The organism is Isoptericola sp. NPDC019482, assembly GCF_040632295.1.
Lineage (GTDB): Bacteria > Actinomycetota > Actinomycetes > Actinomycetales > Cellulomonadaceae > Isoptericola.
In genome coordinates this window covers 56,744-113,012 of sequence record NZ_JBEYBQ010000008.1, presented here as the reverse complement: position 1 = coordinate 113,012, position 56,269 = coordinate 56,744, and the positions used below count along the sequence as shown (strand labels likewise).

Below are 56,269 nucleotides of genomic sequence, written 5' to 3'. Positions count from 1 at the left end.
AGGTCGACCCCGGCGGGGCGGGCGCCCGCACCGGGACTGCTCCCTCATTGTCGGCACGGGCGACAGCGTCCCACCGGCTGCGCGCACCGACTTCACCCGGTCCCGCGCGTGCGTGCGGACGCGGCGCGGCGCTCCCTGTCGGTGAGGAGGCGCCATGATCACCGACCCGTTCGACACCGGGCCCACCGGCCGGTTCCGGACGCTCTGCCGTCGCTACCCCGACGACTCGGTGTTCCGCGGCGCCGACGGCTTCCGCTCGCTGTGGGGGCCCGTGTTCTACCGGGGCCGCGCGAACGGCACCGCCCGGCTGCTCGTCGTCGGGCAGGACCCGGCCCAGACCGAGGCGTTCACCCGGCGCATCCTGTCCGGGCAGGCGGGACGGCGGGTGCAGGGCTTCGTCGAGAAGCTCGGGTTCACGTCGAGCTACCTCATGGTCAACGCGTTCCTCTACGGCATCTACAACCAGAAGATGGCGTTGCCCCACCTGAACGACCCGGAGGTCGTCGCCTACCGCCACCGGTGGTTCGCGGCCGCGCTCGCGCCGGGCCGCATCGAGGCGGTGGTGACGTTCGGCACCCCGGCCTTCGAGGCCTGGCGCACGTTCGTGACCTCGCCCGACGGCGCCGGCGTCTCGGTGTTCCACCAGCGGGCGCTGCACCCGACGGCGGACAAGCCGGGCGGGCCGATCAGCCGCCAGGACCTGCTCGACAACTGGAACGTCGCGCTGGGACGGCTGCACGCGAGGGTCCAGCAGCCCGACGCGCCGCGCCCCCTCGTCCCCTACGGCGCCGACTTCACGCCCGACGAGCTGCCCGCCATCCCGAGCCGCGACCTCCCCGCCGGCATCCCCGCCTGGATGCGGGACACCGACTTCTGGGCGACCCTCGGTGACCCGCCGGGCGCCGAGCGCGCCAACATCACCATCGAGGTGCCGGCGCCGTGAGGGACGCCGAGCGGATCCTTCGCCCCATCTGGCCGGAGACGAAACCGGGCCCCCCGATACAACGGATGCGGGTGAAGAGACCCGCTCCACGCGCCGACTCGCTGGGACGACCGGGCGAGAACTTGCGGCCCGTGACCTGTTGGTCTATCGGTCGCGTCACAGAGCACGGCAGCATTCCCTGGATGGTCACCATGGCAGACTCGACTGACGAGAAGTCCGAGGATGCGATTCCTCCCCGCCGCGGGCTGGGCCGCCTCATCGACCGAGCGAAGGCGCATCCGGCGATCACGCTCGCATCAACGGTTGCCGTGACCCTTATCACCTTTCAGGGGGCCGGCGAAGCCGTCGAGTGGATCGCGGGAAAGATCGACGACATCCGCAACCCCTATTCCGAGTTACTTGCCGACCTCGCCTCGTTGAGCCTTGACCAGACCCCGCGCTACTTCGAGAGCAACTTCGGCGTCGCAGAGTTCGAGTCTGAAGTCTGCATAGCGGAACCCGGGGCCGGGGTTCCCGTCCTCGCGTCGTGCACTGGCTCCCCGCCGCCGGGCGAGCCGCTCACACTCTTTATCCATCGGACCGACGAGGTCGAGGTCCGTGCATTGTTCGACGGCGAGGCGTTGGGGATGTACGCCGTGACCACCGTCTCGGCGGACTTCCGTCCACAGATCATCGTTCTCGACGACGAGCGCGGTGAACTCGGCCCGTCGACCTACAGGGCCGCGACTGACTGGGCCCCGGGGCCCGATCCGATCGGCCCCACCGACGTCGACGTGTTTCTAGGACCGCAGTCCTCCGCCTACGCCGAGGTGTTCAGTCTCGGCGCCCCCGGCGCGTACCGGGGGTTCCTCCTCGCGTCCGCGCCTGCCGGGCTGGGCTCGCTCGACTTCAACCTTGAGGCCGCGCACAAGATGGACGTCGATGGCAAGGACGATGACGATCCTCGGCTGTTGACCTCATTCCGGGCAAACTCCCAACCGAACACCTATGGCGAGTTCCGGGACGACGGCTCGCCGATCAGCGAGGTCTTGGCGAACGCGGGGAACGTGCGCATGCTTCTTTACGAGGGCACCGAGCTCTGACATCCGGCCAGATCCTGTCAACGGCATGGTGGGGCTCCGCCCGGCTGGTTGACCGGGCGAGGGTTTCCTATGTCCGTGGCGGACCTGAGGCACTTCAGCTTCACCAGGTGCCTGTTCCAGCTCAGTCTCGCGGGATGCACTCCCATCAGTGCGGTACATCGCAGAAGGCCCTATCGGCAGCGAAGGAACGAACCCAGCCCCCGGCGGACCGCAATCAGCCGGGGTCAAGGTCATGTCGGCACAGGTGCGGTAGTCCTCGTATTCGACCGTCCGCTCCGCAGGCGAAGGGCCACTCGTGGACGTCAGCAGCGCGAGGATCCCTCCGCGCCCCCGGCGGGCTGGTAGTCGAGGCGGACCTGGTCGTTGATCGGCACGGTGATGGCCCCCGGCCGGACCGGGACCTCTCGTGGCAGGAAGACGTATCGGTCACCGGCCTGGACGAGGAGCACCAGTCCGTCGTAGCGGTGTCGGAACCCGTCTTCCCCCACCGGGCAACGCCGCGCGGTGACCCCGTCGCCGACGATGCCGAGATCTGCCACGCTGCGCAACACGACCGACGGATACCACGGCATCTCGTCGACGAACTGCCGCGCACGGTTCGCGCCGACCGCCGCGCTGTAGTTCGAGACGGCGACGAAGGCAGCGACCGAGATCAGCAGGAAGACCGCCCCCCATTCGGTCATCCGGGTGGCCGTGCTCGGGGGCGCGGCGCCGCGCAGCGCGCGGAGCGCTCGTACTGCCCACGCCACGAGCAGCACGCCGCCGGCGAACCCGATGGGTGGCACCCACGAAGGCAGACCTCCCAGCAGCCACTGCCCCGGGTCGACGACCTGCAGCAGCCCGAGACCAGCGAGCACGGCGCCCGCGGAAAGGACCGACCAGGCGGCCCGTGGGCCCGGGATCGTCAGCCGTCCGCTGCTCCGCAGCCACGCGGCCACGAGGACGACCAGGCCTACCGCGACGACCGGGATGACGATCCCGTCCTGGGCCACCACCAGGTAGTCGGTGGTGCCCAGCCCGAGAGTCGTGACGTCGACGCCGAAGTAGTAGAAGAAGTACTCGGCGCGCTTACGGCCGAAGAAGTAGAGCAGGGCCGTGATCACCGTGACCGGGGCCAGGACCTCCGCGGCGATCTTCACCAGCCGCGGCAGGTCACCCGACGTGTCCGCGCTCTCGGTCACGGCTCGCTCGCCGGCGGGCTCGGGTCGGCGGATTCGTCAGAGCCGGTCGGCGGCGCCGGCTCCTGGGTCTGAGCGCCGGCGCCCGGCGGGGACCCAGAGGATTCCGGCGAGGGTACGGGTGGTTCCGGCGGCACGCTCTCGTTCGTCCCGCCGAGCGATGGCGAGGCCTCGGGTGAGGGCACGGGTTCTGGCTTGGTCGAGACGCATTCCTCCGGGGTGAGCACCCAGCCGCTCCCGGTGGGCGACGTGTCGCACCGCACGGGGCGGAAGCTGCAGTTGGCCTTCAGCACGACTCTGCGGTCCGGACCGACGTACTCGAGGGGGCCCGGGTTCGACCCGGTGTACTGGCAGTCCTCCGGGTCGACGGAGTCGCCGTTGGCATCGATCACGAACGTGACGCACGACGTCTCCCGGCACGCCTTCGGCAGGTCGGCGGCGATCAGGTCTCGCTTCACCCATACGGGATAGCCCTCGCTGGCAAACGCCGCGGCCGTGGAGATCTGCACCGGGCCGCCTTTGCCCGCCTCGGTCTTTCCCGAGTTCTTCCCCGACCTCGGCCGCGACAGCTCGTGCGTCCCCCGGGACTGCTCCGCCCCTTCCGTCGCTTCGTGCTCGTCCCCGGGGCTCGGGGGAAAGGTGTACGTCGCGGTCCGGGTCGGTGCCCCGCCGTCCACCACGCCGCCGTCGGCGCAGGCCACGAGACCGCCGGCGATGAGGCATGTCACGAGGACGCGCCACGTGATCGACCTGAACCCACGGCGATCGCCTCCCACCATGTGTGCTGCTGTGGGTAAGGGAGGGCCGCCCGCGCCCGTCCGATACGAGGAACCTCACGTCGCCGGATGAGGCCACCCCCAGGAATCCGCGCAACGGCATCGGCGCAAGATCTACGTCGTCGGACGACGTGGGACGCCGACCGCGGTGCCGAGGTGACCACCGCCCCGTGGGCGCACCTCGACGCCGAGAGCACCGCCGGGCTCCGCGACGCCTACGCCGCGCTGCTCGCGGACGCCGTCGCCCGCCCCTCGCGGACGCCGTCGGCCCGCCCCGACCCCGCCCCCGGACGACGGCAGCCCGCGCGGCAGCCCTATCTGCGGCGTCGCGCAGCAGCCCGGCGGCTGGGAGCAGGTCAGCACCCGCGCCACGTCCCTCGGCGGCTCCGGCGACCAGAGCGTGACCGGCCACCTGTGCAGCGCGTGCGGCGACGAGGCGTCGAAGGCGGGCGCGATCGGGCCCACCGCGCGAGAGCGGGCGCTGCTCGCCCACCTCGGCGTCCACCTCAGCCCGTTGCAGGAGACGATCCTCAACGGCGTGACGGCGTGGGCACTGACGGGCAGCCCGCCGTCGCGCAGCCGGTGGGCGCACGTCGCGCTCGACGAGCAGAACCCGGATCGCCCTCGGGATCGACTGACCCACCACCACCAGGAGGACACCATGAGCACCACCGCGCCCACGCCCCAGCCCGCCCCGAAGTACGGCCAGGGCGGCGCGCCCGACCTCAGCCACGTCCTCGCCCCCGGACGCGAAGTCGGCCAAGGACGCACGCCGCGCCGCCAACACCCAGCAGAAGCCGCAGAGCACTCCGCAGCGGTAGCGACCGTGGGCGGTCCCCGCAGGGGCAACGGCCCGCCCCTGATCGACGAGAGCGAGTTCAGCGCCGTCGTCATCTGTCCGCGCTGCGGGCCCCGCGAGGTAGCGCTCACGGCGTCGGGAGCGCACGCGGTGTTCGCCGCGCACGAGCGGGAGGACCACGCCGAGACCGTCGCGATGCGTCGCGCGCGGCGCGCACCGAAGCCGGACACGCCCTCGAAGCCGGTGCGGTCGAACCTGCCGCTGCCGACGCCCCTCGGGATCGGGTGAGCGCCCAGGGCAATTCACCCGCCGTTGTGCTGCCCGCTGTATTGCTCCGGGGCTACCGTCTCGGCATGAAGCGGTACCGGGCACGCAAGTGGCTCAGCACACGGCTGGACCGCGCCGCCGGGCGCCTCGATCCCGAACACACGAAGGGCTGGCACAAGCGGAGCACTCAGCGGCACCCGAGTTGGGAGGCCACGCAGCCTCGCAAGTTCGCCGACATCGACAAGTTGGTGGCGTTCGCCGCGGAAGTGCACTACGTCGGCGGAGCCAGGCAGGTCCTGTTCGACAACGAGACGGGGCTCGGCCACAGGCTTGCCCCTGGAGAAGACAGCATCGATGCGCACCCACTCGACAGGGCCCTAGCCGAGCATCTCGCGACTGCGGTCCAGTACCATCGCTACTTCGAGATCGTCGGCCACGGACCCCAGGTTCCGGAGCAACGACGCCCCGATGTGGTCTGGACCATCACGATGAATTCCAGGCCCGAGGCCGCTGCACCGACCGTGATCACGTGGCGTGGTCACGAGCGTGACGATGGAGCGACCTTCACCTCGCTGAGCGAGAAGTTGGAGCGTCACACCGTGCCGATATCTCGGCGACAGTGGCGTAAAGGCGCCAACCTGATCGAACCGATGCCTGCCCTGGACGCGGTGCACGCGGAGCGCGAGAACGCCATCGCGCGTCGGGCTCGATGGTGGGGCCTCGCCGGAGCAGCCGCCGGTGTGGTGAGTGGAGTCGCGGCCTCGCTCCTGACGTCGAACGCCTGACCGCACGCCGGTCGGCGTACGCCGTTCCGGGCACGCAGTTCTCGACGGAACTGGGCACATAGTGGGCATGGAAAAGGCCACACCCTGTGGGGTGCGGCCTTGACCAGGAAAAACGTACGTGGGCGATACTGGGTTCGAACCAGTGACCTCTTCGGTGTGAACGAAGCGCGCTACCACTGCGCCAATCGCCCGGTGCGTGGACGATATTAGCCACAGATCGGGCGGCGGACCAAACCGGCGCCGCGGGCGCTCAGGGGTCGAGGCGCTCGCGGCAGTTCCGCTCGAACAGCTCGCGCACGGCGCTGGTCACCTCGCCCACGGCGACGTCGGCGCCGTCCAGCCACACGACGGGCTGCACGTTCCGCCCGGACGACGTCAGGGCGAGCTGAGCGCGCCCCTGCGACACCTCGTCGAGGACGGCGAAGGGCAGCTCACCCTCCTTCGCCTCGCGCACGGGCAGGCCTTCCTCCGCCGCCCACTCGAGCGTGAGCGCGCGGGTGATGCCGGCGAGGCACCCCGACTCCAGCACGGGGGTGACCAGCTCGCCGTCCCGCTCCACGAAGACGTTGGAGCTCGTGCCCTCGCACAGGTCGCCGACGGTGTTGGGCAGGATCGACTCGTCGCCGCCCTTGCGCACGGCGTCCGCGAGCGCCACGACGTTCTCCGCGTAGGACGTCGTCTTGAGCCCGGCGACGGCGGACCGCTCGTTGCGGGGCCAGGGCGAGCGCGCGGACCGCGACGTCGGTGCCATGGCGGACTGCTGCGCCGCGACGACGACGGTCTGGGGCGCGTCGACACGGCCGGAGCCGAGCGGGCCGACGCCGGCCGTGACGGTGATGCGCAGGCGGCCGTCGAACGCGCCGTCGAGCCGCACGGCCTCGGCGAGCGCGGCCGCGACGCCGTCGCGCACCTTCTGCTCGTCGGGGGCGGCGAGGCCGAGCCCGCTGGCGGAGCGCGCGAGCCGCCGGAGGTGCCGCGTCAGGGCGAACGCCCGGCCGTCGAAGACCGTGCAGGTCTCGAAGACGCCGTCCCCGACCGTGATGCCGTGGTCGACGGCGCTCAGCGCCGCCTCTCCCTGGCCGACGAGGCGGCCCTCCGCCCAGATCACCAGACTCATGAGGTCAGTGTGCCCGACTTCACGCACCGACGGTGTCGCCCCGAGCGTCCGAGTTCACCCCCGGTTCACCCCGGCTGCTCGTAGCGGCCGGACGACGCCCGTCTCACCATCAGAGAACGGGCCGCGACGGCGTGGCCCCCGCGCCTTCGAGGTGATCGGCATGAGACAGGTCTTCCGTGTGCTCGCGTACGTGGTCGCGGCGGGCGTCGTCGTCCAGGCGGCCGCCATCGTCTACGCGGTGGCCGGCATGGGCCTCTACATCGACGACGGCGGAGTCATGGACCAGGCCGCGATGGAGCAGGTGTTCGCCGGCGAGGAGGTCTTCCCGGAGCAGGCCGGCATGCTGCTGCACGGGACGAACGGGATCATGGTGCTGCCCCTCATCGCGCTCCTGACGTTCGTGGCGTCGTTCTTCGCGGGCATCCGTGGCGCCTGGCGCTGGGGCCTCGCGATCCTCCTCCTGGTCGTCCTGCAGGTGATGCTCGGCCTCGGCGGGCACAGCATGCCGTTCCTGGGCGGTCTGCACGGCATCAACGCGCTGCTCCTGTTCGGCGTCTCGCTGTACACGGGCTGGCGCGTGGCGGCGCGCGGCCGGGCCGAGCGCGGCGCACCCGTCGTCGCGACCCCGGGCATGGCCGCCGACGGCGTCGCGCCCTGACGTCGCCCACCATGACGGCCGCTCGTTCCCCGGTGCTGCGACGCGTGGTCGCGGGGCTGGTGGCGGCGGCCGTCCTGGTGCCGCTGGCGCTGCTCTGGCAGACCAGCAGGGCGCCCGGCAGCTTCTCCGTCACCGAGGCGGGGGCGTTCGAACGTGGCAGCGGGCCGCGCGTCACGACGCTCGAGGGTCACGCCGGGCACGGCGGGAGCCCCGCGAGCGCCACGAGCGTCGACGCCCTGGTGGCGCCGACCGGTCCCGCCGACGTGGCGCTCACCCTCACCGCGCGCGCCGAGCGCGTGGAGCTCGCCCCCGGCGTCACGGTCGACGCGTACACGGTGAACGGGACCACCCCCGGCCCGACGTTGCGCGCCGTGCAGGGCGACCTCGTCGAGGTGACGCTCGTCAACGAGAGCGTGCCGGACGGCGCCACCCTGCACTGGCACGGGATCGACGTGCCGAACGCGGCGGACGGCGTCGCGGGCGTCACCCAGGACGCCGTACCCGTCGGCGGCTCGCACACGTACCGGTTCGTCGCCGTCGACGCGGGCACGTACTGGTACCACTCGCACCAGATCTCCCACGAGCAGGTGCGCAAGGGGCTGCTCGGGGCGGTCGTCGTGTCCCCGTCGCGCGGCACCACGCCGGCCGGCGGTCCGGAGGTCGCGGACCTCCTGGAGGGCGCCGTCGACGTGCCCGCCCTGGTGCACCGCTACGGCGCGCGGCGCACCGTGCAGGGGGCGACCGGGGACCTCCCGGTCGAGGTCCCGCCCGGGACGGCGGCGCGCGTGCGCGTGATCAACACCGACAACGGTGTCCTGCCGGTCTGGGTGAGCGGGGCGCCGTTCCGGCTCGTCGCCGTCGACGGCACCGACGTGCACGACCCACCGGAGGTCCGGGACCGGGCCGTCGTGGTCCCGGCGGGCGGTCGCGCCGACCTGCTCGTCGTGGCGCCGGCGGACGGCTCGGCGGCGCGCGTCGAGCTGGGCGGCGCCTCGGCCGTCATCGTCGGGCCCGACGGCGCGACGTCCTCCGCCACGCGACGCCCGACGGCGACCCTCGACCTCCTCACCTACGGGACGCCGGCGCCGCTCGGCCTGGACCCGGGCGCGGCGGACCGCTCGTTCGACTACGTCATCGGCCGGGCGCCGGGGTTCCTCGACGGGAAGCCGGGCATGCACTGGACGGTGAACGGGCACACCTACCCGGACGTCCCGATGTTCGAGGTCGCTCAGGGCGACGTCGTGCGCATGCGGATCGACAACCGCAGCGGCGCCCCGCACCCGATGCACCTGCACGGCCACCACGTCGTCGTGCTGTCCCGCGACGGCGTCGCCGCGAGCGGCAGCCCGTGGTGGACGGACTCGCTCGAGGTGGCCGACGGCGAGGTCTACGACGTCGCGTTCCTCGCGGACAACCCGGGGATCTGGATGGACCACTGCCACAACCTGCCCCACGCCACCGAGGGCCTCGTGGCGCACCTCATGTACACAGGGGTCACGACGCCGTACCTGCTCGGGCACGCCACCGGCAACGTCCCCGAATGACCGGTCCGACCGACCGGCGTGGCGCCGTCAGCGCCGCAGCACCAGGTGCGTCACCTCCGGCGTGACGCGCGCGGACACCGTGCGCAGGTCGTGCGTCCCGACGCCCTCGAACAGGCGCACCCCCTCGACGTCGAGCACCACGGGCGCGACGTGCAGCCGCAGCTCGTCGATGAGGTCCGCGGCGAGGAACTGGTTGACGGTCGTCGCCCCGCCCGCCACCGAGACGTTCTTGTCGCCGGCCGCCTCGCGGGCCCGGTCCAGTGCCTCGTGCACCCCGCCGGTGACGAAGTGGAACGTCGTGCCGCCCTGCATCTCGATCGGGTCGCGCTCGTGGTGCGTGAGCACGAAGACGGGCGCGTGGTACGGCGGGTCCTCGCCCCACCAGCCGCGCCACGACAGGTCCCACTCGCCGCGGCCGGGGGTGAACATGTTCCGGCCCATGACGAACGCTCCGGCGGCGGTGATCGCGTCGAGCTCCGCCCGGTGGTCGTCCGGGTGGTCGAACATCCACGCGTGCATGATGCGCTCGCCGTCGCCGACGCCGTCGCCGAACGGCTGGTCGACGGACTGGTTCACCCCCGCCGAGACGCCGTCGAGGGAGATGCCGAGGTCGCAGGTCACCTGAGTCATGCAGGTGAGACGCCCGGACGACCCGGGACTCATCGCTGCGACGACGCGAGCCCCACCAGCCGGGCCGCCTTGAGCTCCGTCTCGTCCCACTCGCGCTCGGGGTCGCTCCCCCAGGTGATCCCGGCGCCCGTGCCGAACCGCAGCACGCCGCCGCCGGGCTCGTCCTCCCACCAGAAGGTGCGGATCCCGACGGCGAGCTCGGCGCGCCCGGCGTCGCCGTCCACCCACCCCACGGCGCCGCAGTACGGGCCGCGGGCGGACGGCTCGAGCTCGGCGATCAGCCGCAGGGCCGAGGACTTCGGCGCCCCCGAGACGGAGCCCGGCGGGAACGTGGCCTCGAGCGCCCGCGCCCAGATCCCGGGGCCGCCGCCCGCCAGCTCGCCGCGCACGCGCGACACGAGGTGGACCAGGCCGGGGTGCTCCTCGACGGCGAGCAGGTCGGTCACGTCGACCGTGCCCGGGCGGCACACGCGCTGCAGGTCGTTGCGCACCAAGTCGGTGATCATGACGTTCTCTGCGCGGTCCTTGGCCGTGAGGCCCGACGGCGTGCGCGCCGTGCCCTTGATCGGCCCCGACGCGAGGGTCGCCGCTCCGCCCGGTGCGACGTCGAGCGACAGGTACAGCTCCGGCGAGGCGCTCACGACCCACACGGGGTCGAGCCCGCTCGCGGCGGGCACGTGCACCGCGGCCGCGTAGGGGGCGGGGTTGCCGGCCGCCAGCCGCGCGGCGAGAGCCGCGGCGTCGGGCTCGACGACGGCGCCAGCGCCCGTCGCGGGCAGCGGGGCGGACAGGACCCGGCACACGTTGACCTGGTAGACGTCGCCACGCCGCACCCGCTCCCGGACGGTGGCGACGGCGCGCACGTACGCGTCCCGGTCGAGCGAGCTGGTCCAGGCCGACGGCGCCGGCCCCCGCCAGGGCACGCCGTCGCGCGGCGTCGTCGGCGCGGGGCCGACGTCGGCGAACCGCCACGCGCGGGCCCGACCGCCCGGCCGGGTGGCGCCGTCGCGCCCCAGGTCCGCCTCGAAGTCGACGACGACGAACCAGACCCCCGAGTCGAGGCGTTCCGGCTGCTCGGAGAGGTCGACGCATTCGACGGCGCGCGACGCGCGGCGGCCGGCGAACGTGGCCCAGGAGGTCGGCTCGTGCACACGAGCACGCTAGTAGGTCCGCCGCGGACACCCCCGGCGGGGGCGATCGAGGGGCGATTGGACGGACCGCCGGGGGTCCACTAATGTTTGGGGCGCGCCAGAACGGCGGTCACCGCAAGGTGTCCAGGTTCCTGGCCGCGCGGATGTGGCTCAGTTGGTAGAGCATCACCTTGCCAAGGTGAGGGTCGCGGGTTCGAGTCCCGTCATCCGCTCGGAGGCCCACTCTCTGATCGACTCACCATGAGCGTCGGGAGAGCACGTCTCAAGGTGGGTTGGCCGAGAGGCGAGGCAGCGGCCTGCAAAGCCGTATACACGGGTTCGAATCCCGTACCCACCTCGCAGCACGGGCGATTGGCGCAGCGGTAGCGCGCTTCCCTGACACGGAAGAGGTCACTGGTTCGATCCCAGTATCGCCCACCAGCATCACGAAGCCCCGACCGGGTTCCCGGTCGGGGCTTCGTCGTTCCCGGAGCAGGACTTCCGCCGCACGACTCCCTGACACACCTCCCTGATGCACCTCCCCGATGCACCGCCGACGGCCGGAGCGGCGGCAGCGTCGCAGGTCACACGGCCGCGATTGGACCAGCGCGCCGAAGGTCGAGTAATGTTCCTCAGGCGCCGGGAGACCAGGACAGCAGTCCTGAACGACCCGGTCGCGCGGATGTGGCTCAGTTGGTAGAGCATCACCTTGCCAAGGTGAGGGTCGCGGGTTCGAGTCCCGTCATCCGCTCCGAGCTCTGCATTTCCCTCACGGGGAGCGCAGCAGCCGTACGGGCGATTGGCGCAGCGGTAGCGCGCTTCCCTGACACGGAAGAGGTCACTGGTTCGATCCCAGTATCGCCCACCAGAACGAGGCCGTCCCGGTTCGCCCGGGGCGGCCTTTCGCGTTCCTCCCCGGCCTCCCTCCCGACGCCGGGGTGTCGCCCTCGTCACCCCCACGGCGTAGCGTCGAGAGCATGTGCCGCAACATCACGACCCTGCGGGGGCTCGAGCCGCCCGCCACCGACGAGGAGATCAGGGCCGCCGCGGAGCAGTTCGTCCGCAAGGTGACGGGCGTGCAGCGCTCGGCCGGTGCCGCCGCCCGCGAGCCGTGCGAGCAGGCCACGGCCGAGATCGCGGACATCGTCACGCGGCTGCTCGGCGAGCTCCCCGAGCGCCGGCAGCCGCCGAAGACGGTGCCGCCGCTGCGCCGTGAGGAGGTGCAGGCGCGCATCGCCGCGCGTCAGGCCGCGCGCGAGGAGCACGAGCGGATGCACGAGCTCGGGATCGCGCACAGCCACTAGGCTCGCCCGCGTGGATCAGCCCTTCCCCGCCCCCGTCGACGCGCCGCCGACCGCTCCCGACCCGGTCTCCGCGACGATGCACCGCGCCAAGGCGCACGCCCGGGCGTCGCACGTGACGGTGGGGCAGGTGCGGCACGGCCACGGGGGCGCCGTGGAGATCGACTGCTCGTGCGGGATGGTCCTCACCAACGGACCGGACTGGTCCCTCGACGAGCACATCCGGCTGCACCGCGCCGAGGCGCGCTACGTCGCGCTGAGCCGCGTGGCCCCCGCGGGGATGCCGCGGCTGGTCCCCGTCGGCGCGGACCGCCTCCCCCGCTGACGCCACGCGACCACCGGCGGCTCACGCCGTCGGCTTCGCCTCGGCGTCGGTGTGCCTCGGCGTCGGTGTCGAGACTCTGTCAGAGCTCGTCCGGGTCGTCCCAGGAGACTCCGCTCGAGGCGCCTTCGATGGGGCCGAGCTCCGCCGCGGAGAGGGACGCCGGCGCCTTCGCCGCGTCTCCCCCGGACCTGGCGTCCCGGTCGCGATCGTCCAGCGGGCGCCGCCGGGGTGCCAGCCTGGCCTGCGAGGCGATCGACTCGTCCAACCTGTCCACCGGCACCGTGGGTCGGGTGCCTGTGCCATCCGTGCTCATGGGCCAAGGTCTAACAGTCGGCGCGGTGCTCCGCCCGTGCTTGGCACACTATTTATTCCCTCGGGCCCTGGAACGCCCGTTCCCTGCACGGTCCCCGGGCGTCACCAGGACGGGTGCTGCGCGCCACCGTCGCCCGCGGCATCCGACACCTGGACGCGGGGCCGCGAAGGTTGCCTCCGGTGGCTAGAGTGTCCGCCGTGACCGCTGCCGACGCAGGCCTCACCGACAGGGCGGCACCCGGGACCCCGCCGCCGCTGCCCGGGACACGGGACCGCTGGCCTGGACCACGGCCGCTGCTGTGGGCACCGCGGGCCCACACCGTCGAGGTCGTCCTGCCGGAGTCCGGGGCCCGCCTGCCCCTCCGCCTCGTGGGCGCGCACGAGCCCGGATACTGGCGCGCGGACGCCGAGCTCACCACCGGCACCGACTATCTCTTCTCCGTCGACGGCGGCCCGCCGGTCCCGGACCCCTGCGGCGCCTGGATGCCCTGCGGCGTCCACGGCGCGTCCCGCGTGCTCGACCAGGAGTTCGGCTGGACGGACGGGGACTGGCAGGGCGCGGACCTCGACACCGGCGCCCTGCTGCGCGTCGACCTGCCCACGTTCACCCCCGACGGCACGCTCGACGCGGCCGCGGACCTCCTCGAGGACGTCGCCGCGACAGGGGTGCTGGGCGTCGAGCTCTCCCCCGTCGCCGCCCACGACCCCGAGCGCGGTCCGGCGGCCGGCGTCCGCCTGTTCGCCGTGCACGAGCCGCTCGGCGGCCCCCGCGCCCTCCAACGGTTCGTGGACCGAGCCCACCGGTGCGGCCTCGCGGTCGTGCTCGACGCGCCCCACCGGTGGGCCGTCGCCGACGGACTCGGCCTGCACGCCTTCGGCCCCTACGCGACCGGGTCGCGCATCGGGCCCCGCACGGGTGCACGCCCCGGCCCCCCGGGCTCCGACAGCCCGCGGATCAACCTCGACGGCAGCGGGAGCCGGGGGCCCCGCGACTTCCTCGTGGCCGACGCCGAGCGCTGGCTGCGCGACTTCCACGTGGACGGCCTGCTGCTCGACGTCGAGGCGCTCGTCGACCGCTCGGCGGTGCCGTTCCTCGGGGAGCTCGCGGAGGACGTGCACCACCTCGGCGAGCAGCTCGGCCGCCGGCTCCACCTCCTCGTCGACGGGCCGGGGCGCAGCGACCGGCTGACCACCGTCGTGCACGACATCCTCGCCGCGCCGGGCGACGCCGCCCCCGTCCAGGACCTGCGCCAGCTCGCGCACGAGGTGTTCCCCCCGACGACGGAACCGTGGCGCCCGCCGAGCCTGCGGCGCGCGCACCGCGCCACGCAGCGAGCCTCCGCGGTGCTCGTGCGCGACCTCACGCGGCTGCCCGCCGCGAACCGCTCGGTCCCCTGGACGCCCGACGCGGGCGAGGACCACCCGGAGGCCGCGAGCGTGACCGACGACGACCGCGCCTGCCTGCTGACGTTCGCGGTCCTCGCCGGGACGCCGCCGGTGCTCGACACCGAGCACGTGCCCGTGCCCGCGCGGGACGACCGGGCACGGCGCCTCGTCGACTGGACCCGGACGCTGGTGGCGCTGCGTCCCACCGCGTCGGCGGACCGCGACCTGCCCGTGGACGTGCGCACCGAGGGGGCGACGCTCCTGGGCCGTCGCGGACGCACCGCCGTGGCCCTGGTCACGGGCACCGAGACGACCGACGTCGACGTCTCCTCGCTCCCGGCCGACATGGAGCTCGTGGCGGCCTGGGACCCGGAGGGGACGACCCTCGCGGACGGCGTCCTGCGGATCCCGCCGCGGTCCCCCGCCGTGCTGCACTCCGGCCCGGTCGGGCCGTAGCGGCCGCGGGCCGGCGGGCAGTCACACCGCCAGGCGCCGACCCTCCTCCGCAAGCGCACCGAGCCGCGACAGGGCCCGGAAGTACTTCTTGCGGTAGCCGCCGCGCAGCATCTCGTCGGAGAACAGGTGCTGGGGGCCCTCGCCGGCGAGGAGCACCGGCACGTCACGGTCGTAGAGGCGGTCCACGAGGACCACGAGCCGCAGCGCCACCTCCTGACGCTGCACGGGCCGCACCCCGGTGAGCGCGACCAGCTCCACGCCGTCGAGCAGCGCGCCGTACCGGCTCGGGTGCACGGTCGCGAGGTGCGCGAGCAGGGCGTCGAACTCGTCGAGCACGGCGCCCGGGCGGCGGGCGGCCGCGCGCGCCACGACGTCCGCCGCGAGCGGGTCGGCCTCGGTCACGACGGCACGGTGGCGGTAGTCCTCGCCGTCCACGCGCAGCACCTCGAAGCGGGAGGAGAGCGCCTGGATCTCGCGCAGGAAGTCCTCGGCCGCGAAGCGGCCCTCGCCCAGCGCCTCGGGCAGCGTGTTCGACGTCGCGGCGAGGGCGACGTCGCGGTCGGCGAGCTCGCGCAGCAGCCGCGACATCAGCACCGTGTCGCCAGGGTCGTCGAGCTCGAACTCGTCGATGCAGACCAGGCGGCGCGTGGCCAGCGCCTCGACCGTCGGGAGGAAGCCGAGCGCCCCCACGAGGTTCGTGTACTCGACGAACGTGCCGTACGCGACCGACCCCTCGCCGAGGGCCGCGGTGACCTCGTGCGCGAGCGACGTGAGCAGGTGGGTCTTGCCGACGCCGAAGCCGCCGTCCATGTACACGGCGGGCACCGCGCGGCGCCGACCGAACAGCGCCTTCAGTCCCGAGGACCGAGGGGCCACGATCTCGTGCGCGACCTCCTGCAGCCGGGCGGGCACCGTCGTCTGGCTCGGGTGGGCGGGGTCGGCCCGGTAGGTGGAGAAGCGGGCCTCGGCGAAGTGGCGCGGCGGCACCAGGTCGGCGAGCAGCCGGTCGGGCGAGACGGTGGGACGCACCGCCGACAGGGAGGGCACCTCGCCGTCCGTGGCGGGGGGCGCGGACGTCGCGTCCGTCTCGGGGTCCTGGTCCTGCGTGAGCGTCACGACCGTCAAGGCTACGCCGCGTCGGTACGCTGACCGCTGTGAGATCTGCCACGACGCCGCTCGACCTGCTCGTCCCCGGACCGGAGCACCTGCCCCCCGACCCGGTCGAGAGCCGGCTCGGTGCGCTCTACGACGAGTGCACCGGGGGCGGTCGGTGGCTGCGGGCCAACTTCGTCAGCACGGTCGACGGCGGCGCCTGGGGTCCGGACCACCTGTCCGGCTCGATCAACGACGACGCGGACTGGCGCGCGTTCCGCGTCCTGCGTGCCGCGGCCGACGTCGTTCTGGTGGGGGCGGGCACGGCCCGGCACGAGGGCTACACGGCGCTCGACCGGCCTCGGGGCCTGCCCGCCGCCGCCGACCGCCCCCTGGAGCTCGCGCTCGTCACGCGCTCCGGCCGGGTGCCGCAGCAGCTCGCCGACGGCGACCGGCCGCCGCTGGTCCTCACCGGCGAGGCCGGCGCCCGCACGGCGAGCCGGATGGTCCCCGCCGACCGGGTGATCACGGTGGCGTCGGCGCACGACCCCGACGAGGTGGACCTGCGGGCCGGCCTCGCCGCCGTCGCCGACCGGGGCCTGCGTCGCGTGCTGTGCGAGGGCGGCCCGACCCTGCTGGCCGCCCTGCTCGCGGACGACCTGGTCGACGAGCTGTGCGTCACCACGAGCCCGTGCCTCGTCGGACCGGGCCCCTCCCGCATCGTCGCCGCCTCCCCCGCCGGGGCCCCCGGCGAGGCCCCGCCGCCGGCCGGGATCCCCGTGGCACCGCCCACGTCCGCCCGCCTCGCCCACCTGCTGCACGCGCCGAGCACGGGCACGCTGCTGGCGCGCTGGCTGCTGCGCTGAGCCGGCCGGGGAACGACGGCGGCGAGGCACGCGTCACGTCCCGGCCCTCGCCGGGCGCCTGGCCTCGCATCGACGGCCCGGGGTGGCTACGGTGCTGGCATGCCGACGACCGTCGTCCTCACGGAGGACGCCCTCACCGACGCCGACGTGGCGCACATCCTGTCCCTGCACGACGAGCAGGCCGAGCGCTACCGCGTGCTGGTCCCCTCGGACACCGACCGCAACGTGGTCGCCGCGATCATCGACCACCTGTGGGTGGGCGAGCTGCGCGAGGCCGGTCAGGACCTGGTGGGCAAGGAGCCCACACCCGAGCAGGCGCAGGCCACCGCCGCCGAGCGCCTCGCGCGGTCGCTCGCCGCGCTGCAGGCGGCCGGCGCGACCGCCGAGGGCACGGTCGCCGACGAGGACCCGCTCCCGGCCCTGAGCGCGGCCGTCGCCGCCCAGGGCGGCCCCGACGGCGTCCAGGACGTGATCGTCGTGACCTACCCGCACGTCGTCGCCGACACCTTCCGCTCCGACTGGGCGTCGCGCGCCCGCGAGCACCTGCAGGTCCCCGTGCTGCACCTGTACGCCGGGACCAGTGAGATCGGCGACTGAGCCCGACCTGCCCCCCGACACGACGAAGGCCCCGTCCGGCGGACGGGGCCTTCGTCGTGGTCGTCGTGTCCGTCAGCGGACGCGGTGCCCGGCGTTCTCGATCGTCGCGCGCACCAGCTCGTCCATGGAGTCGAGGAACGGTTCCTCCTCCAGCAGGTCGTGGTCGACGGCCGCGACCGACAGCTCCGTGCAGCCGAGCACGACGACGGACGCGCCGCGCTCGACGAGCCGGGCCGCCACGCCGCGCAGCGCGTCGGGGTCGGCCGGGCGCCCGGCCTTGACCTGCTCGTAGATCACCGCGTTGACGACGTCCTGGTCCGCCGCGTCCGGGACGACGACGTCGACGCCGTGGGCGGCGAACGCGTCGTCGTACACCTTCGACGCGACCGTGCCCGCCGTGGCCAGCAGGCCGACGCGCCGCAGGCCGGGCACCCGGGCGTGGGCCGCCGCCACCGTCACGTCGATGATCGAGACGAACGGCACCGTGACGGCGTCGAGCACCTGCTGGGTGAAGTAGTGCGCCGTGTTGCACGGCATCACGAGGAACTGGACGCCGAAAGCCTCCAGGCGGCGGGCGTCGCGCGCGAGCACCGGGCCCGGGTCCGCCGGCGACCGGCCGAGCACGAAGTCGGTGCGGTCCGGGATCGTCGCGTGGTTGAGCACGACGAGGTCCACGTGGTCCTGGTCCCGCTCGGCGACGGTCCGCTGCACCACCCGCTGCAGGAAGTAGGCGGTGGCCAGCGGGCCGACGCCGCCGATGACGCCGACGGGACGGTCCTCGACCGTTCCGCCGGCGCCCTCGGCGCCGCGCCCGACGTCCGAGGTCACGCGTGCTCCCGTGCGCCCTGTGGCGCGGCGGGTCCGGTCCAGGCCAGGGCCCGCGACTGCGCCACCGGGTAGTGCCGGGCGTACTTGCGGAACTGGTTGAGCTGCGCCACCAGCAGGTACGCGACCCGGCGCGGGTCCCACTCCTTGCGGTACCACAGCGGGTTGGACGCGCGGCGCGTGAGCTGCAGCCGCCGGGTGCGGGACCGGGTCACCGGGTCCGCGACGTAGCGGCGCAGCAACGCCCCCGGCAGCACCGTGTACAGGTGCTTGGTGGTCACCGCGCCGTCGTCCGAGAGCGGCACGTCCGGCCCGAGCACCGCGCGCGGCTCGGGGTCGAGGCCGCGCAGGTGCTCGTGCACGTAGAACTTCACCGGGTTCGCGCCCGTGGAGGTGACGTAGTAGTTCGAGCGGCCCAGACGAGGGTTGAGCTCGAAGAACACGTACCGCCCGTCGCGCGGGTCGTACTTGAGGTCGAAGTTCGCGACGCCGGTCCAGCCGACGTGCTCGAGCAGCCGGCGCGCCTGCTCCACGACCTCGGGCTGGACGCCCGTGACGATCGCGGCCGGGTTGCCGAGCGCCCCGGGCGCGTGCTCCTCGAGCAGCACGTGCCCGAAGGAGGAGAACCGCACCTTGCCCTGCGCGTCGCTGTAGCAGGTGAGGATCCGCATGCCGGAGTCGTCGCCGGGGATGTAGTCCTGCACGACGAACGAGCCGACGTACCCGGCGTCCTTCACGCGCCCGAGCAGGTCGAGCAGCTCGGTGCGGGTGTCCACGAGGAAGACCTTCTTCTTCCCCGCGAACTCGACGTCGTGGTACGCCGCGGTGCTGGCCGCCTTCGCGATCACGGGGAACGTGAGGCCGCTGGTGTCGGGCTCGGTGCCCGACGCGACGTCGTGCACCACCGTGGTGGGGTGCGCCAGGCCGAGCTCGGCGCACAGGGCCCCGAACTCCTCCTTGTCGGTGAGCCGCAGCAGCAGCTCCTCGCCCACGTACGGCACCAGGTAGCGGTCCTCGAGGCGGTCGCGGTGCTGCACGAGCATCCGCACCAGCCAGTCGGCGGAGCCCACGACGACGAGGTCGGCGTCGGTGTGCTCGTCCGCGATCCGGCGCAGGCACGCGACGATCGCCTCGGGGTCGTCGATCCGCGGCTCGGCCACGTGGGTGAGGATGCGCGAGTGGCGCACCAGCCCCGTGGACGCGCCGGACACCACCACGGAGCGCACGCCGTACGCCTCGTGGAACGCCCGGGCCAGGCTGTACGCCCCGATGTCGCCGCCGAGGACGACGGGCTGCAGCCGCCGCTGCGAGGTCTGCGTCACGATGCCTCCTTCGTCGCGGCGCCGCCGGCCGACGTGCCGGCCGGCGCTCCCGCCGCGGTGTTCGCCGCGTAGTTCCGGCGCAGCGCCTCCAGCGGGTAGAACTGCCGGTACTTGCGCACGTGGTTGAGCATCGCCGTGAGCACGTACAGCCGGCGGCGGGGCGACGAGTCCGCCTTGTAGCGCAGCGGGTGCACCGTGCGCCGGGAGCGCTGCAGCCGCACGACGCGGGCGTGCAGCTCCGGGTCCAGCACGTAGGAGCGCAGCAGCCGCTTCGGCACGACGGCGTAGAGCACCTCGCGGTCCGCCGTCACCGGCTCGCGGCGCAGGCCGTGCACGACGTCGTCCACCAGCGCCTCGGTCGGGTTCTGCCCGCCCGCGGTGAGGTAGTAGTTGTTCCGCCCGATGCGCGGGTTCTGCTCGAAGAACTTGAACACGCCGTCGCGCGGGTCGAGCTTGACGTCGAAGTTCGCGAAGCCCCGCCAGCCCGTGTGCTCGAGGATCCGCTGGGCCGCGTCGAGGATCTCCGCGATCGGCTCCACGATCATCGCCGAGGGGTTGCCGCGCGCCGCCGGCGTGCGCTCCTCGAGCAGCACCTGCGCCGAGGAGCGCAGCGTGACCCGTCCGTTGGAGTCGGCGTAGGCCGTGACCGACCGCATGCGCGTGTCGTCGCCGGGGATGTTCTCCTGCACGAGGAAGCGACCGCGGAAGCCCGCCTCGCGCAGCGAGATCATCAGCCGGTCGAGCTCGGCCGGCGTCGCGATCTCGTAGATCTTCTTCTTCCCGGCGAACTGCACGTCGTGGTAGTCGGCGCTGCTCGCGGGCTTGGCGATCACCGGGAAGTCGAAGCCGACCGGCAGCGGCTCCCAGCCGGGCTCCGCCGCGCGGGCGAAGTCCTGGATCACCGTGGCCGGCGTCGGGATCCCGAGCTGGGCGCACACCTCCTGGAACTCCGCCTTGTCGGAGATCCGGTCGATGAGCGCGGCGTCCGCGAACGGGACCACGTAGCCGGCCGCCTCGAGCTCGGCGCGGTGGTGCACGAGGACGCGCACGACCCAGTCCATGTTCGTGAGGAGCACGAGGGCGCGGCCGGGCTTCGCCAGCCGGCCCGCGACGTCCTGCAGGGCCGCGACGATCTGCTCGGGAGCGGTGCCCGACAGCTCCGTGTCGATGATCTGCGAGTGCGCGATGGGTCCCGGCTCCGCGAAGGCGACGACGGTGGTCCGCACGCCGTAGCGCTCGTGGAACGAGCGCGCGAGCGCGTACACCCCGATGTCCGACCCGACGATGACGGGCTGGAACCCGGGCTGCGCGCCCGCGGCCGTGCCCCCGGTGCTGGTGGTGCTCACGGGAACGCTCATGCCTCCTGCTCGGAGCGGTCGGCCGACCACTCGGTGTGGAAGGTGCCCTCGCGGTCGGTGCGGCGGTAGGTGTGCGCGCCGAAGAAGTCGCGCTGCGCCTGGATCAGCGCGGCGGGCAGCCGCTCGGCACGCACGCCGTCGTAGTAGGAGAGGGACGAGGAGAACGCGGGGGTCGGGACGCCGTTGAGGGCGGACTGCGACACGACGCGGCGCCAGGCGGCGAGGCCGTTGCCCACGGCGTTCGTGAAGTACTCGTCCGCGAGCAGCAGCGGCAGCGCGGCGTCGCGCTCGTACGCCTCGGTGATGCGGTTGAGGAAGCGGGCGCGGATGATGCAGCCGCCGCGCCAGATGCGGGCCATGGCGCCGCGGTCGATGTCCCAGCCGTACTCGGCGGAGGCGGCGGCGATCTGGTCGAAGCCCTGCGAGTACGCGACGACCTTCGACGCGTACAGCGCGAGGCGCACGTCCTCGATGAAGGCGTCGCGGTCGGCGATCTCCCACGCGCCCGCGTCGGCGGGCAGCGCGGCACGGCCGGCCTCGCGCTGCGGCACGGAGCCGGAGAGCGCGCGGGCGAACGTCGCCTCGGCGATGCCCGTGATCGGCACGCCCAGGTCGAGGCCGTTCTGCACCGTCCAGCGGCCGGTGCCCTTCTGCTCGGCCTGGTCGAGGACGATGTCGACGAACGCGCTGCCGGTGGCCGCGTCCACGTGCTGCAGCACGTCCGCGGTGATCTCGATGAGGAACGACTCGAGGTCGCCGGTGTTCCACTCCTCGAAGATCTTCCCGATCTCCGCGGCGGACGCGCCCAGGCCCTGCTTGAGCAGGTCGTAGGCCTCGGCGATGAGCTGCATGTCGGCGTACTCGATGCCGTTGTGCACCATCTTGACGAAGTGGCCGGCGCCGTCGGGGCCGACGTAGGTGCAGCACGGCGTGCCGTCGACCTTCGCCGAGATGTCCTCGAGGATCGGGCCGAGGCTCGCGTACGACTCGCGGGTGCCGCCGGGCATGATCGACGGGCCGTTGAGCGCGCCCTCCTCGCCGCCCGAGACGCCGGTGCCCACGAAGTGCAGGCCCTTCGCGCTGAGGTCCTTCTCGCGGCGGATCGTGTCGGGGAAGTGGGCGTTGCCGGCGTCGACGACGATGTCGCCCTCCTCCAGCAGCGGCACGAGCTCGTCGATGACGGCGTCGGTGGCCGCGCCCGCCTTGACCATGATGACGACCTTGCGGGGCCGCTCGAGGGAGGCGACGAAGTCGGCCATCGACTCGGACGGGACGAAGTCGCCCTCGTGACCGGCGTCAGCGATGAGCGACTGGGTCTTGGCGTACGAGCGGTTGTGCACCGCCACCGTGTAGCCGTGCCGCGCGAAGTTGCGGGCGAGGTTGCGGCCCATCACCGCAAGGCCGGTCACGCCGATCTGGGCACGAGCTGTCATCGTTTCCCTGCTTCCGTCGGTTCTCGGTTGGGTCGGGCGGCCGGGGGCGGCGACTGGCGCACGCGCTCCCCCGCCCGGGAGCCGGGACCAGCGTAGTCGGCCTGGCGGCGGAGGTGTACGGACCATCACGATCCGGACACGACCGGCGCCCGGGTGCGTCGTTTGACCCGACCGGCCACCTGGCGCCGTACGGTGGCTGGCGTGACCGGTGATCGCTCGGGCGACTCGACGCGGGACCCTCGGCAGGATCCCAGGCAGGTGCCCGCCCCCTTCGCGGCCGCGCTGGCGTCCCTGCGCGAGCGGCGGTTGCGCGGCGAGGTGCACCTGGCGGAGATCCCTGGGCCGACGCGCGTGGCCCCGTACTCCGTGGCCCTCGAGGGCGAGGTCGCCGAGCCCGACGGCGAGGAGGTCGCGACCGGCAGGTTCGTCGTCCTGCACGACCCCGACGGGCAGGAGACGTGGCAGGGCACCTTCCGCGTGGTGACGCTGGTGCGCGCGACGCTCGAGCCGGAGCTCGCGGCGGACCCGCTGCTCGCCGACGTCGCGTGGACCTGGGTGACCGAGTCCCTCGAGGCCGCGGGCGTCGACGCGCTGGCGATCGGCGGCACCGTGACGCGCGTGCTGTCCCAGAGCTTCGGCGCGCTGGGCGCCACTCCCGACGCCGTCGACCTGGAGATCCGCGCGTCCTGGACGCCCACCGACACCGACCTCGGGGTGCATTTGGCGGTGTGGGGCGACCTCATGGCGACTGCCGGGGGCCTGCCCCCGCTGCCCGACGGCGTCGCCTCCCTCGCGGGGCGCTCGGGCGGTCGCGGGCACCCGCGGCCCGGGTCACGACCGCATACCGTGGGGCCATGAGCTCAGCAGTCCCCCCGACCGCCACCGACGTCGTCCCGCTCACCGAGCCCGCGGACGGCGTCGGGCGCGTCGTCGACACCCCGGCCGCCCTCGCCCGCGTGGTCGAGCGGTTCGCCGGCGGCACCGGCCCCGTCGCCGCCGACGCGGAGCGCGCGTCCGGCTACCGCTACGGCCAGGCCACCTACCTGGTGCAGCTGCGGCGCGAGGGCGCCGGCACGGCGCTGCTCGACCCGGTCGCGCTGCCCGACCTGTCGGCGATCGGCGAGGCGGTGGGCGACGCCGAGTGGGTGCTGCACGCGGCGTCGCAGGACCTGCCAGGGCTCGCCGAGCACGGGCTGCGCCCGGCGCGGGTCTTCGACACGGAGCTCGCGGCGCGCCTGCTGGGCCTCGAGCGCGTGGGCCTGGCCGCCGTCGTCGCGGAGCTGCTCGGGCTGGGACTGGCCAAGGAGCACTCTGCCGTCGACTGGTCCACGCGGCCGCTGCCGGAGGACTGGCTGCGCTATGCCGCCCTCGACGTCGAGGTGCTCGTGGACCTCCGCGACCGGCTGGCCGAGCGGCTGGACGCGGACGGCAAGGCGGAGTGGGCGGCGCAGGAGTTCGAGGCCGAGCGCACCGCTCCTCCCCCGGCCCCGCGCGTCGACCCGTGGCGACGCACGTCGGGCACGCACACGCTGCGCGACCGGCGTCAGCTGGCCGTGGTCCGCAGCCTCTGGCTGGCGCGCGACACGAGCGCCCGCGCCCGCGACGTCTCCCCCGGCCGGGTGCTGCCGGACCGCGCCATCGTCGCGGCCGCCCGCGCACTGCCGCGCACCGTCCCGCAGCTCACCGCCCTGCCGGAGTTCGCCGGCAAGGCCACGCGCCGTCGTGCCCCCGCGTGGCAGCGGGCGATCGACGAGGCACTCGCCCTGCCCGACGACCTGCTGCCGAGCCAGCGCGGACCGCGCACCGACGGACCGCCCCAGCCGCGCACCTGGGCGGACCGAGACCCCGTCGCAGCACGCCGCCTCACCAGCGCCCGCGAGCTCCTCGCCACCATGTCCGGCGACCTGCACGTGCCCGTCGAGAACCTGCTGCAGCCCGATGCCCTGCGCCGGCTGTGCTGGACGCCGCCGGACCCGGCCCGCTCGGCCGAGATCGCGGAGTTCCTCCGGGGCCGCGGAGCGCGCCCGTGGCAGGTCGAGCTGGTCGCGACGCCCCTCGAGGAGGCGTTCTCCACCCTCGCCTGACCCGCGAGCTGTCAGAACCAGGCCGTGCTCTACCCCGACGTGGGTCTGACAAGTCGCAGCGCTCCGGACTTGTCAGAGTCAGGTCGGGACATACACCGACCTGAGTCTGACAAGTCGGGTGAGACGGGGTCTCAGAGTGGTCTATCCTGGTTCCCGGTACTCGCGGTAGCGTGTACCTCGGCGCCGGCCCCACCGGGTCGTCGCCCGAGAGCGGCGTCGCTCGTCGGACGCCGAAGTCCCGACCCCCGCCTGCGGATGGAGCTTCCATGACCACACGGAACCCGGCCCGCCGCGCGCTGCGCGACGTCGTCTTCGTCGAGGGCGTGCGCACGCCGTTCGGCAAGGCCCGGCCCGACGGCCTCTACGCGGAGACCCGCGCCGACGACCTGATCGTCAAGGCGGTCCGCGAGCTGCTGCGCCGTCACCCCGAGCTGCCGGGCGAGCGCGTGGACGAGGTGGCCATCGCCGCCACCACGCAGCAGGGCGACCAGGGCCTGACCCTCGGCCGCACCGTGGGGATGCTCGCCGGCCTCCCCCAGACCGTCCCCGGCTTCGCCATCGACCGCATGTGCGCGGGCGCCATGACCGCCGTCACGACGACCGCCGCCGGCATCGCGACCGGCAGCGCCGACGTCGTGATCGCGGGCGGCGTGGAGCACATGGGCCGTCACCCGATGGGCTTCGACGCCGACCCGAACCCGCGCTTCCTGTCCGAGAAGCTCGTGGACCCCGAGGCGCTCAACATGGGCGTCACGGCCGAGAACCTGCACGACAAGTTCCCGCACCTCACCAAGAAGCGCGCGGACACCTACGCCGTGAACAGCCAGGCCAAGTACGCCAAGGCGCTGGCGAACGGCGACGTGGGGCCGGAGCTCGTGCCGGTCGCCGTCCGCTCCGCCGAGCAGGGCTGGGGCCTCGCCACCGCCGACGAGCTGCCGCGACCCGGCACCACCGTCGAGGGCATCGCGAACCTCAAGACGCCGTTCCGCCCCGGCGGCCGCGTCACCGCGGGCAACGCCTCCCCGCTGACCGACGGCGCCACGGCCGCCCTCCTCGCCTCGGGCGACACCGCTGCGGAGCTCGGCCTGCCGGTCGCCATGCGCCTGGTCTCCTCCGCGTTCGCCGGCGTCGACCCGTCGATCATGGGCTACGGCCCGGTCCCTGCCACCGACCGCGCGCTCGCCCAGGCCGGTCTGTCCATCGACGACATCGGCCTGTTCGAGATCAACGAGGCCTTCGCCGTGCAGGTGCTGAGCTTCCTCGACCACTACGGCATCGCCGACGACGACGAGCGCGTCAACCCGTACGGCGGCGCCATCGCCATGGGCCACCCGCTGGCCAGCTCGGGCGTGCGCCTCATGACGCAGCTCGCGCACCAGTTCGCGCAGCACCCCGAGGTCCGGTACGGCATCACCACCATGTGCGTGGGCCTCGGGCAGGGCGGCACCGTGATCTGGGAGAACCCGCACCACGCCGACTACTCCGGCCACACCACCGCGACCACCGCGACGGACGAGGAGAACTGACCGCATGACCGACAACTCCACCGCCGGCGTCCGCGCCGAGCGCGTCACGCACTCCCTCGTCCGGGACGTCGAGCTCCCGGACGGCGCGGGCACCCTCGCGCTCGTCACGCTCGACAACGGCCTCGACCACACCAAGCCCAACACCCTGGGCCCCGAGGGCATGGCCGAGCTCACCGCCGCCCTGACCGCGCTGGCCGAGCGCGCGGGCCGCGGCGAGATCGCCGCCGTCGCCGTCACCGGCAAGCCGTACTTCCTCGCCGCGGGCGCGGACCTGCTGCAGGTCTCCACCGTCACCTCGCACGAGCAGGCGCTCGAGCTGGGCCGCTCCGGCCACGCCGCCTACGAGCTGCTGCACACCATGGGCGTGCCGACCTTCGCGTTCGTCAACGGGCTCGCGCTCGGCGGCGGCCTCGAGGTCGCGCTCAACTGCGACTACCGCACCGTGGCGTCCGACGCGCCCGCGCTCGGCCTGCCCGAGACCGGCCTCGGCCTCATCCCCGGGTGGGGCGGCGCCTACCTCGTGCCGCGCCTCGTGGGCATCGAGAAGGCCGTCGACGTCATCCTCACGCGCCCGGCGACGCAGAAGCCGTTCAAGGCGGCCGAGGCCGCCCGGATCGGCCTCGTGGACCAGCTCTTCGAGGCGGCCGACTTCCTCGAGCAGTCGATCCTGTGGGCCTCGCGCGTCCTGCGCGGCGAGGTCGAGGTGCCGCGCCGCGAGCTCGACCCGCAGCCGGTGTGGGACGCCGTCGTCGCGGCCACGCGCCAGCGGCTCGACGCCGTCGTCGCCGGCTCGCGCCCGGCGCCGTACCGCGCCCTGGACCTGCTCGCGGCGGCCCGCACGGCCACCCGCGAGGAGGCCTTCGCGGCCGAGGACCAGGCGCTGGCCGACCTCATCATGTCCGACGAGATGCGCGCGAGCGTCTACGCCTTCCAGCTCGTCTCGGGCGGTAAGAAGCCCGTCGGCGCCCCGGACAAGAGCCTGGCCCGCCCGGTCACCCGCGTCGGCATCGTCGGCGCCGGCCTCATGGCCGCGCAGATCGCCCTGCTCGTCGCGCAGCGCCTCGGCGTGCCCGTCGTCATGCGCGACCTGGACCAGGAGCGGGTGGACAAGGGCCTCGGCTTCGTCCGCTCCACCGTCGAGAAGCTCGTCGGCCGCGGGCGGATGACGCCCGAGGCCGCCGCGCGCATCGTCGCGAGCGTCTCCGGGACCACCGAGATCGGCGAGTTCGCGTCGTGCGACGTGGTCGTCGAGGCGGTCACCGAGGTCATGGGCCTCAAGAAGAAGGTCTTCGCCGAGCTCGAGAGCATCGTCTCCGAGGACACGATCCTCGCGACGAACACCTCCGCGCTGTCCGTCACGGAGATGGCGGCCGACCTCCAGCACCCCGAGCGGGTCGTGGGCATCCACTTCTTCAACCCGGTGGCCCAGATGCCGCTGGTCGAGGTCGTCAAGGCCCAGAAGACCTCGGACGAGGCGCTCGCCACCGCGTTCGCCGTCACGAAGAAGCTGCGCAAGACGGCGGTGCTCGTCGCCGACCGGCCCGGCTTCGTCGTCAACCGCCTCCTCGTGCTCGTCATGGGCAAGGTCGTCGAGGCCATCGAGAACGGCACGTCCGTCGAGGTGGCCGACACGGCCCTCGCGCCGCTCGGCTTCCCGATGCCCACGTTCGAGCTCTTCGACCTCGTCGGCCCCGCGGTCGGCCTGCACGTGCTCACCTCGCTGCGCGAGGACCTGGGCGACCGCTTCCCGACCTCCCCCGGCCTGGAGAAGCTCGTCGCCGACGGCACGCGCGTCGTGCTCGACCGGCCGGCGCCCGGCCTGCCCAAGCCGGTCGACCCATCGATCCAGGCCGTGTTCGGCGAGGCCCTCCCGGCGGGCGAGCAGGGGCGCCACGGCACCCCCGTCCTCGACGCCGCGGGCGTGCTCGACTCCGTGCTCACCGCGCTCACGGTCGAGATCGGCCACATGCTCGACGAGGGCGTGGTCGCCGGGCCGCAGCAGATCGACCTGTGCATGATCCTCGGCGCCGGGTGGGGCTTCCACACGGGCGGCATCACGCCGTACCTCGACCGCGCCGGGTACTCGGCGAAGGTCCTGGGCCGGCGGATCCTGCCCGACGGCGTCGCCAACGTCCCCGAGGCCGTCGCCTGACACGCCCTCCTCGGAGACCCGAGCCGCACGGCTCATGACGCACCGCTGGCCCGGTCCCTCGTCGGGACCGGGCCACCGGTGCGTGCGCCGCCCTGCGGCGCGGCCCGTCGTCTACGCCGGGCCCCGGACGGCGCGCCGGACCGCCTCGACCGTCCTCGCGACGTCGTCCTCGTCCGTGGACCAGTTGCTCACCGAGACCCGCAGGACGTCCCGGCCACGCCACCGGGAGCCGGAGATCCATGTGTCGCCGTCGGCGAGGAGCCGCTCGCCGGCCGCGCGCGTCCGGGCGTCGTCGTCGAGCGCGAGGCACACCTGCGTGTAGACGACGTCGTTGACCACGCGCACGCCGTCGAGGCGCGCGACGCCCTCGGCGATCGCCCGGGCGTGCTCCGCCAGCCCTCCGACGAGCCCGGCCAGCCCCTCCCGCCCCAGCGAGCGCAGCGCGGCCCAGGTGGGCACGCCGCGGGCGCGCCGCGAGAGCTCGGGCGCCTTGTCGTAGGGGTTGCCCGGGCCGGGCGCGTCCACGAGGTACGCCGTGTGCACGCCGAACGCCGCGCGGACGGCGGCGGGATCGGCCACGACGGCGACGCCGCAGTCGTACGGCACGTTCAGCGTCTTGTGCGCGTCGGTCGCCCAGGAGTCGGCGCCCCCGATCCCCTGCACGAGGTGGGCGAGCCCCGGCGCCGCCCCCGCCCAGAGGCCGAACGCGCCGTCGACGTGCACCCAGGCGCCGTGGTCGTGCGCGAGCGGGATCGCCTCCGCGAAGGGGTCGAAGGACCCGGAGTGCACGTTGCCGGCCTGCAGCGCCACGATCGTCGGAGCACCCGGCGGCACCTCGGCGAGCGCGGCCGCCAGGGCGTCCGTGCGCAGCCGGCCCTGGTCGTCGGCCGCCACCACCGTCGGGGCCCCGAGCCCGAGGTAGCGCAGCGCGAGGTCGACGGAGTCGTGCCGCTCCGCGCCGACCAGCACGCGCACCGGGGGCCCGCCCGTCAGGCCCCGCTCGTGGACGTCCCACCCCGCCCGAGCGAGCACCGCCCCGCGCGCCGCGGCCAGCCCGGTGAGGTTCGCCGTCGTCGCGCCGGTCACGAAGCCCACGTCGGAGCCGGCGGGCAGCCCGAGAGCGTCGAGCACCCACCGTCCCGCCTCCTCCTCGACCGCGACGACACCCGGCGTGGAGAACCGCATCCCGGCGTTCTGGTCCCAGGCGCTCACGAGCCAGTCGGCGCCCAGCGCCGCGGGCAGGGTGCCGCCCATGACCCAGCCGAAGAACCGGCCCGACCCGATCGCCATCAGGCCGGGCTCGACCCGGGCGGCGAGCTCGTCGACCACGTCGGCCGGCGCGATCCCCCGACCGGGCAGCGGCCCGGCGAGCGTCCGCCCGACGGCGTCCGCGTCGGCGCGCGGCGGGACCGGCCGCTCCCCCACGTCGTCGAGCCACGCCCGCGCGTGGTGCACGGCGCGGTCGAGCGCGCCGTCGAAGTCCTTGCCTCTGACCGTCATCCGGGTGCTCCTTCGCGACCGGCCTCGGTGCCGCCACCAGGATATCGAGGGGGGATATCGAGGGGGATATCGAGGGGGATATCGAGGGGCGGTACGACGGCCTCGACAGGAGGGAGGGCCGGGCCCGGCACTCCGGACGTCCCCGCCGCCCGGGCCCGCGACCTCGCGGAGGTGCGCGACCATCACGCACGCGTGTGAGACTGCCCCGCATGAAGCGGACCATGGGTGTCGAGGAGGAGTTCCTCCTGGTGGGCGACGACGGACGGCCGGTCGCCAAGGCGTCGGAGGCGCTCGACGCGTCCGAGGAGGCGGACGACGCAGCGGACGGCGGTCCCCGCCCTCCCGAACCGGGCGTGGAGGCGGCCGGCGGGGCGCTCGAGGCCGAGTTCATGGAGGAGCAGCTCGAGACGGCGACGCACCCGCGCCGCGAGCTGTCGGACCTCGCCGCCGAGATCCGTGCCGGGCGCGAGCGCGCGCAGTCGGCCGCGGACCGGGTCGGGGCACGCGTCGCCGCCCTGGCCACCTCACCGTGGCCGTTCGAGGGCACCACCGTGGCCCGCCTCCGGTACCTGGAGGCGCGGGCCAAGTTCGGGCTCACGGCCCGTGAGCAGCTCACCAGCGGCTGCCACGTGCACGTCGCCGTGGCCGACGACGCGGAGGGCGTGGCCGTGCTCGACCGGATCGGACCCTGGCTGTCCGTGCTGCTGGCGCTGAGCGCCAACTCGCCGTTCTGGCAGGGCGAGGACTCCGGCTTCGCCAGCTACCGGTCGCAGGTGTGGGCGCGCTGGCCCACGTCGGGGCCGGCGCGGGCGTTCGGATCGCCGGAGGGGTACCACGAGGCGGTCGCGGACCTGGTCGCCACCGGCACCATCCTCGACCAGAACATGGTCTACTTCGACGCCCGGCTGTCGGCGCGCTACCCCACGGTCGAGGTGCGCATCGCCGACGTCTGCCTCGACGCGGACACGGCCACCCTGCTGGGCGCGCTGGCCCGCGGCCTGGTCGAGACGGCCGCACGGGAGGCGGCGGAGGGCCTGCCCGCCCCCGTGCTGCGCACCGAGCTGCTGCGCACGGCCGCCTGGCGCGCCGGGCGCTCGGGCCTGTCCGACGACCTCCTGTCCCCGCACACCTGGCGGCCCGCCGGGGCGCACGACGTCGTCGGGCAGCTCGTCGCGCACGTGCGCGACGCGCTGGTCGACGCCGGCGACCTGGACGCCGTCACCGAGCTGCTCGGCCGGCTCTGGTCGTCCGGGGACGGCGCGACGAGGCAGCGCGCGTGGCACGCCGCCGGGTACGGCGACCTGCGCCGGGTGGTGGACCGGGCGGTCGCGGCGACGCACGCCTGACCGGCGGCGTCAGTCGTCCCAGCCCGTCCGCAGCACCTCGAACGGGGTCGCGTGCGCCACGCCGAGCCGCGGCCCGGTGGCGGACGTCATCCGGGCGAGGAACTCGGCGGGGTCGAAGTGCTCCCACCCGAGCCCGTCGAGGTAGGCGGCGTGGGCGCGGAGCGAGGCGACCCCGGCGTCGAAGGTGTCGGTGACGTCCACCGCGTGCTGCGCGTCGGGCGATCCGGCGACCCACACCTGACGTACCCCGCCCCACGGCTCGAGCCCGTCGTCCTCGAGCTGGTCGGGGAACACCCAGCGGTTGCCGGCGTCGCGTACGGCGTCGACGACGGCGCGGCCGGTCGCGACGTGGTCGGCCTGGTTGAGCATCCCGCCCGGGAACGTCTCGCGGTAGTTGCCGGTGATGACGACCTCCGGCCGGTGCCGGCGGACGGCGCCCGCGATCGCCCGACGCAGCGGCAGCCCGTACTCGATCACGCCGTCCGTGAAGCCCAGGAACTCGACCTCCTCGACCCCGACGGCGCGCGCGGAGGCGACCTGCTCGCCCTCCCGCACGCGGCGCGCCTCGTCCGGGTGCATGCCGTCGATCCCGGCCTCGCCGCTGGTCACCATGGAATAGACGACGCGCTTGCCCTGGCCCGTCCAGCGGGCGACGGCCGCGGCGGCGCCGAACTCCATGTCGTCGGGGTGCGCCACCACCGCGAGCGCCGTCGTCCAGCTCTCGTCGAGAGGCCGCAGCGGGGCGTCCTCGTCGGCACGGTCGGGTGTCGTCGTCATGCCGACCACGCTAGCGACGACGCCGCGCGGCCGCGCGCTCCGAGCGGCGTCGTCCGACGTCAGTACGTCGTCAGCCCGTGGGCGCGGAAGACGTCGCGCACGGCCTCGGTCGCCTCGGGCGTCGGCGGCTCGGTGTCGTCGAGCTCGTACGCGCGGCCCAGCTCGGCCCACTTGTCGCGGGCCATCTGGTGGAAGGGCAGCACCTCGACGCGCTCCACGGTCCCGGGCCGCACGGCCTCGATGTCGGCGGCGTGCCGGGCGAGGGCCGCGACGTTCTCCGGGTCGTCGGTGAGGCCGGGCACCAGCACGAAGCGCACCCAGACCTTGACGCCACGCTCGGCCAGGCGACGCCCGAACCGCAGCGTGGGGGCGAGCGACCGCCCGGTGACGCGCCGGTACGTCTCCTCGTCGCCCGACTTGATGTCGAGGAGCACGAGGTCGGTGTCCGCCAGCATCGCGTCGGTCGCGTTGGCGCCGAGGAACCCGGAGGTGTCGAGGGTGGTGTGCACCCCGAGCTCCTTCGCACCGCGCAGGATCCGCGCGGCGAACGCCGGCTGCATGAGCACCTCGCCCCCGGAGAGCGTGAGGCCGCCGCCGGTCGCGGTGAAGATGCCGCGGTAGCGGGCCACACGCGCCAGCAGGTCCTCGGCGAGGACGGGCTCGCCGTCCTTCATCGCGAGCGTGTCGGGGTTGTGGCAGTACAGGCAGCGCAGCGGGCAGCCGCTGAGGAACACGGTGAGGCGCGTCCCCGGGCCGTCGACGGCCGTCACCAGCTCCCAGGAGTGCACCGAGCCGAGCTCGCCGGAGCGCATCAGCGCCAGGCGGTCGGAGCGGCCCACCTCCTCGGTGTCCACGGTCTCGATCCCCCGCAGGCCGGCGCCGGCCCGGCGCCGGGAGGGGGCGTCCAGCGTCGCCGGGCCGGCAGTCATGGTCAGAGCCCCCCGTGGAAGGTCCGCGACAGCACGTCCAGCTGCTGCTCGCGGGTCAGCCGCACGAAGTTCACCGCGTAGCCGGAGACGCGGATCGTGAGCTGCGGGTAGTTCTCCGGGTGCTCCATCGCGTCCTCGAGCGTCTCGCGCACGAGGACGTTGACGTTCATGTGATAGCCGGCGCCGCCCACCGAGGCGTCGAGCAGGCCGGCGAGGTTCGCCACCTGCTCCTCGCGGGTGCGGCCGAGGCCGGACGGCACGACTGTGTTGGTCAGCGAGATGCCGTCCTGCGCCTGGTCGTAGGGCAGCTTCGCCACCGAGAGCGCGGAGGCGAGCATGCCGTGCGTGTCGCGCCCGTTCATCGGGTTGGCGCCCGGCGAGAAGGGCTCGCCGGCGCGGCGGCCGTCCGGGGTGTTCCCGGTGGCCTTGCCGTAGACCACGTTGGACGTGATCGTCAGCACCGACTGGGTCGGCACGGCGTCGCGGTACATCGGGTGGCTGCGGATCTTGGCCATGAACGACTCGACCAGCTCGACGGCGATGGCGTCGACGCGGTCGTCGTCGTTGCCGTAGGCCGGGTAGTCGCCGTCGATCTCGTAGTCGACGACGACGCCGCTCTCGTCGGCCACCGGGACCACCCGGGCGTAGCGGATCGCCGACAGGGAGTCCGCCGCGACCGACAGTCCCGCGATGCCGCAGGCCATGGTGCGGAGCACCTCCCTGTCGTGCAGGGCCATCTCGAGCCGCTCGTACGCGTACTTGTCGTGCGACCAGTGGATGCAGTTGAGCGCCTCGACGTACGTCTCGGCGAGCCAGTCCATGGTGCGGTCGAAGCGGGCGCGCACGTCGTCGTAGTCGAGCGGCAGGCCCGGGGCGACGGCGGGGAACGCCGGCGAGACCTGCTTGCCGGTGACCTCGTCCTTGCCGCCGTTGATCGCGTACAGCAGCGCCTTGGCGAGGTTCACGCGGGCGCCGAAGAACTGCATCTGCTTGCCGACCGCCATCGGCGAGACGCAGCACGCGATCGCCGCGTCGTCGCCCCAGGCCGGGCGGATCTGCTCGTCCGACTCGTACTGCACCGCGGACGTGTCGATCGACACCTTGGCGCAGAACTCCTTGAACCCGTCGGGCAGGCGCGGGCTCCAGAAGACCGTCATGTTCGGCTCGGGGGCCGGGCCCAGGTTGTACAGGGTCTGCAGGAAGCGGAACGAGTTCTTGGTGACGAGCGGGCGGCCGTCCTCGCCCATGCCGCCGATGGTCTCGGTGACCCAGGTGGGGTCGCCGGAGAAGAGGGCGTCGTACTCGGGGGTGCGCAGGAAGCGCACGATCCGCAGCTTGATGACGAAGTCGTCGACGATCTCCTGCGCCTCGGACTCGCTGAGGCGCCCGGCCTGCAGGTCCCGCTCGAGGTACACGTCGAGGAACGTCGACGTGCGCCCGAGCGACATCGCGGCGCCGTTCTGCTCCTTCACCGCGGCGAGGTAGCCGAAGTACAGCCACTGCACGGCCTCGCGGGCCGTCGTCGCCGGGCCGGAGATGTCGTACCCGTAGGACGCGGCCATCTCCTTGAGCTCGCCGAGGGCGCGGATCTGCTCCGCGTGCTCCTCCCGCTCGCGCACCACGGTCTCGCTGAACGGCTGGACGTCGAGGCCGAGCTTGTCGACCCTCTTCGCGGCGACCAGCTGGTCGACGCCGTACAGGGCCACGCGGCGGTAGTCGCCGATGATCCGGCCGCGTCCGTACGCGTCGGGCAGGCCGGTGATGATGTGGGAGCTGCGCGCGGCGCGGACGTTCGGCGGGTAGACGTCGAAGACGCCCTGGTTGTGCGTCTTGCGGTACTCGGTGAACACCGTCCTGAGGGTCTCGTCGACCGGGTAGCCGTACGTCTTCAGCGCGCCCTCGACCATGCGCCAGCCGCCGTTCGGCATGATCGCGCGCTTGAGCGGGGCGTCGGTCTGCAGGCCGACGATGAGCTCGGCGTCGCGGTCGATGTAGCCGGGCCCGTGGGCGGTGATCGCCGCCGGGGTGTGCGGGTCGACGTCGTAGACGCCCTTCTCGCGCTCGGCCGGGAACATCGCCGACAGCTTCTCCCACACCGCGGTGGTGCGCGCCGTCGGCCCCGCGAGGAACGCGTCGTCGCCGGTGTACGGGGTGTAGTTGCGCTGGATGAAGTCGCGCACGTCGATGCCGTCGCACCAGGGTCCCGGGGTGAAGCCCGTCCAGGCGGTGGTCGTGGTGGGTGCCGCGTCGGTGGTCATAGGAGCCCCCTCCTTCTGAGGTATGACCACAGCCTATTCGTGAAGCCTTTCACAAGCCAGGTCGTGGGGCTGTGACGTCGCAGACACCTTCGAGCACGGGATCCGTATCGCCATCCGGCCGGTTGGCGATACGGATCCCGTGCTCGAAGGTGACTGTCGGTTCAGTCGAGGACGGCCCCGGGCGGGGAGGCCGCGAGGGCGAGCGCCTCGCGCGTGGTCGCGGCGACGACGTCGGGGCGGTCCGTACCGGCCCACGACCGGCCATGGGAGACCCACGCCGTGCGCGTGCCGGCCGCACGGCCCGCAGCCACGTCCGCGTGGGCGGCGTCGCCGACCATCCAGACCTGACGCCGGTCGACGTCTGACCTGCCGAGCCGCTCGAGCGCCACCTCGAGCAGGCGGGGATCGGGCTTCGTGAATCCCTCCTCCCCCGACACGACGACCGCGTCCACGTGGCCCTCCAACCCGCACCGAGCGATCTTGGCGCGCTGCTGAGCAGACGTCCCGTTGGTGACGATCGCCACCGGGTGCCCGGCGCCACGCAGCACGTCGAGCGCGAAGAGCACGCCGTCGTAGGGCCGCACGCCGGCGACGATCCCTTCCCGGAACCGGTCGATCGCAGCCGGGACGTCGTCGTCCCACCCGAGCCGGGCGATCAGCAGCCGCGCGAGAGCCTCCTTGGACCCATGGCCGTCCTCGTCGACCGCGACGATCTCGGCGAGGTCGTCGGCCGTGCCGCCTGCGGCGTCGAGCTCGCCCGACGCCCACGACACGAACGCCTCCGTGCGGCCCACCAGCGTGTTGTCGAGGTCCAGGAGCCAGATCATGAGCGCGAGGTTAGCGGCGCCCGGCCGCCCGGCGACCGCCCGTCTCGCGTCAGTCGCGCGCGAGCGCCGCGAGCGCGTCGCGGACGGCGTCCTCCGCCCGCATCCGCTGCTGTCCGATGATCTGGTCGCGGCTGGCGTGGTCGAGGAACGCCACCGGCAGCCCGACGTGCACGAACGGCGTGCGCACGCCCTGCTCCCCCGCCCGCTGGGCGGTCATGGCGCCGACGCCTCCGTCGACGACGCCGTCCTCGATCGTCAGCACGAGGTCGTGCTCGCCGGCGAGCTTCACCAGGGTCTCGGGAACCGGCAGCACCCAGGTGGGCGCGACGACGTCGACCGCGAGGCCGTGCGCCGCGAGCGACTCGCCCGCCGCGAGTGCCGTGCCCACCATCGACCCGACGCCCACGACGAGCACCTTGCGCCCGTCACCCGCGCTGCCCGCACCGGGCACGTGGCGCGCGACGACGTCCACGCCGTCGAGCTCCTCGAGCGCCGGGATGGCGTCGGCGAGCGCGCCCTTGGGGTAGCGCACGACCGTGGGCGCGTCGTCGACGTCCACCGCCGCGCGCAGGGCCGTGCGCAGGGTGGGCTCGTCGCGCGGCGCGGCCAGGCGCAGGCCGGGGACGATGCGCAGCATCGCCATGTCCCACATGCCGTTGTGGCTGGCGCCGTCGTCCCCGGTGATGCCGGCCCGGTCGAGCACGAACGTCACGCCCGCCCGGTGCAGGGCGGCGTCCATGAGCACCTGGTCGAAGGCGCGGTTGAGGAAGGTGGCGTAGACGGCGACCACCGGGTGCAGACCGGCGAACGCCATGCCTGCCGCCGAGGTCGCGGCGTGCTGCTCGGCGATGCCGACGTCGAAGGTGCGGTCCGGGAACTCCTGGGCGAACGGCGCCAGACCCACGGGGTGCAGCATCGCCGCGGTGATGGCGACGACGTCGGGCCGGTCGCGGCCGATCTTGACGATCTCGTCGGCGAAGACCTTGGTCCAGCCGAACCGCGAGGGCGCGACGGGCAGGCCTGTCTCGGGGTGGATCTGGCCGACGGCGTGGAACCGGTCCGCGACGTCCCGCTCGGCGGGGGTGTAACCGCGGCCCTTCTCGGTGATGGCGTGCACGATCACCGGACCGCCGTAGGACTTGGCCCGGCGCAGCGCCTGCTCCATCGCCGCGACGTCGTGCCCGTCGACCGGGCCGACGTACTTCAGCCCGAGGTCCTCGAACATGCCCTGCGGGGCGACGACGTCCTTGATGCCCTTCTTGAGCCCGTGCAGCCAGTCGTAGGCGAAGCGCCCGGGCGCGCCCGTGCGGTGCAGGGTGCGCTTGCCCCACGACAGGAAGGCCTCGTACCCGCGCGTGGTGCGCAGGGTGTCGAGGTGGTTCGCCACGCCGCCGATGGTCGGCGAGTAGGAGCGCCCGTTGTCGTTGACGACGATGACGAGGCGGCGGTCCTGCGAGGCCGCGATGTTGTTCAGCGCCTCCCAGGCCATGCCCCCGGTGAGCGCGCCGTCGCCGATGACGGCGGCGACGTGCCGCTCGGGGTGCCCCTGCACGGCGTTGGCCTTGGCCACGCCGTCGGCCCACGACAGCGCGGTCGACGCGTGCGAGTTCTCGACGACGTCGTGCTCGGACTCGGCGCGCGAGGGGTAGCCGGACATGCCGCCCGCCTTGCGCAGCGCCGAGAAGTCCTGCCGGCCCGTGAGGAGCTTGTGCACGTACGCCTGGTGACCCGTGTCGAACACGAGGGTGTCCCGCGGGGACGCGAAGACGCGGTGCAGCGCGATCGTCAGCTCGACGACGCCCAGGTTCGGCCCCAGGTGCCCGCCCGTCCGCGACACCTGGTCGACCAGGAAGGCCCGGATCTCCGCCGCGAGCTGCGTCGTCTGCTCCGGCGAGAGCCGGCGGACGTCCTCGGGCGAGCCGATCGTGCTCAGCAGGCTCATGCGTTCCTCCCCGTTCATAACCACACCACTCTAGGCGGTCCCGCCCGGTGGTCCGGGACGTCCCGCGGACGGCGCTCCGCCACGCGAGGGCGAGGTAGAGGGTAGTTTCGACCCTGCCGACGGGAACACGTGACCGCCGGCGAGCGTTCGGCAGAGGGACGACCCAGGAAGCTCGTCCTCTCCCGACACACCTCTCAGGGGACACCTGTGCGCTTTCTCGACGGGCAGCAGCCCACCACCGACCTCACCTACGGCGACGTCTTCATGGTCCCGTCCCGCTCGGACGTGACCAGCCGCTTCGACGTCGACCTCTCCACCGACGACGGCACCGGCACGACGATCCCCGTGGTCGTCGCCAACATGACCGCCGTCGCGGGCCGCCGGATGTCCGAGACCGTCGCCCGCCGCGGCGGCATCGCGATCATCCCCCAGGACATCCCGGTCGACGTCGTCGCCGACGTCGTCGCCGACGTGAAGTCCAAGGACCCCGTCATCGAGACGCCCGTGGTCGTGGCCCCCACGGACACCGTCTCCACGGTGCTGACCCTGCTGGGCAAGCGCGCGCACGGCGCGGCGGTCGTCGTGGCCGACGGCAAGCCCGTGGGCGTCGTCACCGAGGGCGACTGCGCCGCCGTCGACCGGTTCGCGCAGGTGCACCAGGTCATGTCCGACGACGTCGTCATGCTCGACGCCGCGTCGCTCGAGGCCGAGGGCCTCGAGGCCACGTTCGAGCGCATGCACGCCGCGAAGATCCACCTCGCGCCCGTGGTGCGCGACGGCGTCCTCGCGGGCGTCCTCACGCGTAAGGGCGCCGTGCGCTCCTCGGTCTACCGCCCGGCGCTCGACGCCGCCGGCCGCCTGCGGATCGGCGCGGCCGTCGGCATCAACGGCGACGTCGCGGCCAAGACCCGCGAGCTGCTCGACGCCGGCGTGGACGTGCTCGTCGTCGACACGGCGCACGGACACCAGTCGAAGATGCTGCAGGCCCTCGAGGCCGTGCGCTCGGTCGACCCGCAGGTGCCGGTCGTGGCGGGCAACGTGGTGACCGCCGCGGGCGTGCGCGACCTCGTCGCCGCGGGCGCCGACATCCTCAAGGTCGGCGTCGGGCCGGGCGCCATGTGCACCACGCGCATGCAGACCGCCGTGGGGCGTCCGCAGTTCTCCGCCGTCCTCGAGTGCGCGGCCGCCGCGCGCGAGCTCGGCAAGCACGTGTGGGCCGACGGCGGCGTCCGCCACCCGCGCGACGTCGCGCTGGCGCTGGCCGCGGGCGCGTCGCAGGTGATGATCGGCTCGTGGTTCGCCGGCACGTACGAGTCACCCGGCGACCTGCACGACGACGGCACCGGTCGCCTGTACAAGGACTCGTTCGGCATGGCGTCCGCGCGCGCTGTCGCCGCCCGCACCGCCGGGGCGGGCTCCGCCTTCGCCCGCGCGCGCAAGGCCCTGTACGAGGAGGGCATCTCCACCGGGAAGATGTATCTCGACCCGCTGCGCCCGGGCGTCGAGGACCTGCTCGACGAGGTCACGTCCGGCCTGCGCTCGAGCTGCACCTACGCCGGTGCGCGCACGCTCGGGGAGTTCCACGAGCGCGCGCTGGTGGGCGTGCAGTCCGCGGCCGGCTACGCCGAGGGCATGCCGGTCGCCACGAGCTGGTGAGCCGGCGGTGAGCCCCGGCACGAGCACCGGCACGGGCACAGGGCCGACGGCTGCCCGCGCGCAGCTCGCCGCCCTGGCGTCGGACGGGTCCTTCCTGTCCGACTGGGGGCTCTCGCGGGGCGACCTGGACGCCGCGTCCGCGCGCCCCGCGGCCGTCCTCGTGCTCTTCGGGGTGCTGGACGACCTCGCGGCGGACCACGACGCCCAGGCCCTCGCCGTCGCGCAGGACCTCGACGTGCTGCTCCTGGAGCGCGCGGCGACCCTGCGCTCGCACGCCGGGCAGGTCGCGTTCCCCGGCGGCCGTGCCGAGGACGGCGAGACGCCGGTCGACGCGGCCCTGCGCGAGGCCGTCGAGGAGACCGGGCTCGACACCGGCGGCGTCGAGGTGCTCGGGACCCTGGCGCAGCTGCCGATGCCGGTGAGCAACCACCTCGTGACGCCCGTGCTCGGGTGGTGGGCCCGGCCCACCCCGGTGCGAGTGGTCGACGTCGCCGAGTCCTCGCACGTGTTCCGCGCCCCCGTGGCCGACCTGCTGGACCCCGACCACCGCGTCACGACCGTGCTGCGGCGCGCCGGCCGCACCTGGCGCGGGCCGGGGTTCGAGGTGATCGACGGCGACGGCGTGCCGCACCTCGTGTGGGGCTTCACCGCGGGCATCCTCGACGCCGCGTTCGACCGCCTCGGCTGGACCGAGGCATGGGACCACGGCCGCGAGCGCGAGCTCTGAGCTGCCACCGGCAGCTGCACCGGCGCCGTCCCCTGGGATGATGCCCGGGTGCCTGCCGCCGAGATCGACGTCGACGTCCCCCTGACCCGCGCCCTGCTCGCCGAGCAGCACCCCGACCTGGCCGACCGCCCGCTGGAGATCGTCGCCCACGGCTGGGACAACGTCATGGTGCGCCTCGGCGACGACCTGGCGGTCCGGCTGCCCCGCCGCGCGCTGGCGGCGCCTCTCGTCGAGCACGAGCAGCGCGCCCTGCCCGTCCTGGCCGGTCGGCTGCGGGCGGCCGCGCCCGGCGTCGTCGTGCCCGCGCCGGTGCGCGTCGGGCGGCCGAGCGCGGCCCTCGGCTACCCGTGGCCCTGGAACGTCGTGCCGTGGGCGGACGGCGTGAGCGCGGAGGCGACGCCCGTGGCCGCCCGCACCGCCTGGGCGGACGCGTTCGGCCGCCTCCTCGCCGCCGTCCACGTGCCCGCCCCCGACGACGCGCCGCCCAACCCCGTGCGCGGCGTCCCGCTGAGCGATCGTGCCGAGGCGCGCGAGCCCGCCGTCCTCGACGAGCGCCTGGCGCCGGTCCCGCCGGAGGCCCGCGCGGCGGCCCGCCGCGTCTGGGAGCGCGCGCTGGACGTCCCCGCGTTCGACGGCCCGTCCGTGTGGCTGCACGGCGACCCGCACCCCGCGAACCTCGTCGTGGCGCCCGGCGAGGGCGGCCGGCCCGACCGGCTGGCCGCCGTCGTCGACTGGGGCGACGTCACCCGCGGTGACCCCGCGTCCGACCTGGGGTCGCTGTGGCTGTGCTTCGACGCGCCGGGCCGGGCCGCGTGCCGGGCCGAGATCCAGGCCCTGGCCGACGGCGGCCGCGGCTGGGACGAGGAGACGTGGGCGCGCGCCGCGGGCTGGTCGCTGCTGTACGCGACGAACATGCTCGCGCACCCCGAGCTGCACCCACGGCTGGTGCCGATCGGCCGGCACGCCCTGGCGGCGCTGCTCGACGGCGCCGCCTGAGCGGCGGACGGGGCGCCTGGTGCGGCGGACGGCCCGACGGACGGAACCGCTGGGGCAGACTCGGGGCATGGCCCGTGACGTGCAGAAGACCACCTGGACCGACGCCGACCCGCGCGCGTTCGTCGCCGCCGTCGCGCGCCCCGCGCGCCGGCGGGACGCGGAGACCCTGCTGGGGCTCATGGAACGCGCCACCGGGCAGCCCGCGCGCATGTTCGGCCCGTCGATCGTGGGGTTCGGCGAGTACCGGTACGTCTACGCCAGCGGGCGCACGGGCCACGCCGCCGCGGCCGGCTTCTCCCCGCGGGCGACGGCGTCGGTCGTCTACCTCTCCGACGGCGTCGAGGCGCACGCCGACGACCTCGCCCGACTGGGCCCGCACACCACGGGCGTGGGCTGCCTCTACCTCAAGGACCTCGCCCAGGTGGACCTCGGCGTCCTCGAGGAGCTCGTCGCCGCGTCGTACGCCACGCTCACCGCCGGCACCCACGGGCTGCGGGCCCGCGACGGCGGCGGCCCGTCGTCGCGCTGACCGTCAGCCGGCGGCGAGCGCCGCAGGGTCGGCCCCGCGGGCCGCGAGCGCGCCCCGCACGGCGGCGAGCGCCCGGTCGTAGACGGCGTCCTCGCCGAGCAGCAGCGAGCCGTCGTTGGCGGCGTTGAGCATCGCGGTGATCTCGAAGGCGAGCTGGTCGACGTCGGTGCCCTCTGCGAGCTCCCCCGCCCCCACGGCCAGCTCGGCGTGCCGACGCAGGTAGGACGTCCAGTCGCGGTGGGCTGCGACGACCGCGTCGCGCACGGCGCCGTCCTGCGTGTCGAACTCGACCTCGACGGTGCGGAAGAAGCAGCCGCCCGCGAAGACCCGTCGGCGGGAGTAGTCCGACCAGCACCGCACGAGCGACCACAGCCGGGCCAGGCCGGGCGGCGCCTCCCGGGCGGGGACGACCACGGCGTCGACGAACATCCCCCGGGCGTGCTCGACGGCGGCGAGCTGGAGCCCTTCCTTGCCGCCGAACAGTCCCGCGATACCGCTCTTGTTGACGGGCAGCCGCGCGGCGAGCGAGCCGAGCGTGAGGGCCTCGAGCCCTCGGACCGAGGCGTCCTGGACGGCGAGGTCGAGGACGGCGCGGCGCGAGCGGTCGCCGCGGAGGCGTCGACCGTCGGCCGTCGCGTCGCCCGGGGCGTCCGTCGGGGTCCTGGCCGCGCTGCCTGAGGGGGTGGTCGGAGTCTCGGTAGTCACGAGATGAGTGTACGACCGTTCGTACAGTGTTACTGTGCGAACGTTCGTACATATTTCTCGTCTCTTGCCCGGAGGTCGTCGTGCCCTACGTCCCCGCCCCCGTCAGCATCGGCCTGCGCGCGCTGTCCGCCGCCTCTCCCCCGCTCGCGGTCCGGGTCGCCGCCCGGGCGTTCTGGCACGTCGGCCCGCCCGCCGTGGTCCGGCCCGCCGACCGCGCCGTCCACGGGCGCGCCGAGCGCCGGGCGCTCGACGTCGGCGGGGAGCGGGTCGTCACGTACCGCTGGGGCGACCGCCGGGCGCCCACCGTGCTCCTCGTGCACGGCTGGAAGAGCCGGGCCTCGCGGTTCGCGCGGCTCGTCGGCCCCCTCGAGGACGCCGGCCTGGGCGTCGTGGCGTTCGACGGCGTGGCACACGGTGACTCCACCGGCCGACGGATGTCCGCGCTCGACCAGATGGCCGCGATCCGCGCCGTCCACGACACCGAGGGCCCCTTCACCGCCGTCGTCGGCCACTCCCTGGGCGCCCTCGCGGCCGGGCTCGCCCTGGCCGACGGCCTGCCCGTCGACCGCTTCGTCGCTGTCGCCGCGATGACGGGTTTCGATGCGATCGCCGAGTCGTTCCTGCGACTCGTCGGGCTGCCCGCCGGGCTGCACGAGCGGTTCTGCGACCACGTCGAGCGCACCTTCCCGGGCGACGTGCGCGACGTCCGCTCCCGGATCGACCTTCTCGCGCACCCGGTCTCGGAGCGGGTGGCGACCCTCTTCGTCCAGGACGACGACGACCGCATGTCGCTGCCCGCGGGCGCACCGCTCCTGCACGCGGCCGTGCCGGGCAGCACGCTCCTCACCACCCAGGGCCTCGGCCACAGCAGGGTGCTCGACGACCCCGCCGTCGTGGCAGCGGTCCTCTCGCACGTCACTGCCCCGCTGCCCGCTGTCACACCGTGACTGACGACGGCGCCCCGCCCCTCCGCGCGGGAGGGACGGGGCGCCGTCGGTGCGGGGCTCGTCAGGCGATCCTCGAGGTCGCCCGAGCCTGCTGTTCTGCTACGGGCGAGCGCCCCGTACCTCGGCCCTCACCCTGCGCTGCGCCTCCGCCTCAGGCGACGAGCGAGCGCAGCACGTACTGCAACGTGCTGCGATAGCCCCATTCGGCACAATCTGACCGTCCGACGGCGATGCCGAGCCCTCCATCCGCACAAAACCCCAGGTCAGAAACCTGGACCGCGGCGCGAAACAGCACTACCGCGCACTACGTGAAGCATCTAAGACGACGTGCTTCCATCGCGGTAGTTGAGGCGGATCCGCCCCCGAACAACCGGGGCCTTGCCTCTCCTCGTGCGCCCGCCAGCCAGCCAGCCGCCGGTCGGCTCGGACAGCTCCAGTGCCAGCACGATGGCGATGAACCGTGTCCCGAATCGAGTGGGCACGGGGACGTGACAGCTGGCTAATTCTCCACGGTCGACAGCAACTCCGCCGGGGCCACATCGAGCCCCCGGGCAAGCTTCACGATGACATCGAGGGTGGGGTTGCGAACGCCGCGCTCGAGACCACTGATGTACGTCCGATCGAGTTCGACGTGGTGGGCGAACTCCTCCTGAGACGCCCAACCTCCCTCGTGGCGCAGTTCCCGGAGTCGACCGCCGAAGGCACGGCGATGCTCGGGGATAGTCATGTCTCAAGCGTTTCGCTACGCTGACTATCGGTCCACGGACGATGAGTCACATCGACAGTGCGCCGGGTCTCCGCTCACACGGCCCGTTCGGACTCGCCTGCGCTACTTGATCGGATCGCATGAGAGACCACCGCCACGGCGCATGACCGCGAACCCGGGAATCGAGTCCGCCACGTTCCGAGAGTTGACGCGCGAGGATACGGCCCGCGACGCGCCCGTGGCGCGAGCGCCGTCCGAAGTGCTCGCCCGCCCGATCGCGAACGCACCCCGACTCGTTGGTGCCCTCTCACCCCGGTCCCGCAGTGGGCACCGTCCAGTACCGCCATCGGTGCTCAAGGACCTCCAAAGAGCGGGAGCTTCTAAAGCACTCGGCGCGCCGCCCCTTTCCCCGGCGCAGGTCGATCGGATCGTCGCCATCCTCCGAATGGCGCGGCCAGCTGTACCCGCTGGGTCGGCTCGCGGCTCAGGCGGCACCCCCACGAGCACCTCACCGGTGATTGAGCCGATAGCACCCACGTCAGGCGCTTCGGCTCGATCAGCCCTCCGAACGCTCCGCGAATGCCGCTGCTTCGTCCCTCAGAGCCTCCAGCACCTCCACGTTCCGGCGCATGATGCCAGTGTCGTGATCGATCGACGGAGTCAGCCTGCCCACCCGTTCGAGCACCTCGGCGTCGGAGAGCTGATCGAGCCACTGGCTGACCTGCGGTGCTTGAGGAGCGCCATCCATCTGACTGAGCCACTCGGGGACGTCCATCCGAGCCGATGTGGCACCAAGCCGCTCCTTGTACTTCATCTCGGAGGTAGTCATCGAACCGTCGATGAGCGCTCGGCGCTCGTCTGCATGACCAACCGCGATTTCGTAGTGCGCGGGCAGGGCCGGCTCCATCGGCTCGGCTCCGGTGATGAGACGAGGGACGGCCTGGGCCCTTACCCAGTCGGCGATCTCAGCGAGCTCTGTCATGAGGACCGGCCAACGGTCGGTGCCGGGCCGGTTCAGGCCGATTGATGGGAAGAGCGTCACCGGCACGCGCTCGCCCATCGGCGTCTCGGCGATGACGTCGTCGACCCGCAGCGGCTCCTCGGGGCGCTGCGCGACGTCGCGCAGCGACCGCGGCGTCTCATCATCGCGGTACATCGTGACGAGCCGCACCGCGGTGACCGCCGGCGTGCGGTGCTTCGCGTGGTTGGTGTGGAGTACGAGCCTCGCCAGCGGGTGCTGTGCAGGATCCGTCGTGCGCTGGAACGGCTGCAACTGCTCCAGCCGCCGGACAAGTTCCGTGCCGGCCTGCAGCGACGCCGGTCCGTTCTTGGCCTTCTTCCTGGTCCACTCGGCGAAGGCGTCGAAGTTCTCCGCGGCCGGGATGTCGACGAGCCTGGCCGCTCTCTCCTCGAGCGGCGCGCCCTCCATGAACTCGACCTCGGCGAACAGCGCGTGCTCGAGCGCCGCGCGGAGCGCGACGAGGGCGTCGGCGACCAGGAGCGGGATCTTGCGCGGCATCGGCGCGACGCGATCGACGACGGTTCGACTGTGGTCTCCGGCGGGCTCTTCGCGCAGCACGATGATCCCGTCCGGCTGGCGTTGATACTCGTACAGGACGTCCGTGAGCCGGCCGATGATCTCGTCAGCATGCGCAAGCGTCGCCGCCACACCGAGGTGCCGGTCTGGCAACCACTGGTAGGTCGAGTCCTTCACGCTCGGATCGTAAGCGCGACATCCGGTACCCGGATCGATCCCCAGGAGGCGTCGCATGACAGAGCTGGATCGACCGCTGACCGCCGATCGCGCTCCCGCCCGCTTCTCCCATCCACCCTGTGCGTTTTGAGCGTTTGGCGGCGTAGAATGAAGTCATGGCTGGAGCGATCGCCCATGACAAGGCACCGCAGCTGCGCGAAGCGGTGGACGAGGCGCTCCGCGGAGCGCCGGAGATCACGGACAGCGCCCGGGCGGCGTTCGCCCGGCTGCTCGACGTGCTCGAGTCCAGCGACGACGCGGTCGTGTTCCCGGCCGACGCGACGATCTCCACGAGCCAGGCGGCCGCGCTGCTCGGCGTCAGCCGGATGACCGTGGTGCGGCTGGTCGACCGCGGCGAACTGCGAGCGGAGGCCAGCGCCGTGCACCGGCGGATCCCGGTGTCCGAGCTGGCTCGCTACCAGGCGGAGACTCGGACGCGGAGGCGCTCCGTGATGGCCGAGCTCGCTGGTGACGTCACCGAGGCCACTCCTGCCGACCATGTGATCGAGACCCGGTGAGCCTCGCCGCAGCTGGGAGCATCCGAGCCGCGGTCCTCGACGCGTGTGCACTGGTTCCGATCAGACTGGCGACGACGCTGCTGTGGCTCGCCGAAGCAGGGGTCTTCGAGCTCCTCTGGTCGGACCAGATCCTCGACGAGGTGCAGCGCAACCTCCCCAAGCTCGGCATCAGCGAAGAGAAGGCCGCGCACCGCGTGCGCACGATGCGCGACGCCTTCGGAGCAGCCGCGCTCGTCGACGACTTCGACCACCTGATCGATGACCTGACCTGCGACCCGAAGGACCGTCACGTGCTCGCGGCCGCGGTGCGGGCCGAGGCCGACACGCTGGTGACGTTCAACCTCAAGGACTTCCCGCCGGATTCCACGAGCGGCCGACAGATCGACGTCGTCCACCCCGACGCGTTCCTGACCCGCCTTCTCGCCGAGGACCCGATCGGGGTCGTCGAGGCCCTGAGCCGAGGCAGCGCCGACCTGAGGAACCCGGCGCAGACCGCCACCGAGTTCCTCGCCTCGCTGACCGCGACGGTGCCGATCTTCGCCAACCTGGCCGCCGACCAGGTCCGCTCCGTCGACGAGAGCCCCGACGCACCCTCCTCGCCGATCACGGCGCTCGTGAGCGCCGACCAGGACGAGGCCGTGGCCGCGTTCGGCGAGGCCGGAGACCTGACCGACCCCGCGCAGGTCGCGCTCCAGTGGTGGACGGCGCTCGACGCAGAACCCGAGGTGACGCGCGAGCTCACCTTCGCACCCCGCGCGTGGGGCGACTACCAGTGGGCCGTCGACATGCTCGCCGACAAGTCGCTCGCGTCACGGGTGATCCGCGCCGTCGACGAATCGGACCGGATCGCGTTCATGCGGTTCATCCCCGAGGTCGCCGCCACCGCGCGGGCGTTCGCCGCCTACGCGACGACCGTCACATTCCTCACTCTGGTCAGGCTCGACGACGGTACATGGCGGGTGTGGGGCCTCGGCCCGGCGCTCCTGGCCGCAAGGGACATCGTCGGCGACGCATAGATCAGGGATGTCGCCGCCGAGTTCGTGCACAGGGCTGGTCCCCCCTCGCCCAGAGCGTCACCGACCTCAGGAACAGCGTCGGCATCGACCACGGAGCCGAGGAGGTGCCCAGGTGGGTGCGCCCGCGGCACGCCCACCTCGTCGTCGGCGCGGCACAGGTCTGGTGCCCGCTCGTGCTCGAAACGCTCGCCGACCCCGAGGCTCCCTGGCGTCGCGCGGAGAGCTGATTTCCGAAATCGTCGGACGCTGTCGAGCTGACTGCCACGCTTCCTCCCCCGCCCGTCGAAGGCCACTAAAGGCTCGGCAGCGCCACGCGGACGGACTGCCAGGGAAAAGGCCGCTCCGACCTGTGGCGATGGAACAAGGACGATGCAACGCACGCGCCCCGCCAGGCCGAAGCCTAACGGGGCGCGTGCGTGAGACGCTGAAGCCAGACACGCCGGGCGTGTCAGGTGCCAGATTGCCTCGTATCTGAGGCGGTCGGCTCAATTACCGGCGAGTTGCCGCAGCACGTACTGCAGGATGCCGCCGTTGCGGTAGTAGTCCGCCTCACCGGGGGTGTCGATGCGCACCACGGCGTCGAACTCGACGGACGTGCCGTCGGCCTTCGCGGCGGTGACCTTGACCGTCTCCGGGGTGGCGCCGTCGTTCAGCGCGGTGATGCCCGCGATGTCGAACGTCTCGGTGCCGTCCAGGCCGAGGGACTCGGCGTTCTCGCCGGCCGGGAACTGCAGCGGCAGCACGCCCATGCCGATGAGGTTGGAGCGGTGGATGCGCTCGAACGACTCGGTGATGACGGCCTTCACGCCCAGCAGCGCGGTGCCCTTGGCGGCCCAGTCGCGCGACGAGCCGGAGCCGTACTCCTTGCCCCCGAGCACGACGAGCGGGGTGCCCTGCGCCGCGTAGTCCTGCGCCGCGTCGTAGATGGTGTCCTGGGCGTTCTTCACGAAGTTGAACGTGAAGCCGCCCTCGACGCCGTCGAGCAGCTGGTTCTTGAGGCGGATGTTCGCGAACGTGCCGCGGATCATGACCTCGTGGTTGCCGCGGCGCGAGCCGTAGCTGTTGAAGTCACGACGGCCCACGCCGTGCTCGGCCAGGTACTTGCCGGCCGGGCTGTCCGCCTTGATGGAGCCGGCGGGCGAGATGTGGTCGGTCGTGACCGAGTCGCCCAGCTTCGCCAGCACGCGGGCGCCGGAGATGTCGGCGACCGGCGACGGCTCGGCGCCCATGCCCTCGAAGTACGGGGGCTTGCGCACGTAGGTGGACTCGCCGTCCCAGGAGAACGTGTCGCCCTCCGGGGTCTCCAGCGCGCGCCAGCGCTCGTCGCCCGTGAAGACGTCCGCGTAGTCCTTGGTGAACATGTCGCGGTCGATCGAGGCGTCGATCGTGGCCTGGACCTCCTCCGGGGAGGGCCAGATGTCGCGCAGGAAGACGGGGTTGCCGGCCTCGTCGCGGCCCAGCGGGTCGGACTCGAAGTCGAACTCCATCGTGCCCGCGAGCGCGTAGGCGATGACCAGCGGCGGGGAGGCCAGGTAGTTCATCTTCACGTCGGGGTTGATGCGGCCCTCGAAGTTCCGGTTGCCGGACAGCACCGAGACGACGGCGAGGTCGTGCTCGTTGACGGCCTCGGAGATCTTCTCGTCCAGCGGGCCGGAGTTGCCGATGCAGGTGGCGCAGCCGTAGCCGACCAGGTGGAAGCCGAGCTTCTCGAGGTAGGGCCAGAGGCCGGCCTTCTCGTAGTAGTTCGTCACGACCTGCGAGCCGGGCGCCATGGACGTCTTGACCCAGGGCTTGGACACGAGGCCCTTCTCGACGGCCTTCTTGGCGAGCAGCGCCGCGGCGAGCATGACCGACGGGTTCGACGTGTTGGTGCACGACGTGATCGACGCGATCGCGACGGCGCCGTGGAAGAGGTCGAACTCCTTGCCCTCGCTGTCGGTCACCGGGTAGGTGCGGCGGCCGTTCGCGTGGATCGCGGGCGAGTCGGAGGCCGGGAACGACTCCTTCTCGGCCTCGTCGACGACGTCGGTGACCTCGGGCGCGTAGACCGGCAGGTCGCGACCGAAGGCGGACTTGGCGTTCGACAGCTCGATGCGGTCCTGCGGGCGCTTCGGGCCGGCGATCGACGGCACGACGGTGCCGAGGTCCAGCTCGAGGTACTCCGAGAACTTCGGCTCGACGTAGGACTCCGAGCTCGGGTCGAGCCACAGGCCCTGCTCCTTGGCGTACGCCTCGACGAGCGCGAGCTGCTCGTCGCTGCGGCCGGTGAGGCGCAGGTAGTCGAGGGTGACGTCGTCGATCGGGAAGATCGCGGCGGTCGAGCCGAACTCCGGGCTCATGTTGCCGATGGTGGCGCGGTTCGCCAGCGGCACCTGGGCGACGCCCGCGCCGTAGAACTCGACGAACTTCCCGACCACGCCGTGCTGGCGCAGCATCTGGGTGATCGTGAGGACGACGTCGGTCGCGGTGACGCCCGCGGGGATCGAGCCGTTGAGCTTGAAGCCGACGACGCGCGGGATGAGCATCGACACCGGCTGGCCGAGCATGGCGGCCTCGGCCTCGATGCCGCCGACGCCCCAGCCCAGGACGCCGAGGCCGTTGACCATCGTCGTGTGCGAGTCGGTGCCGACGCAGGTGTCGGGGTAGGCGCGCAGCACGCTCTGCCCGTCGACCTCCACCTCGCGCGTCATGATCGTGCGCGCCAGGTACTCGATGTTGACCTGGTGCACGATGCCGGTGCCCGGGGGGACGACCTTGAAGTCGTCGAACGCCGTCTGGCCCCAGCGCAGGAACTGATAGCGCTCGTGGTTGCGCTCGTACTCGAACTCGACGTTGCGGGCGAACGCGTCGGCGCGGCCGGCGACGTCGATCTGCACGGAGTGGTCGATGACCATCTCGGCGGGCGCGAGCGGGTTGATCCGCTTCGGGTCGCCGCCGAGCTCCGCGACGGCCTCGCGCATCGTGGCGAGGTCGACGACGCAGGGCACGCCGGTGAAGTCCTGCATGATCACGCGGGCGGGCGTGAACTGGATCTCCGTGTCCGGCTGGGCGTCCGGGTCCCAGGACGCGAGGGCGCGCACGTGGTCGGCCGTGATGTTGGCGCCGTCCTCGGTGCGCAGGAGGTTCTCGGCGAGGATCTTCAGGGAGTACGGGAGGCGCTCGGCGCCCTCGACGGCGGAGAGGCGGAAGATCTCGTAGGCCTTCCCGCCGACCTCCAGCGTTCCCTTCGATCCGAACGTGTCCACGCTGCTCACTGCGGCTCCTTCTGCGGGGCTGGCCGGCGGCGGCACCGTGCGCGCTGCGGCGCGACGGTTCCGACGCCGTGGTTCTGGGGGCTCCGCCCAGCGTACGCCGGGCACCTGGTCAGCATAGCCCATATATCTTGACGTCAAGATATCTCGGCGTCAGGTCCCCGTCCGGATCGCGTCGGGATTTTCCGTACGCCGCACGGGAACAACGGTCGTGGCCGGCACGTTGTGCAGCTGCCCTCGACCGGAAGGACGCCCATGCCGCGCACGCCCGCGAGCCCCGCTCGCCCGACCGACGCCACCACGACGCCCGCCGTCCCGACCGTCCCGGCGCCGGACGCCGAGCGCTCGGCCCCGCCGCCGCTGCGGCCGCTCACCGCCCAGGCCGAGCTGCTCCTCGACCGGGGCGTCGTGCCGCCGGAGGCGCTCTCCCCCGCGGCGCTGCGCGACGCCGCCGCGGCGCTGGAGCGCACGGCGCCGGCCGGGTCGCTCCTGGTGCTCCACCCCCGCGTGCTGCCGCCGTCCGCCCTCGCCGGGCACCTGCGCCGCACGACGACGGTCCGCGGCCGGACCGTGGAGCGCGCGGGCTTCGTCGTCGTCGACATGACCGACGTCGACGACTTCGCGCCCGTCCCCGGCGTCGAGGTCCCCGACGCCGACGTCTACGCCGTCGCCGCCCCCGACCGGGGCGACGAGATGGCGAACTGGTCGCCCGAGGAGGCGGAGCCGGCGATCGCCGCGCGCGGCCGCAGCCCGCTCACCCTCGCCGAGGGGATCCACTGGGTGCTGCAGTCCCCCGACGCGCTCGCCCGGAACCTCTGCTTCATGACCATCGGCTCCCGGCTGCGGCGCCCGGACGGCTCCTACGACGCGCGCACGCCCGCCGTGTGGATCTCGAACGGGACGGGCCGCGACGGCAGCGCGCGACGCGGCGCCCCCAAGGTCGGCTGGTGCTGGTGGCGCAACCGGCACACGTGGCTCGGCTTCGCGTCCACGGCTGCTCGCCACACCTGACCCGGTACCGCGATCGAACGCCGCTCAGCGGTCCAGGACCGCGACGGCCTCCACGTGGTGCGTCATGGGGAACAGGTCGAAGGCGCGCAGCCCTGTGAGCTCGTACCCGTGCCCGGCCAGGTAGGCGACGTCGCGGGCGAGCGCCGCGGGGTCGCAGGCGACGTAGACGACGCGGCGCGGGCCGCGGGCGGCGATCGCGTCCACGACGGAGCGGCCGGCACCGGCGCGCGGCGGGTCGAGCACGACGACGTCGCCGGCGCCGACGTCGGTCCCGGAGGCGTCGCCGTCCGTCAGCACGCGGTCGACGGCGCCCAGGTGCAGCTCCACCTGCGGCAGGTCGTGGGCGTTGCGGCGCGCGTCCTTCAAGGCGCGGGCGTCGCCCTCGACGGCGACGACGCGGCCCGAGCCGCCGACGGCCGCGGCGAGCGGCACCGTGAACAGGCCGGCGCCGGAGTAGAGGTCGAGCACCGTCGCGCCGTCGAGGCCGCCCGGGGCAGCGTGCACGGCGTCGAGCACGGCGCCGGCGAGCAGGTCGGGCGCCGCCCGGTGCACCTGCCAGAAGCCGTCCGCGGCCACGCGGTAGCGGTGCTCGGCGCCGCCGGCACGCACCGTCTCGTTGACCGACCGGCGAGCGTTCGGGCGGGTGTCCCCGCGGCCGCGGCGCCACGGCACCTCGTCCACCAGGAGGAGCGCGTCCGCGCCGTCCGCCGGCGCCACCAGCTCGAGCCGCGCGCCCGGACGCCAGCGCCGCGTCCACACGTCCTCGGCGTCGGCGAGCTCCGCGACCGCGTCGGTCGCGAGCGGCATACCGTCCAGCGGCACCACGTCGTGCGAGCGGAACCGCCGCATCCCGGCGCGCCCGTCGGCGTCGGCCACGAGGTCGACGCGGGTGCGGTAGCCGAGACCGCCGCGCTCGTCGTCGCCGGGCGCGGCCTCCACCTCCACCTCGCGCTCGAGCTTCGCGAGCCGCTGCAGCTGCTCGGCGAGGACCGCGGCCTTCCAGCGCCGCTGCGCGGGCAGGGCCACGTGGGCGAGCTCGCCGCCGCCGACGCCGCCCGGCCCGGCCGCGGGCCAGGCGGACTCGACGCGGTCGGGCGACGCCTCGAGGACCTCGACGGCGTCGGCCCGCCAGAAGCGGGAGCCGGTCTCGGTGACCCGGGCGCGCACCCGCTCGCCGGGCAGGGTGTGGCGCACGAAGACGACGCGGCCGTCGAGGCGCGCGACGCAGTGCCCGCCGTGCGCGACGGGGCCGATCTCGAGCTCGACCTCGCGCCCCACCTCGGGGTCGGGTGCGGTGGGTCGAGGGCGCGGCGCGGAACGGCGAGGACGGGGCATGGGCACCATTCTCCCCTGCGCGCGGCAAGTTCAGGACATGGGCAGGACAGGGTCAGAACCGCGGCCCGCGGGGCGAGGTGCCCTCCAGCCCGGTCTGCCCCGCCGTGGACGACAGCTGCCACGGCACGGACGCCACCACGACGCCCGGGGTGAACAGCAGCCGCCCCTTGAGGCGCAGGGCCGACTGGTTGTGCAGCAGCTGCTCCCACCAGTGCCCGACGACGTACTCGGGGATGTAGACGACCACCAGGTCGCGGGGCGAGTCGCGGCGCACCGAGCGCACGTACTTCAGCACGGGCCGCGTGATCTCCCGGAACGGCGAGTCGAGGACCCGCAGCGGCACGGGCAGGTCCAGGCCCTCCCACCGCGCGCGCAGGTCCGCGATCTCCTCGGCGTCCACGCCCACCGTCACGGCCTCGAGGACCGAGGGGCGCGACGCCCGCGCGTAGGCCACCGCGCGCATCGTCGGCTTGTGGATCTTCGAGACCAGCACGATCGCGTGGACGCGGCTGGGCAGGGCGCGCGCGCCCGCGACGTCGTCGAGCTCCAGCTCGGTGCGCACCCGCGCGTAGTGGGCGCGGATCGCCTTCATGAGCGCGAAGAGCACGCCCATCGCCAGCAGGGTGATCCACGCGCCGTGCGTGAACTTCGTCGCCAGCACGATGACGAGCACGGCCGCCGTCATCACGAAGCCGACGCCGTTGACGACCCGGGAACGCTGCATGCGGGCCCGCTCCGCCGGGTCGGGCTCCTTGCGCAGGGCCCGCGTCCAGTGCCGCAGCATGCCGAGCTGCGAGAGCGTGAACGACACGAACACGCCCACGATGTACAGCTGGATGAGGCGCGTGACCTGCGCGTCGAACGCCACGATGAGGACGATCGCCGCGACGGCGAGGGTGATGATCCCGTTCGAGAACGCGAGCCGGTCGCCGCGCGTGTGCAGCTGGCGCGGCAGGAAGCCGTCCTTGGCGAGGATCGAGCCCAGCACGGGGAAGCCGTTGAAGGCCGTGTTGGCCGCGAGCACGAGGATCAGCCCCGTGACGATCGAGATCGCCACGAACGCGGGCGTGAAGCCCTGGAAGACGGCCTCCGCGAGCTGGCTGAGCACGGGGTGCTGGTTGTAGTCGGACGGCAGTGGCTGCCCACCCACGCTGAGCTGCTCGTGCGCGTCCTCCACGTACTTCACGCCGGTGGCCTGGGCGAGCAGCAGGATCGAGATCATCATCGTCGCGGAGATGCCGCCGAGCAGGGCCAGGGTGGTGGCCGCGTTGCGCGACTTGGGCTTGCGGAAGGCCGGGACGCCGTTGCTGATCGCCTCGACGCCGGTGAGGGCGGCACAGCCGGACGCGAACGCCCGGGCCAGGAGGAACGCGCCCGCGAGGCCGGTCAGCCCCTGGTCGAAGCCCGCCTCGGGCGTCATCTCGAAACCGGCGCTCTCCGCCAGGGGCAGGTCGCCCGCGAAGTACCGGATCGCGCCGACGACGGCGAGCAGGCCGACGAGGGCCATGAAGCAGTACGTCGGGATCGCGAACACGGTGCCGGACTCGCGCACGCCCCGCAGGTTCATCACCGTGAGGATCACGACGACCGCCACGGCGAACAGCGCCTCGTGCCCGCGCAGGAAAGGCAGCGCCGACGCCGCGTACTGGGCGCCCGAGGAGATCGACACCGCCACCGTGAGCACGTAGTCCACGAGCAGCGCCGACGCGACGCCGATCCCGGCCGACGGCCCCAGGTTCGTCGTCGCGACCTCGTAGTCGCCGCCCCCGGACGGGTAGGCGCGCACGTTCTGGCGGTAGGAGGACACCACCACGAGCAGCACCACGACGACGCCGAGGCCCACCCACGGGGAGATCGTCGTCGCGGCGATGCCGGCGACGGCGAGGGTCAGGAGGATCTCGTCCGGCGCGTACGCGACCGACGACAGCGCGTCCGAGGCGAAGACCGGCAGGGCGACACGCTTGGGCAGCAGCGTGTGCCCCAGGTTCTCGCTGCGCACGGGGCGCCCGATGAGGAGCCGTTTGGCAGCGTCCGCGATGTCCGACACGTCGAGCAATGCTATGCCCGCGTGAGCGCCAGGGCGCGCGCGTCCGGTGGCGATCCCGGTGGCGGTGTCGGCGGCGATGTCGGCGGCGATGTCGGCGGCGATGTCGAGGCGCCCCGCGAGGTATAGCGTTTCGCCCGTGCACTTCGTGATCATGGGCTGCGGCCGCGTCGGCTCGACGCTCGCGCAGACGATCGAGTCCCGCGGCCACTCCGTGGCCGTCGTCGACCAGAACCCCGACGCGTTCCGCCGTCTGCCGGCCGGGTTCTCCGGGCAGAAGGTGACCGGCGTCGGCTTCGACCGCGACACGCTGGTCCAGGCGGGCATCGAGGACACGTACGCCTTCGCCGCCGTGTCCGACGGCGACAACTCCAACGTGCTCGCGGCGCGCGTGGCGCGCGAGACCTACGGGGTCGAGAACGTCGTCGCGCGCATCTACGACCCGCAGCGCGCGGAGATCTACCAGCGCCTCGGCATCCCGACGGTCGCGACCGTGCGCTGGACCGCCGACCAGGTGCTGCGACGGATGCTCCCCCTGGGCGCGACGGACGAGTACCGCGACCCGTCCGGGCAGGTGCGCCTCGCGCAGATCGACTACCACCCCGGCTGGGCCGGGCTGACGGTGCACCGCATCGAGGAGGCCACCGGCGCGCGCGTCGCCTTCCTGTCGCGCTACACCGACGGCATCCTGCCCACGCCCGCGTCGGTGCTCCAGGAGAACGACGTGCTGCACGTGCTCATGCGCGCCGACGACGCGGCCGCCGTCGAGCGCGTCCTCACCCACGAGCCGCGGCAGGAGGAGAGCTGATGCGCGTCGTCGTCGCCGGGGCCGGTTCGGTCGGCCGGTCGATCGCCCGAGAGCTCCTCTCGCACGACCACGACGTCGTGCTCATCGACAAGAACCCCGCCGCGATGCGGGTCGCGCAGGTGCCCGAGGCCGACTGGCTGCTCGCCGACGCGTGCGAGCTGTCCTCCCTCGAGGCCGCGGACGTCACCGGCGCCGACGTGGTGGTCGGCGCGACCGGCGACGACAAGGCGAACCTCGTGTTCTCGCTGCTGTGCAAGACGGAGTTCGGCGTGCCCCGCACGGTCGCGCGCGTGAACAACCCGAAGAACGAGTGGATGTTCGACGGCTCCTGGGGCGTCGACGTCGCCGTGTCGACCCCGCGCATCATGACCGCGATGGTCGAGGAGGCCGTGGCCGTCGGCGACCTCGTGCGGATCTTCACCTTCCACCAGTCCGGCGCGGACATCGTCGAGGTGACCCTGCCCGACGACTCGCCGCTGGTCGGGGCCCGCGTCGGGTCCGTCGTCTGGCCCACCGACACGGTGCTCGCGTGCATCGTGCGCGGGGCGCAGCCGCTGGCGCCGACGGCGGACGACACGCTCGAGTCCGGCGACGAGCTGGTGCTCGTGATGGGCACCCAGGCCGACGAGGAGTCGCTCCAGCACCTGCTCTCCCACGGCGGACCGGCCGTCGCGGCCGTCCCGCCCGTCGCCGCGAGCGACCCGCTCGTGGCGCCCGAGCACGCCGGCCCGGACGGCGACGACG

General features: G+C 73.4%; 50 protein-coding genes and 6 tRNA genes (1 of these 56 only partly in view). 32 read left to right on the top strand and 24 right to left on the bottom strand.

The features are described from left to right. Positions 1–154: 154 nt before the first annotated feature. Together ABZ493_RS08345 and ABZ493_RS08340 are read left to right on the top strand one after the other, a co-directional pair. On the top strand, positions 155–943 hold the full coding sequence (locus ABZ493_RS08345) for a hypothetical protein (protein WP_430581695.1): 789 nt from the start codon (positions 155–157) through the stop codon (positions 941–943). A gap of 182 nt (positions 944–1,125) precedes the next feature. After that, positions 1,126–2,025 carry an ETEC_3214 domain-containing protein gene (locus tag ABZ493_RS08340; RefSeq protein WP_430581694.1) on the top strand — a complete coding sequence of 300 codons (900 nt, stop codon included), beginning with the start codon at positions 1,126–1,128 and terminating at the stop codon, positions 2,023–2,025. A gap of 302 nt (positions 2,026–2,327) precedes the next feature. On the opposite strand, the gene ABZ493_RS08335 is transcribed toward ABZ493_RS08340, so the two are convergent. Together ABZ493_RS08335 and ABZ493_RS08330 are read right to left on the bottom strand one after the other, a co-directional pair. Further along, the gene (locus ABZ493_RS08335) at positions 2,328–3,206 is read right to left on the bottom strand and encodes a hypothetical protein (RefSeq protein ID WP_430581693.1); all 879 of its coding nucleotides are present in this window, start codon (positions 3,204–3,206) and stop codon (positions 2,328–2,330) included. Further along, positions 3,203–3,712 carry a hypothetical protein gene (locus tag ABZ493_RS08330; RefSeq protein ID WP_430581692.1) on the bottom strand — a complete coding sequence of 170 codons (510 nt, stop codon included), beginning with the start codon at positions 3,710–3,712 and terminating at the stop codon, positions 3,203–3,205. The genes ABZ493_RS08335 and ABZ493_RS08330 overlap by 4 nt, the downstream gene beginning before the upstream one ends. Positions 3,713–4,379: 667 nt before the next feature. Between ABZ493_RS08330 and ABZ493_RS08325 the strand changes: the two genes are divergently transcribed. Then, the gene (locus tag ABZ493_RS08325; protein ID WP_430581691.1) at positions 4,380–5,066 is read left to right on the top strand and encodes a hypothetical protein; all 687 of its coding nucleotides are present in this window, start codon (positions 4,380–4,382) and stop codon (positions 5,064–5,066) included. A gap of 65 nt (positions 5,067–5,131) precedes the next feature. Beyond that, the gene (locus ABZ493_RS08320; protein WP_430581690.1) at positions 5,132–5,830 is read left to right on the top strand and encodes a hypothetical protein; all 699 of its coding nucleotides are present in this window, start codon (positions 5,132–5,134) and stop codon (positions 5,828–5,830) included. Positions 5,831–5,949: 119 nt separating this feature from the next. On the opposite strand, the gene ABZ493_RS08315 is transcribed toward ABZ493_RS08320, so the two are convergent. Both ABZ493_RS08315 and ABZ493_RS08310 read right to left on the bottom strand, forming a co-directional pair. Then, positions 5,950–6,021 (bottom strand) — tRNA-Val (locus tag ABZ493_RS08315). Between the two features lie 59 nt (positions 6,022–6,080). Beyond that, positions 6,081–6,947: an aminotransferase class IV gene (locus tag ABZ493_RS08310; RefSeq protein ID WP_430581689.1), complete on the bottom strand. Its 867-nt coding sequence runs from the start codon at positions 6,945–6,947 to the stop codon at positions 6,081–6,083. Between the two features lie 160 nt (positions 6,948–7,107). On the opposite strand from ABZ493_RS08310, the gene ABZ493_RS08305 reads away from it, so the two are divergent. Beyond that, positions 7,108–7,605: a hypothetical protein gene (locus tag ABZ493_RS08305; RefSeq protein ID WP_430581688.1), complete on the top strand. Its 498-nt coding sequence runs from the start codon at positions 7,108–7,110 to the stop codon at positions 7,603–7,605. An 11-nt stretch (positions 7,606–7,616) separates the two neighbouring features. Then, the gene (locus ABZ493_RS08300; protein WP_430581687.1) at positions 7,617–9,149 is read left to right on the top strand and encodes a multicopper oxidase family protein; all 1,533 of its coding nucleotides are present in this window, start codon (positions 7,617–7,619) and stop codon (positions 9,147–9,149) included. 27 nt (positions 9,150–9,176) lie between these two features. Here ABZ493_RS08300 and ABZ493_RS08295 read toward each other — a convergent pair whose 3' ends face one another. Together ABZ493_RS08295 and ABZ493_RS08290 are read right to left on the bottom strand one after the other, a co-directional pair. Beyond that, entirely contained in the window at positions 9,177–9,779 is a 603-nt protein-coding gene (locus ABZ493_RS08295) for a dihydrofolate reductase family protein (RefSeq protein ID WP_430581686.1), read from the bottom strand. Between the two features lie 29 nt (positions 9,780–9,808). Beyond that, on the bottom strand, positions 9,809–10,930 hold the full coding sequence (locus ABZ493_RS08290) for a chorismate-binding protein (RefSeq protein ID WP_430581685.1): 1,122 nt from the start codon (positions 10,928–10,930) through the stop codon (positions 9,809–9,811). Positions 10,931–11,069: 139 nt separating this feature from the next. Between ABZ493_RS08290 and ABZ493_RS08285 the strand changes: the two genes are divergently transcribed. The 7 genes from ABZ493_RS08285 to ABZ493_RS08255 all read left to right on the top strand — a co-directional run bounded on the left by ABZ493_RS08285 (position 11,070) and on the right by ABZ493_RS08255 (position 12,535). After that, positions 11,070–11,142: transfer RNA gene (locus ABZ493_RS08285), tRNA-Gly, on the top strand. A gap of 54 nt (positions 11,143–11,196) precedes the next feature. Next, positions 11,197–11,267 (top strand) — tRNA-Cys (locus ABZ493_RS08280). Between the two features lie 8 nt (positions 11,268–11,275). After that, positions 11,276–11,350 (top strand) — tRNA-Val (locus ABZ493_RS08275). A 237-nt stretch (positions 11,351–11,587) separates the two neighbouring features. After that, positions 11,588–11,660 (top strand) — tRNA-Gly (locus ABZ493_RS08270). A gap of 42 nt (positions 11,661–11,702) precedes the next feature. Then, a tRNA-Val gene (locus tag ABZ493_RS08265) sits at positions 11,703–11,777 on the top strand. Positions 11,778–11,886: 109 nt separating this feature from the next. After that, on the top strand, positions 11,887–12,213 hold the full coding sequence (locus ABZ493_RS08260; RefSeq protein ID WP_430581684.1) for a DUF2277 domain-containing protein: 327 nt from the start codon (positions 11,887–11,889) through the stop codon (positions 12,211–12,213). Positions 12,214–12,289: 76 nt separating this feature from the next. After that, complete coding sequence (locus tag ABZ493_RS08255) at positions 12,290–12,535, top strand: hypothetical protein (RefSeq protein WP_430581724.1); 246 nt, start codon at positions 12,290–12,292, stop codon at positions 12,533–12,535. A 79-nt stretch (positions 12,536–12,614) separates the two neighbouring features. Here ABZ493_RS08255 and ABZ493_RS08250 read toward each other — a convergent pair whose 3' ends face one another. Beyond that, entirely contained in the window at positions 12,615–12,848 is a 234-nt protein-coding gene (locus ABZ493_RS08250; protein ID WP_429729703.1) for a hypothetical protein, read from the bottom strand. Between the two features lie 197 nt (positions 12,849–13,045). On the opposite strand from ABZ493_RS08250, the gene ABZ493_RS08245 reads away from it, so the two are divergent. After that, a complete protein-coding gene (locus ABZ493_RS08245) occupies positions 13,046–14,689 on the top strand; it encodes a hypothetical protein (protein WP_430581683.1) in 1,644 nt (547 codons plus the stop codon). Between the two features lie 21 nt (positions 14,690–14,710). On the opposite strand, the gene zapE is transcribed toward ABZ493_RS08245, so the two are convergent. After that, a complete protein-coding gene (zapE, locus tag ABZ493_RS08240; RefSeq protein ID WP_430581723.1) occupies positions 14,711–15,736 on the bottom strand; it encodes a cell division protein ZapE in 1,026 nt (341 codons plus the stop codon). Positions 15,737–15,843: 107 nt separating this feature from the next. Here zapE and ABZ493_RS08235 point away from each other — a divergent pair, with 107 nt between their 5' ends. Together ABZ493_RS08235 and ABZ493_RS08230 are read left to right on the top strand one after the other, a co-directional pair. Next, complete coding sequence (locus ABZ493_RS08235; RefSeq protein WP_430581682.1) at positions 15,844–16,647, top strand: dihydrofolate reductase family protein; 804 nt, start codon at positions 15,844–15,846, stop codon at positions 16,645–16,647. 99 nt (positions 16,648–16,746) lie between these two features. Then, positions 16,747–17,244 carry a hypothetical protein gene (locus ABZ493_RS08230; protein ID WP_430581681.1) on the top strand — a complete coding sequence of 166 codons (498 nt, stop codon included), beginning with the start codon at positions 16,747–16,749 and terminating at the stop codon, positions 17,242–17,244. Positions 17,245–17,316: 72 nt separating this feature from the next. Here the strand turns inward: ABZ493_RS08230 and ABZ493_RS08225 are convergent, their stop codons facing one another. Genes ABZ493_RS08225 through gndA form a run of 4 tightly spaced genes read right to left on the bottom strand, consistent with a single transcriptional unit; the run spans position 17,317 to position 22,182 of the window. Further along, positions 17,317–18,072 (bottom strand): amino acid racemase, encoded by a 756-nt coding sequence (locus ABZ493_RS08225; RefSeq protein ID WP_430581680.1) that lies wholly within the window; start codon positions 18,070–18,072, stop codon positions 17,317–17,319. Then, positions 18,069–19,391 carry a carboxylate--amine ligase gene (locus ABZ493_RS08220; RefSeq protein WP_430581679.1) on the bottom strand — a complete coding sequence of 441 codons (1,323 nt, stop codon included), beginning with the start codon at positions 19,389–19,391 and terminating at the stop codon, positions 18,069–18,071. Before ABZ493_RS08220 ends, ABZ493_RS08225 begins: the two co-directional genes overlap by 4 nt. Then, on the bottom strand, positions 19,388–20,749 hold the full coding sequence (locus ABZ493_RS08215; protein ID WP_430581678.1) for a hypothetical protein: 1,362 nt from the start codon (positions 20,747–20,749) through the stop codon (positions 19,388–19,390). Before ABZ493_RS08215 ends, ABZ493_RS08220 begins: the two co-directional genes overlap by 4 nt. Beyond that, complete coding sequence (gene gndA / locus ABZ493_RS08210; RefSeq protein WP_430581677.1) at positions 20,746–22,182, bottom strand: NADP-dependent phosphogluconate dehydrogenase; 1,437 nt, start codon at positions 22,180–22,182, stop codon at positions 20,746–20,748. The genes ABZ493_RS08215 and gndA overlap by 4 nt, the downstream gene beginning before the upstream one ends. 258 nt (positions 22,183–22,440) lie before the next feature. On the opposite strand from gndA, the gene ABZ493_RS08205 reads away from it, so the two are divergent. The 4 genes from ABZ493_RS08205 to ABZ493_RS08190 all read left to right on the top strand — a co-directional run bounded on the left by ABZ493_RS08205 (position 22,441) and on the right by ABZ493_RS08190 (position 27,944). After that, complete coding sequence (locus ABZ493_RS08205) at positions 22,441–23,040, top strand: DUF3000 domain-containing protein (RefSeq protein WP_430581676.1); 600 nt, start codon at positions 22,441–22,443, stop codon at positions 23,038–23,040. Next, complete coding sequence (locus ABZ493_RS08200; RefSeq protein WP_430581675.1) at positions 23,037–24,266, top strand: ribonuclease D; 1,230 nt, start codon at positions 23,037–23,039, stop codon at positions 24,264–24,266. Before ABZ493_RS08205 ends, ABZ493_RS08200 begins: the two co-directional genes overlap by 4 nt. A gap of 266 nt (positions 24,267–24,532) precedes the next feature. Further along, complete coding sequence (locus ABZ493_RS08195) at positions 24,533–25,792, top strand: thiolase family protein (RefSeq protein ID WP_430581674.1); 1,260 nt, start codon at positions 24,533–24,535, stop codon at positions 25,790–25,792. 4 nt (positions 25,793–25,796) lie between these two features. Further along, positions 25,797–27,944 carry a 3-hydroxyacyl-CoA dehydrogenase NAD-binding domain-containing protein gene (locus tag ABZ493_RS08190; protein ID WP_430581673.1) on the top strand — a complete coding sequence of 716 codons (2,148 nt, stop codon included), beginning with the start codon at positions 25,797–25,799 and terminating at the stop codon, positions 27,942–27,944. A 111-nt stretch (positions 27,945–28,055) separates the two neighbouring features. On the opposite strand, the gene ABZ493_RS08185 is transcribed toward ABZ493_RS08190, so the two are convergent. Beyond that, on the bottom strand, positions 28,056–29,444 hold the full coding sequence (locus tag ABZ493_RS08185; protein WP_430581672.1) for a pyridoxal-dependent decarboxylase: 1,389 nt from the start codon (positions 29,442–29,444) through the stop codon (positions 28,056–28,058). A gap of 209 nt (positions 29,445–29,653) precedes the next feature. Between ABZ493_RS08185 and ABZ493_RS08180 the strand changes: the two genes are divergently transcribed. Further along, positions 29,654–30,790, top strand: a complete 1,137-nt coding sequence (locus ABZ493_RS08180) for a glutamate--cysteine ligase (protein ID WP_430581671.1) — start codon at positions 29,654–29,656, stop codon at positions 30,788–30,790. 9 nt (positions 30,791–30,799) lie between these two features. Here the strand turns inward: ABZ493_RS08180 and ABZ493_RS08175 are convergent, their stop codons facing one another. From ABZ493_RS08175 to dxs, 5 genes are all read right to left on the bottom strand, one after another. Next, the gene (locus ABZ493_RS08175; protein WP_430581670.1) at positions 30,800–31,567 is read right to left on the bottom strand and encodes a PIG-L deacetylase family protein; all 768 of its coding nucleotides are present in this window, start codon (positions 31,565–31,567) and stop codon (positions 30,800–30,802) included. Positions 31,568–31,626: 59 nt separating this feature from the next. Beyond that, positions 31,627–32,496: a pyruvate formate-lyase-activating protein gene (pflA, locus tag ABZ493_RS08170; protein WP_430581669.1), complete on the bottom strand. Its 870-nt coding sequence runs from the start codon at positions 32,494–32,496 to the stop codon at positions 31,627–31,629. Positions 32,497–32,498: 2 nt separating this feature from the next. Further along, on the bottom strand, positions 32,499–34,754 hold the full coding sequence (gene pflB / locus ABZ493_RS08165) for a formate C-acetyltransferase (RefSeq protein WP_430581668.1): 2,256 nt from the start codon (positions 34,752–34,754) through the stop codon (positions 32,499–32,501). A 161-nt stretch (positions 34,755–34,915) separates the two neighbouring features. Then, positions 34,916–35,581: an HAD family hydrolase gene (locus tag ABZ493_RS08160; RefSeq protein ID WP_430581667.1), complete on the bottom strand. Its 666-nt coding sequence runs from the start codon at positions 35,579–35,581 to the stop codon at positions 34,916–34,918. Between the two features lie 49 nt (positions 35,582–35,630). After that, on the bottom strand, positions 35,631–37,523 hold the full coding sequence (gene dxs, locus ABZ493_RS08155) for a 1-deoxy-D-xylulose-5-phosphate synthase (protein WP_430581666.1): 1,893 nt from the start codon (positions 37,521–37,523) through the stop codon (positions 35,631–35,633). A 207-nt stretch (positions 37,524–37,730) separates the two neighbouring features. On the opposite strand from dxs, the gene ABZ493_RS08150 reads away from it, so the two are divergent. The 4 genes from ABZ493_RS08150 to ABZ493_RS08135 all read left to right on the top strand — a co-directional run bounded on the left by ABZ493_RS08150 (position 37,731) and on the right by ABZ493_RS08135 (position 41,431). After that, positions 37,731–39,179, top strand: a complete 1,449-nt coding sequence (locus tag ABZ493_RS08150; protein ID WP_430581665.1) for a GuaB1 family IMP dehydrogenase-related protein — start codon at positions 37,731–37,733, stop codon at positions 39,177–39,179. Between the two features lie 94 nt (positions 39,180–39,273). Beyond that, positions 39,274–39,906, top strand: a complete 633-nt coding sequence (locus tag ABZ493_RS08145; protein WP_430581722.1) for a CoA pyrophosphatase — start codon at positions 39,274–39,276, stop codon at positions 39,904–39,906. A gap of 48 nt (positions 39,907–39,954) precedes the next feature. Further along, positions 39,955–40,902 carry an aminoglycoside phosphotransferase family protein gene (locus tag ABZ493_RS08140; protein WP_430581664.1) on the top strand — a complete coding sequence of 316 codons (948 nt, stop codon included), beginning with the start codon at positions 39,955–39,957 and terminating at the stop codon, positions 40,900–40,902. Positions 40,903–40,969: 67 nt separating this feature from the next. Next, complete coding sequence (locus tag ABZ493_RS08135) at positions 40,970–41,431, top strand: DUF1801 domain-containing protein (RefSeq protein ID WP_430581663.1); 462 nt, start codon at positions 40,970–40,972, stop codon at positions 41,429–41,431. Positions 41,432–41,434: 3 nt separating this feature from the next. On the opposite strand, the gene ABZ493_RS08130 is transcribed toward ABZ493_RS08135, so the two are convergent. After that, positions 41,435–42,136, bottom strand: a complete 702-nt coding sequence (locus ABZ493_RS08130; RefSeq protein ID WP_430581662.1) for a TetR/AcrR family transcriptional regulator — start codon at positions 42,134–42,136, stop codon at positions 41,435–41,437. 80 nt (positions 42,137–42,216) lie between these two features. Here ABZ493_RS08130 and ABZ493_RS08125 point away from each other — a divergent pair, with 80 nt between their 5' ends. Continuing rightward, on the top strand, positions 42,217–43,083 hold the full coding sequence (locus ABZ493_RS08125; RefSeq protein ID WP_430581661.1) for an alpha/beta fold hydrolase: 867 nt from the start codon (positions 42,217–42,219) through the stop codon (positions 43,081–43,083). A 499-nt stretch (positions 43,084–43,582) separates the two neighbouring features. Here ABZ493_RS08125 and ABZ493_RS08120 read toward each other — a convergent pair whose 3' ends face one another. Continuing rightward, positions 43,583–43,810 (bottom strand): helix-turn-helix transcriptional regulator, encoded by a 228-nt coding sequence (locus ABZ493_RS08120; RefSeq protein WP_430581660.1) that lies wholly within the window; start codon positions 43,808–43,810, stop codon positions 43,583–43,585. 535 nt (positions 43,811–44,345) lie between these two features. Continuing rightward, positions 44,346–45,503 carry a hypothetical protein gene (locus tag ABZ493_RS08115; RefSeq protein WP_430581659.1) on the bottom strand — a complete coding sequence of 386 codons (1,158 nt, stop codon included), beginning with the start codon at positions 45,501–45,503 and terminating at the stop codon, positions 44,346–44,348. A gap of 155 nt (positions 45,504–45,658) precedes the next feature. On the opposite strand from ABZ493_RS08115, the gene ABZ493_RS08110 reads away from it, so the two are divergent. The 3 genes from ABZ493_RS08110 to ABZ493_RS08100 are packed head-to-tail and all read left to right on the top strand — an operon-like array spanning position 45,659 to position 47,303. Further along, positions 45,659–46,060 (top strand): helix-turn-helix domain-containing protein, encoded by a 402-nt coding sequence (locus ABZ493_RS08110; RefSeq protein WP_430581658.1) that lies wholly within the window; start codon positions 45,659–45,661, stop codon positions 46,058–46,060. After that, entirely contained in the window at positions 46,057–47,076 is a 1,020-nt protein-coding gene (locus ABZ493_RS08105) for a PIN domain-containing protein (RefSeq protein WP_430581657.1), read from the top strand. The genes ABZ493_RS08110 and ABZ493_RS08105 overlap by 4 nt, the downstream gene beginning before the upstream one ends. Beyond that, entirely contained in the window at positions 47,013–47,303 is a 291-nt protein-coding gene (locus ABZ493_RS08100) for an abortive infection family protein (RefSeq protein WP_430581656.1), read from the top strand. Before ABZ493_RS08105 ends, ABZ493_RS08100 begins: the two co-directional genes overlap by 64 nt. Positions 47,304–47,561: 258 nt before the next feature. On the opposite strand, the gene acnA is transcribed toward ABZ493_RS08100, so the two are convergent. Further along, positions 47,562–50,330, bottom strand: a complete 2,769-nt coding sequence (gene acnA / locus ABZ493_RS08095; RefSeq protein ID WP_430581655.1) for an aconitate hydratase AcnA — start codon at positions 50,328–50,330, stop codon at positions 47,562–47,564. Between the two features lie 252 nt (positions 50,331–50,582). Between acnA and ABZ493_RS08090 the strand changes: the two genes are divergently transcribed. Continuing rightward, on the top strand, positions 50,583–51,338 hold the full coding sequence (locus tag ABZ493_RS08090; RefSeq protein ID WP_430581654.1) for a DUF5701 family protein: 756 nt from the start codon (positions 50,583–50,585) through the stop codon (positions 51,336–51,338). Positions 51,339–51,362: 24 nt separating this feature from the next. Here the strand turns inward: ABZ493_RS08090 and ABZ493_RS08085 are convergent, their stop codons facing one another. Next, complete coding sequence (locus ABZ493_RS08085) at positions 51,363–52,673, bottom strand: TRAM domain-containing protein (RefSeq protein ID WP_430581653.1); 1,311 nt, start codon at positions 52,671–52,673, stop codon at positions 51,363–51,365. Between the two features lie 52 nt (positions 52,674–52,725). After that, positions 52,726–54,720, bottom strand: coding sequence for an APC family permease (locus tag ABZ493_RS08080; RefSeq protein ID WP_430581652.1), 1,995 nt, complete (start codon positions 54,718–54,720; stop codon positions 52,726–52,728). Between the two features lie 151 nt (positions 54,721–54,871). Between ABZ493_RS08080 and ABZ493_RS08075 the strand changes: the two genes are divergently transcribed. Both ABZ493_RS08075 and ABZ493_RS08070 read left to right on the top strand, forming a co-directional pair. Further along, positions 54,872–55,525 carry a TrkA family potassium uptake protein gene (locus ABZ493_RS08075; RefSeq protein ID WP_430581721.1) on the top strand — a complete coding sequence of 218 codons (654 nt, stop codon included), beginning with the start codon at positions 54,872–54,874 and terminating at the stop codon, positions 55,523–55,525. Next, a protein-coding gene (locus tag ABZ493_RS08070; protein ID WP_430581651.1) for a TrkA family potassium uptake protein crosses the window boundary here: on the top strand, positions 55,525–56,269 show its 5' portion. The gene runs 26 nt beyond the window's last position; the window shows 745 of its 771 coding nt (coding positions 1–745); its start codon is at positions 55,525–55,527; its stop codon lies beyond the right edge, outside the window. Before ABZ493_RS08075 ends, ABZ493_RS08070 begins: the two co-directional genes overlap by 1 nt.

Bases quoted from the DNA above. Each gene is read 5' to 3' on its own strand.
- ABZ493_RS08185 (WP_430581672.1), bottom strand. From the start codon at position 29,444: ATGACGGTCAGAGGCAAGGACTTCGACGGCGCGCTCGACCGCGCCGTG.
- ABZ493_RS08295 (WP_430581686.1), bottom strand. From the start codon at position 9,779: ATGACTCAGGTGACCTGCGACCTCGGCATCTCCCTCGACGGCGTCTCG.
- ABZ493_RS08175 (WP_430581670.1), bottom strand. From the start codon at position 31,567: ATGACGACGACACCCGACCGTGCCGACGAGGACGCCCCGCTGCGGCCT.
- ABZ493_RS08075 (WP_430581721.1), top strand. From the start codon at position 54,872: ATGGGCTGCGGCCGCGTCGGCTCGACGCTCGCGCAGACGATCGAGTCC.
- ABZ493_RS08215 (WP_430581678.1), bottom strand. From the start codon at position 20,749: ATGAGCGTTCCCGTGAGCACCACCAGCACCGGGGGCACGGCCGCGGGC.
- ABZ493_RS08310 (WP_430581689.1), bottom strand. From the start codon at position 6,947: ATGAGTCTGGTGATCTGGGCGGAGGGCCGCCTCGTCGGCCAGGGAGAG.
- ABZ493_RS08260 (WP_430581684.1), top strand. From the start codon at position 11,887: ATGTGCCGCAACATCACGACCCTGCGGGGGCTCGAGCCGCCCGCCACC.
- ABZ493_RS08090 (WP_430581654.1), top strand. From the start codon at position 50,583: ATGCCGCGCACGCCCGCGAGCCCCGCTCGCCCGACCGACGCCACCACG.
- ABZ493_RS08120 (WP_430581660.1), bottom strand. From the start codon at position 43,810: ATGACTATCCCCGAGCATCGCCGTGCCTTCGGCGGTCGACTCCGGGAA.
- ABZ493_RS08345 (WP_430581695.1), top strand. From the start codon at position 155: ATGATCACCGACCCGTTCGACACCGGGCCCACCGGCCGGTTCCGGACG.
- ABZ493_RS08340 (WP_430581694.1), top strand. From the start codon at position 1,126: ATGGTCACCATGGCAGACTCGACTGACGAGAAGTCCGAGGATGCGATT.
- pflB (WP_430581668.1), bottom strand. From the start codon at position 34,754: ATGACCACCGACGCGGCACCCACCACGACCACCGCCTGGACGGGCTTC.
- pflA (WP_430581669.1), bottom strand. From the start codon at position 32,496: ATGACTGCCGGCCCGGCGACGCTGGACGCCCCCTCCCGGCGCCGGGCC.
- ABZ493_RS08190 (WP_430581673.1), top strand. From the start codon at position 25,797: ATGACCGACAACTCCACCGCCGGCGTCCGCGCCGAGCGCGTCACGCAC.
- ABZ493_RS08255 (WP_430581724.1), top strand. From the start codon at position 12,290: ATGCACCGCGCCAAGGCGCACGCCCGGGCGTCGCACGTGACGGTGGGG.
- ABZ493_RS08085 (WP_430581653.1), bottom strand. From the start codon at position 52,673: ATGCCCCGTCCTCGCCGTTCCGCGCCGCGCCCTCGACCCACCGCACCC.
- ABZ493_RS08180 (WP_430581671.1), top strand. From the start codon at position 29,654: ATGAAGCGGACCATGGGTGTCGAGGAGGAGTTCCTCCTGGTGGGCGAC.
- ABZ493_RS08320 (WP_430581690.1), top strand. From the start codon at position 5,132: ATGAAGCGGTACCGGGCACGCAAGTGGCTCAGCACACGGCTGGACCGC.
- ABZ493_RS08135 (WP_430581663.1), top strand. From the start codon at position 40,970: ATGGCCCGTGACGTGCAGAAGACCACCTGGACCGACGCCGACCCGCGC.
- ABZ493_RS08110 (WP_430581658.1), top strand. From the start codon at position 45,659: ATGGCTGGAGCGATCGCCCATGACAAGGCACCGCAGCTGCGCGAAGCG.
- ABZ493_RS08160 (WP_430581667.1), bottom strand. From the start codon at position 35,581: ATGATCTGGCTCCTGGACCTCGACAACACGCTGGTGGGCCGCACGGAG.
- ABZ493_RS08250 (WP_429729703.1), bottom strand. From the start codon at position 12,848: ATGAGCACGGATGGCACAGGCACCCGACCCACGGTGCCGGTGGACAGG.
- ABZ493_RS08300 (WP_430581687.1), top strand. From the start codon at position 7,617: ATGACGGCCGCTCGTTCCCCGGTGCTGCGACGCGTGGTCGCGGGGCTG.
- gndA (WP_430581677.1), bottom strand. From the start codon at position 22,182: ATGACAGCTCGTGCCCAGATCGGCGTGACCGGCCTTGCGGTGATGGGC.
- ABZ493_RS08305 (WP_430581688.1), top strand. From the start codon at position 7,108: ATGAGACAGGTCTTCCGTGTGCTCGCGTACGTGGTCGCGGCGGGCGTC.
- ABZ493_RS08230 (WP_430581681.1), top strand. From the start codon at position 16,747: ATGCCGACGACCGTCGTCCTCACGGAGGACGCCCTCACCGACGCCGAC.
- ABZ493_RS08200 (WP_430581675.1), top strand. From the start codon at position 23,037: ATGAGCTCAGCAGTCCCCCCGACCGCCACCGACGTCGTCCCGCTCACC.
- ABZ493_RS08195 (WP_430581674.1), top strand. From the start codon at position 24,533: ATGACCACACGGAACCCGGCCCGCCGCGCGCTGCGCGACGTCGTCTTC.
- ABZ493_RS08100 (WP_430581656.1), top strand. From the start codon at position 47,013: ATGGCGGGTGTGGGGCCTCGGCCCGGCGCTCCTGGCCGCAAGGGACAT.
- dxs (WP_430581666.1), bottom strand. From the start codon at position 37,523: ATGAGCCTGCTGAGCACGATCGGCTCGCCCGAGGACGTCCGCCGGCTC.